The following is a 57,671-nucleotide window of genomic DNA, read 5'->3' as shown; positions in this document are numbered from 1 at the left end:
GTGCGGCTGTATCCGGCGGATCTGCTCGACGTAGTCGTCGGCCATCTCCTCGATCGTCCGCGCCGGGCGCGTCCCGTCGCCGGCGATGCCCCGGGCCTGGAGCCCGTACACCGGGAACTCCTCACCGAGGTAGGGCACCAGCCGTCCGTAGCACCAGCTCAGACCGCCCACCGGATGCATGCAGAACAGCGGTGTCCCGGTGCCCTGCGCGCGGAGCGGCAGCAGGACGTCGAGCGAGTTGTCGGGTCCGCCGTCCTGCTCCAGGAGCGCGGCGAGCGCGGCCACGGTCGGCGCCTGGAACAGGCTGCGAAGATGCAGCTCCACCCCGAGCACCGCCTGTACCCGGCTCACCAGCCGGGCCGCCAGCAGTGAATGCCCGCCCAGGGTGAAGAAGTTGTCGTCCACCCCGACCCGGTCCAGGCCGAGAACGTCGCAGAACAGCTCCACCAGCGTCTTCTCGACCGGTGTGGCGGCGTCGCGGACCTCGCCCCGGCTCTGCTCGGGCGCGGGCAGCGAGGCGCGGTCCAGCTTCCCGTTCGGACTGAGCGGCAGCGCGTCCAGCACCACGAACGCCCCCGGCACCAGCTGCGCGGGCAGCCGCTTCTCCAGTGCCCGCCGCAAGGTGTCCGCTGTCGGTGCGGCCCCGGGCCCGGGCACGACGTACCCGGTCAGCAGCTGCCTGCCCGGCACGTCCTCCCGCACCACGACACCGGCCTGCGCGACTCCGTCCACGGCCGCCAGCAGCGCCTGGATCTCTCCCAGTTCGACGCGGACGCCCCTCAGTTTGACCTGGTCGTCGAAGCGCCCGTGGAACTCGAGTGTGCCGTCGGCCCGCCACCGCGCGATATCGCCGGTCCGGTACATCCGGGCACCCGGACGCGAACCGTACGGGTCCGCCACGAAGCGCTCCGCGGTCAGCCCGGGACGGTTCACGTACCCGTCGGCCAGATCGTCACCGGCGAGATACAGCTCACCCGTGGATCCCACCGGAACGGGCCGCAGCCACCGGTCGAGCACATAGCAGCGGGCGCCCCTGATCGGCCGGCCGATCGGCAGCCGGGCACCGTCCCGCGCCTCCTGCGCCGTCACCGGATGGAAGGTCGCCGTCATCGTCGATTCGGTGGGCCCGTACTGGTTCACCAGCCGCCAGTCAGCCCCGATCGCCGCGGCCCGCCGCACGTGCGCGGCCGTCAGCTCCTCGCCGCTGACCAGGCCGGTCCGCAGCCACGGCGAGGGGACGTCGTCCTCCCCGGCCGCGTCGCGCGCCGCGTCCGCGAGCGCGTCCAGCATGGTCGGCACCAGGGCCGGCAGCACGGTCACCCGGTGCCGCCGCAGCAGCCGCAACAAGGCCGCGGGATCCTTCGCCTCCTCCGGCCCGGGTACGACGAGCCGCGCGCCGGCCGTCAATGGCCCGAAGATGTCCCGCACGGACGGGTCGAACGACACCGACGCGAGGTTCAGCACCGTGTCGCCGTCCCCGAGTCCGGTCAGTTCGTGGAGGTATGCCAGGTAGTTCACCACCGCGTCGTGGCGGATGACCACACCCTTGGGGCGCCCGGTCGAGCCGGAGGTGTAGATGACGTACGCGGGCATCCGGGCCGCCGCACCTACGTCCTCCGGGGCGAGCGGCCCGGTCGTGGGCCACGCGCCCGGCTCCCGCACCTGCTCGAGGTCGTCCAGGAGAGCGACCGACTCGACGTCTTCCAGCATGAACGCGATCCGCTCCGCCGGATACGTGGGATCGACCGGCAGGTAGGCGGCCCCCGACTTCAGGACACCGAGCAGCGCGACGATCAGTTCCACGGACCGGGGCAGCGACACGGCTACGACCCTGCCGGGCCCCGCCCCGTCCGCGACCAGCCGGTGGGCGAGCCGGTTGGCCCGGGCGTCGAGCTCGGCGTAGGTGAGCTGTTCGTCGCCGTGGACCAGAGCGATTCGCTCGGGGGTGGCGGACGCCTGCACCTCGAAGAGGTGGTGCAGGGTGCCGGGGGTCGTCACTGAGGGAGCGCCGTCCGGCGGGCGGTTCCACTCCTCCAGGAGCCGATGGTGTTCCTCGGGGGTGAGGAGTTCGTACCGCGAGAGCGGTTCGTCGGGGCGTTCGACGACGGCTTCGAGGAAGCGTACGAGCCGTCGGCCGAGCAGGTCGACGGTCTCCGGGTCGAACAGGTCGGCCGCGTACTCGATCGCACCCGTCAGCCCGCCGCCCGGCGCATCGCGCACGGTGAAGGACAGGTCGAACTTGGCCTGCTCTCGCTGCACTTCGAGCTCGCTCGCCGTGATGTCGTCCCCGAGGTCCAGGACGCCCTCGCTGTTGTTCTGGAAGTTCAGGGCGACCTGGAAGAGGGGGTGACGGGCGAGGGAGCGTTCGGGGTTGAGGACCTCGACGAGGCGCTCGAAGGGGGTGTCCTGGTGGGTGAAGGCGTGGAGGTCCGTCTCCCGGGTGCGGTGGAGGAGGGTGCGGAAGGTGGGGTTGCCGCTGGTGTCGGTGCGCAGGACGAGGGTGTTGACGAAGAACCCGACGAGGTCGTTCAGTGCCTCGTCGGTACGTCCGGCGATGGGAGCGCCGATGGGGATGTCCTCGCCCGCGCCGAGCCGGGTGAGCAGTCCCGCGAGGGCGGCCTGCACGAGCATGAACAGGCTCGCGCCGGACTCCCGGGCGAGCGCCTGAAGCCTTCCGAGCAGTTCGGCGTCGATGCTCCAGTACGCGCATCCGCCCCGATGGCCGGCCACTGCGGGCCGCGGCCGGTCGGTGAGCAGACCGAGCTCGGCGGGCAGCCCGGCGAGTTCGGTACGCCAGTGCGCGAGTTGACGGGCGGCACGGCTGTCGGGGTCGTGCTCGTCCCCCAGCAACTCCCGCTGCCACAGCATGTAGTCGGCGTACTGCACGGGCAGCGGCTGCCAGTCCGGTGCGGAGCCCTGGACGCGGCTGCGGTAGGCGGTGGACAGATCGCGGGCGAAGGGCGCGAAGGACCAGCCGTCGGCCGCGATGTGGTGCACCACGAGAAGCAGCACGTGCTCGGTCCCCACCGCGAACAAGCTTGCGCGCACCGGGAGCTCGGCAGCGAGGTCGAAGGGCCGCGCGACGGCGGACGCCAGCAGGCTCGTCAGCTGCTCCTCGGACGCCACCCGCCGATCGAGTTCCGGCTCGGCCTCGGCACCGGACAGCACCTTCTGCACAGGTTCGCCGTCGTGCTCCTCGAAGACGGTGCGGAGGGTCTCGTGCCGGTGCACGACATCGGTGAGGGCTTGCTGGAGCGCTTCCGCATCGAGGTCGCCGTGAAGACGCACGGCGAGGGGCATGTGGTAGGTGGGGCTGCCGCCCTCCATCTTGTCGAGGAACCACAGACGCTGCTGGGCATGCGACAGCGGGGTGTGCTGAGGCCGAGGGACGCGGGCCATGAGGGGCGGACGACGGTCATCGCCGTCCTCCATGCGCTGGGCCAGCAGGGCGACGGTGGGGGCTTCGAAGATCGTGCGCAGGGGGAGTTCGACGCCCAGGGCCGTGCGGATACGGCTGGCCAGGCGTGTGGCAAGCAGGGAGTGCCCGCCCAGGGCGAAGAAGTTGTCGTCGATGCCGAGGGGGGTGTCGATGCCGAGGACCTGGCCGAAGAGGGTGCACAGGAGTTCCTCGCGCGGGTCGCGTGGCGCGCGAGTGGTGGTGGGACTGAGATCCGGAGCGGGGAGAGCCCTGCGGTCGAGCTTGCCGTTCGGCGTGAGGGGAAGCGCCTCCAGCCCGATGTAGGCGGAGGGGACCATGTGCTCGGGCAGGTGCGTACGGAGAGTGGTGAAGTCCGGTGTGCTGTCGGCTTCGGCGACGTAATAGGCGGTGAGACGGTCGTCGCGGATCAGGACAGCCGCCTGAGCGATACCGGGCAGCTCAGCCAGACGGGTCTGGATCTCCCCCAGCTCGACACGCTGACCACGGATCTTCACCTGGTCATCGGCGCGACCCAGATACCGCAGCTGACCGTCCCCGGTCCACGACACGATGTCGCCGGTGCGATACATCCGCTCACCACGCCCACCGTACGGATCGGGCAGGAACGCCTCCGCCGTCAGCTCGGGACGCCGCGCGTAACCACGAGCCAACTGCACACCGGCAAGATAAAGATCACCGGGAGTACCCGTGGGAACAGGCTGAAGACGCTCATCGAGCACATACACCCGGGTGTTCCACACAGGCCGGCCGATGGTGACTGCCTCACCGAGACGGCACGACGTGTGCGTGACATCGATGGAGGCCTCCGTCGGCCCATAGAGATTGTGCAGTTCAGCGTGGGGCAGGGCCGTGAAGAAGGCATCACGGGTCGCGGAAGGCAAAGCCTCACCGGAGCAGATCACCCGCCGCAGAGAACGACACGCACCGCCCCCGATCTCACCGAGAAACACCTGCAGCATCGACGGCACGAAATGGGCCGTCGTCACTCCCTGCCGCTCGATCAACCGAGCCAGATACAACGGATCCCTGTGCCCCTCAGGCTCCGCGATCACCATCACGGCACCCTGCAGAAGAGGCCAGAACAACTCCCACACCGAAACATCGAACCCGGTCGGTGTCTTGTGCAGCACACGATCCCGATCCCGAAGCCGGTACTCGTGTTGCATCCACGCCAACCGGTTCACCACACCGGCATGCGCAACCACCACACCCTTAGGACGCCCCGTAGAACCAGACGTATAAATCACATACGCCGCACACGCCGGATCGACCGATATGCGAGGATCATGACCCGGCTGCCGGTCCAGCAGATCCGCGAAGCTGCTCTCGTCGATCACATACGCCGCACCGGAATTGTCGAGCATGTACTGACGCCGCTCAGCGGGATACCCCAGATCAACCGGCAGATAAGCCGCCCCCGCCTTCAACACACCAAGCAGAGCGGCCACCATCTCCACAGACCGGGGCAACGCAACCGCCACCACCGACTCCGGCCCCACACCCCGCCCCAACAACCCATGAGCAATACGGTTCGCCCTGGCATTGAGCTCGCTGTAGCTGACCTGCTCCTCACCGAACACCAATGCACAAGCATCCGGCGTCGCAGCAACCCGCTCCTCGAAACGCTCATGCAACGTGCCGGGCCCGTCGACCTCGACAGAGGTGTCGTTCCACTCCTCCAGCAACCGCTGCCGCTCGGTCTCGTCCAGGACCTCCACATGGTGGAGCGGGGTACCGGGGGCTGATTCGAGTGCTGCGACCATGTGCTCGGCCGTCACGCTCACGAGTTCACACATCGCCCGTGGATCGATCGCGGCCGCGGTCTGAGCGGTGATCGTGAACGCGGCGCCGGTGTCGTCCACCGAGACGGTGACCGGGTAGTTGGTGCGCTCGTGGGCGTGCACCAGCTCGATGCCTTCCAGCACCGCGCCCGTGGTGGAAGCCTCGTCGAAGTCCTGACTGTGCCGGTAGTTCAGCAGTGAGGTGAACAGAGGTGTGCGAGCCGGCACGCCGCTGAGCTGTTGGGCCAGTGACAGCGGGGCGTGTTCGTGGACGACGAGGTCGGCCAGCTGGTCCCGCATGCCGGAGACGGCGTCGGCGACAGTGACCGAACCACCGCGCATGCGTACCGGCAGGGTGTTGATGAACAGGCCGGGTATGCGGTCAGCCCCGGCTCCCGCGTGCATACGGCCGAACAGCACAGTGCCGAAGACGACGTCGTCCCGTCCGGACGTCGCAGCCGTCACACGGCTCCATATGACGTGGAACAGTGTGGCCGGGCTGGTGCCGTGACGCCGAGCCTGTGCACGCAGGCGAGCGGAGAGTCCGAGATCCAGCGGCAGCGACGCCTGGGCGACGCCGGAGCCGTCGCCATGGACTTCGAGGGCACCGTACGGAGCGGACGGCTCGGTCACATCACCCAACAGGGAGGCGAAGTAGGCCTCGTGTTCCGCCTGTGGAACGCCCAGACGCGCCTGGGCGACCACTTCGCGGAACGGCAGCGGTGGCGGAAGCTCGTTCTCCCTGCCGTCGAGTATCGCGCGCACTTCCTCCAGCACGACGGAGAGTGCGGTGTGGTCCTGGATCATGTGGTGGAACTGAAGAACGGCGTGCAGCGGCTGTCCTTCGGCCGGTTCGGTGACGTGCAGGCGCACGAGAGGCGCCGTACGCAGGTCCATCACGGACGGGCATGCCGCCAACAACCGCTCCACCACGGTGCCATCACGTTCCGGCCGAAGGGTGGCCACGGGGATCTCGGCATGACGCACGACGACCTGTACGGGCTCCGCAATTCCTTCCCAGAAGACGGCGGTGCGCAGGATGTCGTGCCGGTCGACCACCTTCTGCAACGCAGATCGGAAACGGTCGAAGCGGCTTCGGGAGTCGAAGCGAAGCACCACCGGCAGTACATAGACGTCGTCGCCCTCGCCGGCGGTCATGAGGTGGTGGAAAAGGATGCCTTCTTGCAGGGGTGCCAGCGGGTACAGATCCGCGACGTTGGAGACGCCGCCCGGAACCCGGGTGAGGACCGAGTCCACTTCCTCCGCGCTCAGGTCGATCAAGGGCAGCATGTCGGGAGTGATCGCCACCGCGTCCGTCGGGATGCGGTTGGGGGGCGCCGCCACCGTGTCGCGCCCGGCCGCCGCGGCCAGACTGGCCACGGTCGGGGCGGAGAACAGGGTCCGCACATCGATCGACACGCCACGCTCGCGGAGACGCTCCACCAGGGTGACGCCCAACAGGGAGTGTCCGCCCAGGGCGAAGAAGTTGTCGTCGATGCCGAGGGGGGTGTCGATGCCGAGGACCTGGCCGAAGAGGGTGCACAGGAGTTCCTCGCGCGGGTCACGCGGGGCCCGATACGTGCCGGAACTCGTGGCGGGGTCGGGTGCGGGGAGGGCTCTGCGGTCGAGCTTGCCGTTCGGCGTGAGGGGAAGCGCCTCCAGCCCGATGTAGGCGGAAGGGACCATGTGCTCGGGCAGACGCTCCCGCAGGACGGAGAAGTCCGGTGCGGCGTCGGCGTCGGTCACGTAGTAGGCGGTCAGACGGTCGTCGCGGATCAGGACGGCCGCCTGGGCGATACCGGGCAGTTCGGCGAGACGGGTCTGGATCTCCCCCAGCTCGACACGCTGACCACGGATCTTCACCTGGTCATCGGCGCGACCCAGATACCGCAGCTGACCATCCCCGGTCCACGACACGATGTCGCCGGTGCGATAAATCCGCTCACCACGCCCACCGTACGGATCGGGCAAGAACGCCTCAGCCGTCAGCTCGGGACGCCGCGCGTAACCACGAGCCAACTGCACACCGGCAAGATAAAGATCACCCGGCGTACCCGTGGGAACAGGCTGAAGACCCTCATCGAGCACATACACCCGGGTGTTCCACACAGGCCGGCCAATAGTGACCGCCGCATCACCAGGACGGCACGACGTGTGCGTAACGTCGATGGAAGCCTCAGTCGGCCCATAGAGATTGTGCAGCTCGGCGTGCGGCAAAGCCGTGAAGAAGGCATCACGGGTCGTCGAAGGCAAAGCCTCACCGGAACAGATCACCCGCCGCAGAGAACCACACGCAGCGCTCCCGATTTCGCCGAGAAACACCTGCAGCATCGACGGCACGAAGTGAGCCGTCGTTACCCTCTGCCGCTCGATCAACCGAGCCAGATACAACGGATCCTTGTGCCCCTCAGGCTCCGCGATCACCATCACAGCGCCCTGCAGAAGAGGCCAGAACAACTCCCACACCGAAACATCGAACCCCGTCGGTGTCTTGTGCAGCACACGGTCATGTGCCGCCAACCGGTACTCGTGCTGCATCCACGCCAACCGGTTCACCACACCCGCATGCGCAACCACCACACCCTTCGGACGCCCCGTAGAACCAGACGTATAAATCACATACGCCGCACACGCCGGATCGACGAAGACGACCGGATTGTCCTCCCGCCATTCCCGGAACTCGGGAAGAGTGCTCTCGTCGATCACATACGCCGCATCGGAATTGTCGAGCATGTACTGACGCCGCTCAGCGGGATACCCCAGATCAATCGGCAAATAAGCCGCCCCCGCCTTCAACACACCCAACAGCGCGGCCACCATCTCCACAGACCGGGGCAACGCAACCGCCACCACCGACTCCGGCCCCACACCCCGCCCCAACAACCCATGAGCAATACGGTTCGCCCTGGCATTGAGCTCGCTGTAGCTGACCTGCTCCTCACCGAACACCAGCGCACACGCATCCGGCGTCGCAGCAACCCGCTCCTCGAAACGCTCATGCAACGTGCCGGGCCCATCCACCTCGACACAGGTGTCGTTCCACTCCTCCAGCAACCGCTGCCGCTCATCGGGAGCGAGGAGTCCGTAGTCGGCCAGCGGACGGTCAGGGTCGGCGGCGACGTCCTCACAGAGCTTGACGAAGCGCGCGGCCATGCCCTGCACGGTTGCGTGATCGAACAGGTCGGCCGCGAAGTCGATGCTGCCGCGCAGCGCGCCGTCAGCAGAGGTGACCACGTTGAACATGAGGTCGAACTTGGCCGCGTTCATCGCGACTGCCTGGGCGCTCGCCTCAAGGCCGGGCAGTTCGAAGGGGGAGGACGCCAGGTCGTCCTCGACGTTCAGCATGACCTGGAAGAGAGGGTGCCGACCAGCCGAACGCGCAGGGTTGAGCTCTTCGACGATCCGCTCGAAGGGGATGTCCTGGTGGCTGTAGGCGTGGAGACCCCTTTCCCGGGTGCGGTGGAGGAGGGCCCGGAAGGTGGGATCGCCACTGGTGTCCGTGCGCAGGACGAGCGTGTTGACGAAGAACCCGATCTGGTGGTGCAGGGCTTCGTCGGTGCGTCCGGCGATGGGCGCGCCGATCGGGATGTCGTGGCCTGCCCCGAGTCGGGTGAGGAGGCCGGCGAGCGTGGCATGGACGAGCAGGAAGAGGCTGGCCCCGGACTCCCGTGCGAGCCCCTCCAGCTTCTGGCGTACGGCGATGGGAAGCTCCCACGCCACGCTGCCGCCCCGGTGACTGGGGTGGCGTGGACGCGGTTTGTCGTACGGCAGCGCGAGCTCATCGGGCAGATCGGCGAGTTCGGTTCGCCAGAAGGCGAGTTGGCGGGCGGCCCGGCTGTCGGGGTCGTGCTCGTCGCCGAGAAGCTCGTGTTGCCAGAGCGTGTAGTCGGCATAGTGGACCGGAAGGGGTGCCCACTCGGGTGCCTCACCTCGGGTCCGGGCCCGGTAGGCGTCGGACACGTCCTGGGCCAGCGGCGTCAAGGACCAGCCGTCGGCCGCGATGTGGTGCACGACGAGGAGCAGCACGTGCTCAGCCGGACTGATGGTGAAGAGCGTTGCCCGTAGGGGCATGTCCGTCTTCAGGCTGAAGGGCTGTGCCGCGGTGGACGCCAGCAGGCTCGTCAGCTGCTCCTCGGAGGCCGGCACTCGTGCCAGCCTGAGCTCGGCCTCGGCACCCGACAGCACCTTCTGCACGGGTTCGCCGTCGTGTTCCTCGAAGACGGTGCGGAGGGTCTCGTGCCGGTGCACGACATCGGTGAGGGCTTGCTGGAGTGCTTCCGCATCGAGGTCGCCGTGAAGACGCACGGCGAGGGGCATGTGGTAGGTGGGGCTACCACCCTCCATCTTGTCGAGGAACCACAGACGGCGCTGGGCGTGGGAGAGGGGGGTGCGCTCGGGCCGGGGGTTTCGGGCGAGGAGCGGCGGCCGGTGCTCGGTGTCACCGTCCATGTGCTGGGCCAGCAGGGCGACGGTGGGGGCTTCGAAGATCGTGCGCAGGGGGAGTTCGGCACCCAGGGCCGTGCGGATACGGCTGGCCAGTCGCGTGGCAAGCAGGGAGTGCCCGCCCAGGGCGAAGAAGTTGTCGTCGATGCCGAGGGGGGTGTCGACGCCGAGGACCTGGCCGAAGAGGGTGCACAGGAGTTCCTCGCGCGGGTCACGCGGGGCCCGATACGTGCCGGAACTCGTGGTCGGGCCGGGTGCGGGGAGAGCCCTGCGGTCGAGCTTGCCGTTCGGCGTGAGGGGAAGCTCCTCCAGCCCGATGTAGGCGGAAGGGACCATGTGCTCGGGCAGACGCTCCCGCAGGACGGAGAAGTCCGGTGCCGCGTCGGCGTCGGTCACGTAATAGGCGGTCAGACGGTCATCGCGGATCAGAACAGCCGCCTGAGCGACACCGGGCAGCTCGGCCAGACGGGTCTGGATCTCCCCCAGCTCGACACGCTGACCACGGATCTTCACCTGATCATCGGCCCGACCCAGATACCGCAACTGACCATCCCCGGTCCACGACACGATGTCGCCGGTGCGATACATCCGCTCACCACGCCCACCGTACGGATCAGGCAGGAACGCCTCAGCCGTCAGATCGGGACGCCGAACATAACCACGAGCCAACTGCACACCGGCAAGATAAAGATCACCAGGCGTACCCGTGGGAACAGGCTGAAGACGCTCATCGAGCACATACACCCGGGTGTTCCACACAGGCCGGCCAATAGTGACCGCCGCATCACCAGGACGGCACGACGTGTGCGTGACATCGATGGAAGCCTCAGTCGGCCCATAGAGATTGTGCAGCTCGGCGTGCGGCAGAGCCGTGAAGAAGGCATCACGGGTCGTCGAAGGCAAAGCCTCACCGGAACAGATCACCCGCCGCAGAGAACCACACGCACCGCCGCCCCCGACCTCGCCGAGAAACACCTGCAGCATCGACGGCACGAAATGAGCCGTCGTCACTCCCTGCCGCTCGATCAACCCAGCCAGATACAACGGATCCCTGTGCCCCTCAGGCTCCGCGATCACCATCACAGCGCCCTGCAGAAGAGGCCAGAACAACTCCCACACCGAGACATCGAACCCGGTCGGTGTCTTGTGCAGCACACGGTCATGTGCCGCCAACCGGTACTCGTGCTGCATCCACGCCAACCGGTTCACCACACCGGCATGCGCAACCACCACACCCTTCGGACGCCCCGTAGAACCAGACGTATAGATCACATACGCCGCACACGCAGGATCGACCGCAATACGCGGATCATGACCCGGCTGCCGGTCCAGCAGATCCGCGAAGCTGCTCTCGTCGATCACATACGCCGCACCGGAATTGTCGAGCATGTACTGACGCCGCTCAGCGGGATACCCCAGGTCAACCGGCAGATAAGCCGCCCCCGCCTTCAACACACCAAGCAGAGCGGCCATCATCTCCACAGACCGGGGCAACGCAACCGCCACCACCGACTCCGGCCCCACACCCCGCCCCAACAACCCATGAGCAATACGGTTCGCGAGCGCGTTCAACTCCCCATAAGTAACCTGCTCCTCACCGAACACCAGCGCACACGCATCCGGCGTCGCAGCAACCCGCTCCTCGAAACGCTCATGCAACGTGCCGGGCCCGTCGACCTCGACACAGGTGTCGTTCCACTCCTCCAGCAACCGCTGCCGCTCGCCCGGCAGCAGGAGCGGAAGGTCGGCGATATCTGAGTCCGGGCTGTCGGCGAAGGCGGCGAGGAACTCGACGAAGCGGCGTTGATGGGAGGCGAGTTCGGCTTCGCTGTACCGGCTGGGGTTAGCGGTGAGCTGGAGCTGGAGGCCGCCTTCGCCAGGCACCGGGTAGACCGCGAATTCCATGTCCTCGATGGGGCCCGCGGTGAGTCGGTGTGCTGTGCCGGGGCTTTCGGCGAAGGAGACGTTCAGGTCGAAGCCCAGGACGTTCACGACGGGGCCGAACTGCCGCCCGGCGGGTGTGGAGCCGGCGTCTCCGGAAGGGGAGGCCTCCCGGAGGTCGCGCATGATCTCCTCGTACCGATACTGCTGGTGACGCAGTGTCCCGCGGGTCGCGTCCAGCGCCCTGCGGATGAGGGAGCGGACGGTCGTGCCCCGGCTCGCCTCGACGCGTACCGGAAGGATGTTGGCCGTCATGCCCGGCGTCTGCTTCTCCACGGCGGTGGCGCGGTTGGCGACGGGCAGGCTGAACAGGATGTCGTCCTGTCCGGTCATCCGCCGCAGATAGGCGACCACGGCGGCGATGAGCCCGGTCGACCAGTTGGTACGGGCGAGGCGGGCGGTCGCGGTCAGACGGTCCAGGGTCTCCTGCGGGATACGACCGGCACAGCGCAACGGGTTGTACCCGGCTGCCGGTACCCGGTGTGCGCCGACGCTCAGGGTGGAGGCTTCAGGCAGGCCGACGAGCTGTTCGGCCCAGTGAGCGCGATCGGCGGCGTACCGCTCGGAGGCCCTGTAGGCGACCTCGGCGGAGTGCAGCTCGGCGAGACCGGGCAGCGCACCTTCGGCGGGGTCCCGTCCTTCGCGCAGAGCCGTGTAGATCTCCGCGGTCCGGCGCAGCACGAGGACGCCGCTGTGTCCGTCGACCGTGAGGTGATGGGCGCGCTGGTAGAAGAAGTGGCGCTCCGGCGAGAGCGCGATCAGCGCGTAGGTGAAGAGCGGGTCCCGGGTGACGTCCGTGGCGCGGGCGAGGTCGTCGCGCATCCAGGCCTGGGCCGCCTCCTCGTCCGCGACGTCGATCACGGGCAGCGTCCAGTCGTGGTCCAGATCCTCGATCTGCTGGGCCGGCCCGCTCTCGTCGTCGTCCGCGACGAACCGGACCCGGAGCGCCTCGGTCTCGGCCACGGCCCTGCGGGCGGCCGTACGGAAGTCCCGGAGATCCAGTGGGCCTCGGATGTCGGTGTAGAGACTGACGTAGTACTGCTGCCCTGCTGCGCCCAGTTGCAGGTCGAACCAGATTCCGGACTGCCCGGCGAGGAGCGGGAGACGCCGTGCTGTGTCGGACGGAGTCGTTACGGGCGCGAGGTCGGGGCTGGACATCGGTCACTCCATCCGGGAACGGGGTTCGGGAGAGGCGGGCACATGGCGGCTCGGGGTGACGGGCGGCGAGCGCGCCGAGCCGGTAGCGAGAGAGGGGTGGAACGTGGGCCTGGCTGAACCGAGCGGGCGCGCCCTCCGGTGGGGCGGAGTCGGCGTGGAGCCGCCGAAGGGGAGGGAAACGCGAGACACGGCTTCGTGGTGCGCCCGCGGGGCCGGTACCGGGCTCGGCGGGCTCCGGGGGCGGGTGTCGTGCGGGGCCACGCGGCTGTTCGACGACACTCGGGGCCCTGGTGCGTCGGGGGCGGGCCGGTCCAGCGGGGCCCTGTGGCTCCACGGCGCGGGTCTTGTCAGGAGGGGGCCGCCCGCCCGGTGCGTCACGCGGTGGCGGCAGCCGGCAGCGCGGGGTGGCGGAGCATGGACCTCCAAAGGCGAGCGGTCATGGACGACGAACACCCACCAAGATTCAGGACCGACCTATATCCCACCTCTTACGAGATCCCTAACTTTGCAAGCGCGGACGGGAGGGCTCGGAGGGGCGTGAGACGGCTGAAAGGCTGGATACACCACCACACAGGGGCAGTGCACGAAGATCCAGAAGAACGAAGTACGGCGGAGCGCTCGTGAACGTGCCGAGGCGCGTCGCAACGAGAGAAGGGGTGCCGTCCCGGGCGCTCAGGTCCGGTTCGCCGGGGTGATCTCGTCGAGCAGGTCGCGGATGCGCTGCTCGATCTCGTCGCGGATGGGGCGCACCGCTGCGACGCCCTGCCCGGCCGGGTCGGGGAGTTCCCAGTCGAGGTAGCGCTTGCCGGGGAAGACGGGGCAGGTGTCGCCGCAGCCCATCGTGATGACGACGTCGGACGCCTGGACCGCTTCCACCGTGAGCACCTTGGGCACCTCGGCGGCGATGTCGATGCCCACTTCCGCCATGGCCTCGACGACGGCCGGGTTGACGGTGGCGGCGGGCGCGGAGCCCGCGGAGCGGACCTGGACGCGGTCGCCCGCGAGGTGGGTGAGGAAGGCGGCGGCCATCTGGGAGCGTCCGGCGTTGTGGACGCAGACGAACAGGACGGACGGGGTGGTGGTGTCAGGCACGGGCTGCGTCTTCCTGGGGTGCGGGGACAGCGGCTGGGGTGGCGGGGAAGTGGCGGCGCGCGTACAGGGCGACGTACACCAGGCCGATGAGTGCGGGCACTTCGATGAGGGGGCCCACGACGCCGGCGAGTGCCTGGCCGGAGGTGGCTCCGAAGGTGGCGATGGCGACGGCGATGGCCAACTCGAAGTTGTTGCCGGCGGCGGTGAAGGCAAGCGTTGTGGCGCGCGAGTGGTCCAGCCCGACGGCGCGGCCCAGGGCCATGGACCCGGCCCACATGACGGCGAAGTAGACCAGCAGCGGCAGAGCGATACGGGCGACGTCGAGCGGTTGCGAGGTGATCGCGTCGCCCTGCAGGGCGAAGAGGATGACGATGGTGAAGAGCAGGCCGTAGAGGGCGAAGGGGCCGATGCGCGGGACGAGCCTGGTTTCGTACCAGGTGCGGCCCTTGGTCTTCTCGCCGATGCGGCGGGTGAGGTAACCGGCCGCGAGCGGGATGCCGAGAAAGACGAGCACACTGCGGGCGATCTCCCACACCGACACGTTCAGGCCGGTCTGTTCCAGGCCGAGCCAGCCGGGCAGGGTGGAGAGGTAGAACCAGCCCAGCGCCGAGAAGGCGATCACCTGGAAGACGGAGTTCAGGGCGACCAGGACGGCGGCGGCTTCGCGGTGTCCGCAGGCCAGGTCGTTCCAGATGATGACCATGGCGATGCAGCGGGCCAGGCCGACGATGATCAGGCCCGTGCGGTAGGCGGGCAGGTCCGGCAGGAACAACCAGGCCAGGGCGAACATCAGCGCCGGGCCGACGACCCAGTTCAGCAACAGGGACGGCAGCAACAGGCGGCGGTCGCGGGTGACGGTGTCGAGGCGGTCGTAACGGACCTTGGCCAGCACCGGGTACATCATCACGAGCAGGCCTGCTGCGATCGGCAGGGACACTCCCGTGACCGTCACCGCGGCCAGCGCGTCACCCAGGCCCGGAACCAGGCGGCCCAGGCCGAGTCCCACGGCCATGGCCAGCAGGATCCAGACAGCCAGGTAGCGATCGATGAAGGACAGGCGTCCCGCCACGTTCCCCTCGGCGGCCGCAGCGCTCACGAGGCGGCCCCGGCAGGCGCCGTGCGGTCGGGCAGTGATTCCCCCGCCGGGCGGGTCAGGATCGCGGCGAGCCGGTCGGTCATCTCCGGGACCAGCCAGTAGTAGACCCACGTCCCGCGCCGCTCGCAGTCGATCAGACCGGCCTGCCGGAGCAGCTTCAGGTGATGGGAGATCGTCGGCTGGGACAGGTCGAAGGCCGGGGTCAGGTCGCACACACAGACCTCGCCGCCCGCGCGTGAGGCGATCATCGACAGCAGGCGCAGCCGCACGGGATCACCCAGCGCCTTGAACACCTTGGCCAGCTCCACCGCCTGGCCCTCGTCCAGGGGGGCCGTGAGCAGCGCGGGGCAACAACCGCCGGCCGCTTCGTCCTGGCCCAGGACGACGAACTCTTGATTCGACATTCCTCTATGTTGACATCCTTCGATTCAGGGCGCAACGTTGCATCGAAAGGCATCAATACAACTCGTTGGGAGTCGTGCCATGTCTCGCGCTCAGCTCGCCCTTCGCGTCAGCGACCTCGAAGCGTCGATCACCTTCTACGCGAAGCTGTTCGGCACCGGACCGGCCAAGCGGCGTGAGGGCTACGCCAACTTCGCCCTCACCGAGCCCCCGCTCAAGCTCGTCCTGATCGAGGGACAGCCCGGCGAGGCCACGCGCCTGGACCACCTCGGCGTCGAGGTCGAGTCCACCGACCAGGTCGACGCCGCCACCTCTCGCCTCAAGGACGCCGGCCTGGCCACCTTCGAGGAGAACGACACCTCCTGCTGCTACGCCCTCCAGGACAAGGTGTGGGTCCACGGCCCCGGCCAGGAACCCTGGGAGGTCTACGTCGTGAAGGCCGACGCCGACCAGCTCGGCAAGAGCGCCGACCCCGGCACCGGCGGGGACGCCTGCTGCGCCGGCCAGGCGACCGGGGAGGCCCCGGCGGCCACCGGATGCGCATGCGGGCAGTGAGGTGAACGGGCCCGTTTCATGACGCCTCGCACGGCGAAGCACGCCGCTGCTCGCGTCTTGGTCACAGCGGTTCGGCGGTCTTACAGGGGTCGTCGGAGGTGATCCGGCCGATGAGGCGTCGTGCCTGATCCTCGGCTGGGACATCTCGGGTGACGGGCAGGTCGAAGGTGAAACCGGGGCCGTGGGGTGCCGTACTGCGGCGGCTGGTGAAGTACACCTCCACCCCTGCCGGTTCCTCACGCCTCGGCTCCACTCGGTCCACCACGCAGTCCCAGCGCTCGAACCAGCCGCCGCGCACGAGCTCCTGGGTGACGAGCCGGGCGACCGTGTCCACGGGCTGTTCCCAAGCCGTGTCCGCGGCGGCGCGCGCGAGTTCCGCGTCGTACTGAGCGGCGTCGAAGTGGACGTCCACGGGGACGGGTACCCGGATGTCGTTGGTGTTCTGCCATGAGGACCACACCACCCTGTCGCCCCGGCGCTGGATGGTGACGAAGATGCCCCCGCAGCAGCCCGTGCAGCAGTCGTTGTTGGACAGCTCGACGCGGCGGGGTTCCTCCAGCGCCGCCAGCGGCCACCCCTCAGCCGACCCGCACCACTCCCTCCGCGAGCAGCTCGACACCCCGCCGGGATGGATCTCCGCCAGCACGTCCCGGTCGTCGATCAGCGGACGCACCTCCGCCCACTGGTCGATCGCGAGCGGGTGCGGCATCGCGTGCCGCAGAGCCAGTCTGCTGGTCCGGGTGGGGGTGGTCATGCCGTGCATCATCGTCGACCTCGACGTGTACCGAAAACCTTTATCGGGAGCTGCGATTCCGCCCGCGCCGGGAACCTGCATGACGTCCGAGGGGACCTTCTGACCGCCAACCCACCACGCACGTGCAGGAGTTGATGGCCTTCATCGCTGTGCCGTTGAGCTGCGCCTGGCTGGGCGCGCGCTCCTCACCGTCCGCCGCAGCACACGGCCGTTCGCACCTACGGGGTCGGTGAAGCCGTGTCTCCTCACAACACCCCGCCCTGCACCGGGCCGAGGCTCGCGGTGACAGCTGGCCACCGATATCAGACCAGCGGGATGCAATATCCCTGCCCAGATGCGCTGGCGGCATAGCCGTCGCACTGTAGTCATGAGGGGGTTACCTGGTGGCACCAGGCACGGGGAGAAGACATGAGTGAATCGCTGCGCCAGAAGAGCCACAGCGCCACAAGAGTCGGGCATCGGGCCTCCGTCAGTAGGATTCGGTGGCTGTTTCCGATCGCCGGTATATTGGCGATGGTGTCGGCCCTCGTGGTCGCTCCGGCCACTCCGGCTCACGTGACGCAATCCGCTCCAGGACGTGTCGTGGGCGACCTACCTGATCTCACGTCCTACTGCAAAGCCAAAGGGTTCCAGGACGCCAATTGGCAAGTTGTTCGGACTGTCGGCGACTGGAAATGTCTCAGCCCGCGCGGCGCCATGTCCATCACAAATGACGCGTCGAGCATCGAGACTCTGACATGGGATGAGGCCTGCGACCTCTTCTATGGCGTCAGATACGGCGACACGAAGCCTGTCAATGCTGATCCCGACGACCCAGCAGGCGGTGTCAAGTGCACAACGCCCTAGCCGCCTGAACCACCCCCACCTGCGCCCAACCACTGCGTGCGGCCGCTAACTTGCGTAGGCACCGACAGACTGAATACGCGGGAACAACCATGTGGACATATAGGCATCGCGCGCTGTCGGCAGCTGCCGCGCTGGCCCTGTCGGCAATGGCTTTCTGTGCAAGCCCCACGGCCAATGGTTCCGGGGTCGCACGTGGCACTCCGGGCAGTGGATGGTTCAACACAGGACCAGAAGAACACAATCTGATATTCGAGAACTCGAGCGTCCGCATTACATGGGGGCCCGTTTACGTGGAATCTGCAGAGTCCAGCGGTGAGCCCTCATGGATCTACTATGTGATCCGGTACGAGAATCACAGCGATAGCGCCGAGGAACTCGACTGCGAGGGTTATTCACAGCCCGATACAGTGAGGCAGCTCATCGCACCGACAGAAGACGACCTGGGCGAACCGTTCAATGCTGAGCAAACTGTCTGCAGCGAAAGTGGCGGCACATCGAGCACAACGCTTGGTCCGGGCGAGACTATCGAGCAGGGTGCATGGTTCAGCGAGGTTCCGTCGGACGGCAGCACGGTATCCCTGGAACTCGTGGACGAGTATGGCTTTCCGGGGTCCTCTGCATACCAGAACCCCTACTGGGAGCCTTACGACGGACCATCACGGGCAACCCCCGACAGCCCCTGACCGGTGGCTTGCGAAGGCAGCCGGCAGCTGACGACTGCATGGCGGTTGGGCCGAGGCTTCGGGGGTCCTGCGTCAGAGCGGAAGGTCGCTGCGGCCCTTGAGCTGCCGTGTGACCGCGGGCCGGTCGAGCCCCACCCGTAGGCCCCGTCCGGGTACTGGACGGGGCACACGGGTGGGGTGCGGCTCAGTCCAGGTCCCTTCGGCCGCGGATGGAGCTCGTCCACATGGCCAGGGGGGTCAGGAAGCCGATGGCGACGATCAGCCAGAGGGCGCCTCGGCTGCCGAGGAGGGTGCCGGCGATGCCGGCGGTCAGGGCGCCCACGGGGACCGCGCCCCAGGAGACGAAGCGGACGGTGGCCATGACGCGTGGCAGGAGTTCCGGCGGGGTGACCGTCTGGCGGTGGGTGCGGGCGAGGACGCTGAGGACCACCGCCGCCGCGCCGACGCCCACGTTGCCGAGGGCGAACAGCAGCAGGCCCCAGCCGCTGCCGGCCAGGGGCAGCAGGACGGTGGCACAGGTGCCGGCCAGGGTCGAGTACAGGATCGTGCGGGCGCTGCCGAAACGGTTGGCCAGAGTGGTGGTGACGGCGGCCCCGATGAAGCTGCCCAGGCCCTCGGTGGCGATCAGGACGCCGACGAGGCTCGCCGGGGCGTCGAGCGTCCTGACCAGGAAGACGGGGATGAGCGCCATGAGCGCGCCGAGGGTGAAGTTCACCAGGGTCGCCGCGGCCGCGCACAGCCGGATGACCTTGTGGCGGACGACGAAGTGCCAGCCCTCCTTGATGAGCGACAGTGTCGACTCGCGCCGGCCCTGCGGCGACGCCGGCACCGCGGGTCTCGGCAGGCTGCGCAGGAGCACCGCGGAGACGAGGTAGCTGACGGCGTCGAAGACGAGGCTGACGGCCGCGCCGCACAGTTGGACCAGCACGCCTCCCACCGCCGGGCCGCCCATCTGCGTGGCGGCGGCGGAGCCGGAGGTGAGGCTGTTGCGCGCGGTCAGTTCCTCCTTGCTGACGATCGACGGCAGGAAGGTGGAGTTGCCGACGTCGAACACCACGGTCGCCAGGCCCACGACCAGGGCGACGACGACGAGTTGCGCCAGGTGCAGGACGTCGAGGAGGGCCGCGACGGGCACGGACAGGACCGCGAGGGCCCTGATGACGTCCATGGCCACCTGGGTGCCGCGCAGCGGCAGGCGCTGCACGATGACGCCCGCGGGCAGGCCGATCGCGATCCAGGCGGCGTACTGGGCCGCCGGGAGGAGGCTGACTTCAAAACTCGACGCGTGTAGAACGCTGACGGCAAGAAGGGGCAGGGCGACTGTGGTGACCGCGTCGCCGACACCGCTGATCGTCGTGGCGGTCCAGAAGCGCCAGAACAGCGACGCCCCCTTCGCTGTCCGGCTGGTGCCTGATGCGCCATCAGGTCTGGTCGTCTGGTCGGCCGTCACCGGTCCCCAACCTCCATGAGAATCGCAGCCGTCGCAGCCTGTGCGGCCATTACGGGTATTGCAGGTATGGCACAGCTCGCACAGTTCGCCGGTCTCGCTGATTTTGCTGACTTTTTATGCTTCGGGCGTTGCGGATATTGCATGATCGATGTCAGCTCGCGTTTTCCCCGACGACGTCGTCGGCGCCCGCTTCGAGCAGACCCGAGGTGGCGATGAAGACACCCAACTGGCAGCGGCTGCGCGCTCCGAACATCTCGTAGATCTTGGAGATATGGCTGCGGCAGGTCCGCACGCTCAATCCCATACGGCGGGCGATGGTTTCGTCCGTCTCTCCGTCGGCGAGCAGCTTGATGATGGACAGCCGGACACCCGAGAGCAGGACCTGCACTTCGGGGGCGCGGTTCTGGGAGGGGAAGGGAGTTCCGAGGAGCCAGGCCCGCTCGAAGATGCCGACCAGGAATTCCACTATGGCCGGCTGATGGATGGCGAGGGCGACCTCGCGATCGCTGCGGGCCGGGATGAAAGCGACCTTGCGGTCGAAGATGATGAGGCGCTCGGCGAATTCCTCGAGGCTGCGGACCTGTCCGCCGTGCTTGGTCACCTGGTTGACGTAGCGCCTGGTGGCCGGGCTGAAACGGGCGGAGTGCTGGTAGACCGTGCGCATCCGGATGCCGCGGTCCAGCATGTCCTTGGTGGCCGACCAGGCCGATGCCAGGCTCTCCGCGCTGCGGCCGCCGCCCGGCTGGGCCGTGAGGACCTCCTCCTGGCACCGTGCGGCGGCCCGCTCCAGCTCGGCGTTGATGGCGTCGTGGCCGACCAGGGTGACGAACTCCAGGTTGCGGTCGGTGCCGGCGACCGCCTCGGTGTAGGCGTCCTGGTACTTGCCGAGGTCGGCGCGGAGCCGGAACGCCTCGCGTTCCAGGGTCTCGATCTGCCGGTCGAGCGGTGCGAGGAGTCTCGACGCCGCATGGCGTGGAGTGGAGACGCTGAAGGTCTCTCCGTCCTGGTGGACCGGAACCAGCAGGTTGTAGCGGCACAACCTCTCGACGGCGGCGGCGGTGCGCTCTCTGTTCCAGCCGAGCGTCTCGCTCAGGCCGCTGAGTGAGACCTGCCTCTGACGGACCGCCAGAATGTACACCCGTTCCGGATCCGCCTCGCTTTCTGACGTCACATCAGCAATTGCTATATGTTTGAGTGGTGAATTACTCACACTGTCCCCCTCCGCGCTGACACGCGCAAGCAGACCAGCCACCGTGGCCCTCGATGGACTGGCCCCTGTCTCCACACGAGGAAATTGCGGACGACGGTCCTGGCCACATCACAGGATCCCCGCTGAACCCCCCGGAATGGTCGTCGCCGCACCCGCCGCATTCGGCCGCTGCCGAATTGGGCAAGCGGAGAGTAAGCGTATGGTCCCTACAGGCAGTCGACAGTACGGTTTTGAGACACAGTTCAAGCCAGAATGATTGAATTCGGCCCTATGGCTGAAGGGTTACCGGAGTGGGTTCCGGCCGGTCAGGCGCGTGTGGCGGAATCCGTCCAGGCGATGAGGTCCTCGATTTCCACCACGCAGTCCCCGCAGCCGGATCCGGCGCCCGTCTCGTCACGCACCGCCGCCGCGTCGCGCTGGCCCGCCCGGATCGCCGCCACGATCTCACTCTCGGGCACCCGCGCGCACAGGCAGATCAGCGGATCGTCAGGGTCGGACACCGTCGCCCAGTCCCTCAGCCCAGCGGACGAGTGCGGCGTCGGCGAGTGAGGACGCCAGCCAGTCGTGGTCCAGCGCGGCGCCCGGCAGCGAGGGCACGGTGACGACGTAGAGGCCCGCCGCCCGGGCCGACGCGATGCCGGTGGCGGAGTCCTCGAAGGCGACCGAACGGCCCGGGAGGGCGCCCAGGGCCTCGCAGGCCACCAGATAGAGGTCGGGCGCCGGCTTGGCCGTGGTCACCTCGTCGGCCGCGAAGGACACCGGGAAGCAGTCGGCGAGGCCGGAGGAGGTGAGCGCGGTGTCGAGCAGTTCCCGCGGGGAGTTGCTGGCGACCGCCACGGGGACGGCCGCGGCGCAGCGCTTGACGAGTTCGGCGGCGCCGGGCAGCGCGTCGGCCCCCTGCGCCAGCTCCTCGCGTACCAGCCCGAGCAGTTCGGCGGCGAGTTCGCGGCCGGCACCGGGGCGGCCGAAGTACTCGGCCATCGCCTCGCCCGCGCCCTGCAGCGTACGGCCGATGACCAGGGCCTTCTGCTCCGGTCCGAAGGCGTGGCCGTGGGCGGCGAAGATCTTGGTCTCGGCCCGGGTCCAGCAGACCTCGGTGTCGACCAGGAGTCCGTCACAGTCGAAGACGACGGCCTGCGGGGTGGGGGGAAGGGCGCTCACTCTTCGTTCCTCCAGTCGGCGGCCGCGACGGTGGCGAGCAGCGGCGCGACACCCGGTTCGTTGCAGTCGATCCATTCTGTCAGCACCGACAGGACGTCCCAGCGGGCGGCGCCCGGGGGCAACTCCGTTTCGCCCAGGGCCGTCAGCCAGTGCCGGACGGCGTCACGCGAGCGGTGTTCGCGGGCGAGCGCGCCCCACCGGTCGGTGCGCCCGGCGAGCCGGTCGAGGCTCGGCTCCGCCGCCAGGTCGTGCGACGGGACGTCCTGTTCCAGCTCGGCGACCAGGCTCCGGGCCGGGCACGGCTGCCCCTCGGCGGGCGGGCTCTGCGTGAGCGCGGCGCGCAGCCAGGCGGTGCCCGTGCGGTAGGTGAACAGCCGCAACTCCCGGACCAGGTCGGCCGGTTCGTCGGGGGTGTGGACGAAGTTGAACAGCCCGTTGACCCGGCCGAAGCGGGTGCGCAGGTCACGGCCGTGCGCGGAGGAGGGATCGGCCGCTCCCTTGGCGGCGGTCAGCCGTACGCTCGCGGGCAGGCCGGATCCCGCTCTGCGCGTGTCACGCAGCAGGACGAGCGCGGACGGGCCGGAGCCCAGCAGGTGGTCGACGACCGCGATGCGCTGTCGTGAGGCGGCGTTGAACTGGTAGCGCCAGATCTCCCTGGTCAGGACCGGGTCGAAGGCGAACGCCCGGGCCGCGAAGGGCTTCCAGCCCTCCTCCTCCAGGATGTCCAGCACCCGCGGGCCGCGCCGGCCGGCCAGGGCGTCCGGCTTCAGGACCACGAAGGTGTTCGCGTGCAGCCAGGCCCGCTCGCTGGGGGAGCCGAACAGCTCCAGTCCCTCGCGCGCGTAGGTGTCCAGGCGGTACAGGTCCCGCTTGTGCGGGTCCACGGTGAGGGAGTCGAACGCCCGCGGCAGCACGGCCGAGCGGGTCGCGCCCGGCACGTGGGGGTCCGCCGGCGCCGGGGCGGCGGTGGTCGTCGTGGTCACCTGTCCTCTTTCCCGGCGGTCGCGGCACCGCCGCCGATGAGCTCCAGCACGGTTGCGCAGGCGGGGCGCTGCGGGTTCACCAGGTGCATGTGGCGTGCGCCGGGCACGGACACCGTGGTCAGCCGTGGTCCGTCCTGCGGCCAGTGGTCCAGCTGGTGGCGGGTGAGTTCCGCCGGTACCGCCTGGTCCTCCTGTGCGCTCACCACCGTGACGGAGGCCGCGTCGGCCGGGGCGAGCACGGGCGTCGCCTCCCGGTGGGTGCCGCCGGCGGCGAGGTGTCCGGCCAGGAAGACGTCGACGGCTCCCTCGCCGACCCCGAGGCGGGCCGCTTCGGCGAGGTCGCTCACCGGGGCGAGCAGCACGACGCGGGCCCCGCGGGCCTGCCCCTGGAGGGCGGCGAGCAGCAGATGGGCGCCCGCGGAGTGGCCCACGAGCACGGCGCCGTCCCAAGTGCCGTCCTTCTGCCCGAGCAGGTGCAGGGCGGCCCGGCAGTCCTCGGCGGCGCCCGGCCAGGCCCCGCCGTCCCAGCTCGGCCGGTACTCCAGCACGGCGACCCGGTGGCCGCGTTCGGCCAGGGCGAACGCCAGCGGTTCCAGATCCTGCGCCGTACGGTCGTGCCGCCAGAAACCGCCGTGCACCAGCACCACCGGCGCGGCCTGCGGCATCTCGGCGACGGGCGCGACGGGCGCGTCGCCGTCCTCCGGTTCCGCCGGCCCGTACAGGTCGATGCGCTGCCACCCGGACGGCCCGTACCGGAGGTGACCGAAGGCCGTGCTCACAGGAGGCCGAACGCTTCGAGTCGCGACAGCCAGTGGTGCATGCGCTCGTCGGACATGCGCACCTCGGCCCGGCGCTCGGCGGACTCCTCGGCGGCGCCCAGGCGGTACCAGACCGTCCCGTCGTCGCGGCGGATCATGAAGGCGCGCTGCTTGCGGGCGGGGCTCTGGATCATCAGCGAGATCGTCTCGGGCTCGGTGATGGTGGTGTGCAGCTGCTCGTGGTCGAGGGTGATGCACCGGCCGGCCGGCTCCTCGCGCACGAAGTACGGCCAGAAGCGGGAGACGTCGGCGCTCTCGTCGAGCGGCTGGTCGGTCGCGTACAGGGTGTGCTGGTACGCGCCGTGCAGGATGTAGGCGGTGAAGCTGTAGCGGTGGTTGTGGACCCGCTCGTACTGGTCGGTGTTGGCGAGCCGGAGCCGGATGCGCAGGCCCTTGTCCTGGTCGTCCCAGATCACGATCTTGTCGTCGAGCGCGTGGCACTCGAACTTCTCGCGCAGCTCCGGGGTGCGCAGCGCGCGGCCCACGAGGGTGCGCAGCAGCGCCCGGTCGTCGCCGAGCCGGCGGGCGATCGCCTCGGTGATCTCCGCCGCCGCCTCCAGGTCGTCCCAGCGCACCTTGGGAAGCGAGGCCATGAGCGCCTCGGCCTTGGCGACGTCCTGCTCGGAGGGCGCGGTCAGCAGGATCGACGGGGCGGGGTCCAGCAGGTCGTCGCCCGGGCGGGTCACCATCACAGCACCTCCATGGCCCGCAGACGGCCGGTGAGTTCGTCGAAGTAGTCCTTGCTGATGCGCTTGCTGCCGCGGCGCTCGGCCTTTTCCTTGTCCTCGCCGAAGCGCCACCAGACCCGGCCCGTCTCGCGCTCGGTGATGATCGAGCGCTCCTTCTCCGCGGGGCCGCGCAGGAAGAGCGAGACGGTGTCGGGGGTGGTGTACGTGGTGTGGATCTCGCTGTGGTGGAGCGTGTAGCAGTTGCCCGCCTGCTCGTGGGTGACGAACCGGGGCACCACGCGCAGGTCGGTGGGCACGGCGTCGAAGTCGTCCTGGGCGCTGCGCGGGATGTCCTCCTCGGACAGGCGCCCGGTGAGTTCGTGCCGCACGTGCTTGTACTGGCCGCGCATGATCAGCGAGGTGAAGGTGAACCGGTGGTCGTGCGGCCGGTCGCGGTGGTCCTCGGTCGAGACGTGCACGCGGATGCGGAAGCCGCGGTCCAGGGCGTCGTAGATGACGAGCTTGTCGAGCAGCCGGTGGTGCTCGCACTTGTCGAAGAGGTCCTCCTCCTCGCGCGCCCGCTCCAGCAGCTGCGTCAGGGCCGCCTTGTCCTCGGAGAGCGCGGTGAGGATCTCCTTGGTCTGCGCGCGGGCCTTGGGGAGATCGGACCAGTCGACGACCAGCCGGTCGAGTGCGTCAAGCATGTGGGGCTCCTTCTTCGGATTACGCGACGGGGAGACGGGCTTCCGACCGGACGGGCAGTCCGAACACCCGGTGCGCGGTGCCGGCGGCGAGGGTGCGGACGTCCTCGGGGGACAGGCCCTGCGACTGCGCGTTGGCCATCTGGCGGGCCAGCGGCACGGAGCCGGCCGCGACGATGCCGTCCTGCTGGTACCAGAGCGCGTTGTCCACGCGGTGGTGCAGGTCCTGGCCGCCGAGCCGTGCGGAGTCGCAACGGTCGGTCATCATCATCGAGTTCTCCACGCCCATCAGCTGGACGGCGCGGGTCGCGATGGCCAGGTCGACGTGCTCCCCGTCGAAGTTGATGCAGGCGCCGATCCGGCCGGCCGCCGCCTGGCGCATGATGGCGGCCGGGACCGGCCCGACGATCCGCGCCATCCGGTCGAGGGTCCAGCCGGGCAGGTCGTAGGAGGCGATGACGGCGTCCCGCTCGGCGCGCGCCCGGGCGCTGCGGAAGGCGTGCCGGATCAGCAGCGGCATGTCGTTGAACAGGTGGTCGGTGACGACGCGGACGCCGTTGCCGTTCCATTCGCTCTGCCAGGCCATCTCGACGATCTCGTCGACCTGTTCGGCGCTGCGCTGCGGATCGGCACGGGTGAAGTGGCCGAGCGCGGGGCGGATTCCGTGGGCCATCAGGAGCGGGACGAGCCACTCGAAGCCCGTGTCGCGGGCGGTGGGCTCGTCGTGGAGTTCGGAGGCGGGCGAGAACGCGTCCGGCGACAGGACGGTGTACGTCAGCCCGTACGGTCCGAGGGCGGCGAGGCGCTCCCACTCGTGTCTGCTGGGGGCCCAGACGGTCGACGCGGGAGTACCGCCGTGGCTGGCCAGCAGCGGCCCCTCCAGGGCGATGCCGGCGACGTGCGGCAGCAGTCCCTCGCCCCGCATGCGGTGGTACTCGTGCACGAAGGCCTCGAACTCGGCGAGCTGCTGCCGGTGGAGGTACATCGTGGGCAGGCTGAGGACGCCCTCGCTCGCGCACCAGGCGTCGAGGCGCGCGAGGTCGACCTTGGTGAAGTCCGAGAAATCGACGTCACCGAACCCATGGCAATGGACTTCCACGGGCGGCAGCCCACTCCATGGATTCGCCATAGGCGACCTAGACCCGCTCGCTGCAGTGGATTCCACGAGACAACTCCCCATCCAATAAGTTGGCCTTAGTGATTGTCGTTCACCGTACTCCGCTGCTACCAGTCCGCATCGAGCTCAGCATCATGCATTGCAGGATGGTGAAGGTGCGCTGATCGGCTCCGGCGGCTTAGTGTCGTTCCAGCGAAGCCGACGGGCTCCGGTCACCGGAACCTGATGGCCCGCCTATTCCCCGGGAAAAGGAGGTGATTCCACATGAAGAAGTACACCAAGCCGGCCACCAAGAAGGTTGCCTTCGGGACCGTTCTGATCACGGTCGTGTGATGTGCGCGCCGGGGTGCCGAGGTTCTCTGAAACCACGGCGCCCCGGCGCAAATCCTTTTTCTGGGTACTCCGAGATCGAGTGAGGTGAATATGTGCGGCCTTGCAGGTCTGGCCCGCACCGACGGGCAGGTGCTCTCGCCGGACAGTGACGGCCTTCTGCGTCGCATGGCGCGGGCCGTGGCCCATCGAGGCCCCGACGATCAGGAGTTGTTGCGTACCGGGCCGGTCGGCCTGGCCTTCACGCGACTGTCCCTCGTGGACCCCATGAACGGCGGCCAGCCGATCCACAGCCCCGACGGCGACGTGATCCTCATCGCCAACGGCGAGGTCTACAACCACCGCGAACTGGCCGCGACCCTGCCTTCCGGTGTCCGCCTTCGCACCTCCGGCGACTGCGAAGTGCTGGTCCATCTCTACCAGCAAAAGGGACTGCGGTTTCTGGACGACGTCCGCGGCATGTTCGCGATCGTCCTCTACGACCGCAAGAGAAACCGTCTCCTTTTCGCCCGCGACCGGTTCGGCATCAAGCCGTTGTTCCACCACCGGAACAAAGAGCGCGTGGTCTTCGGATCCGAGATAAAGACACTCTTCGAAGACCCGGCCTGCCCGCGCGAACTCGACTGGGAGAGTGCCCTTTCCGACCAGGCGCTCACCGGAGCGCCGGATTTCGTCGAGGGCGGCCCCAATACCTGGTTCCGCGGCGTCGAACTGGTCCCGGCCGCGACCATCGTCACGATCGACCTGCGTGACGGAAGCACCGAGAATCACCGCTATTGGTCCTTCCCCCGCACCGGGGATCTGTACGGCGAGCTCTCCCCCGCCGAGTTCACCGAGCGGTACGCGCAGGCGCTCGCCGACTCGGTGCGCGAGTGCGAGACCTCGGACACCGAGGTGGGCCTCTTCCTCAGCGGTGGTGTCGACTCCGCGTCGATCGCCGCCCTGAGCACCATCCGCCCCCGCACCTTCACCGCCCTCAACGGCAGCACCCTCGCCAACGAGGACGCCATGTACGGGCACCGGGTCGCCCGGCACTACGGGCTCGACAACCACCAGGTCCTCTTCGACGTCTCCCGCGTGCCGGGAGCGCAGGAGTGGAAGAACCTGCTGTGGCTGCTGGAGAGCCCCCAGTGCGGCCCCGAGGTCTTCTACAAGCGGGAGCTGTACCGCTTCGTCAAGGCCCGGTTCCCGGAGATCAAGGGCATGCTGCTGGGCGGCGGCAGCGACGAGTTCAACGGCGGCTACACGGCCAGTTTCGGCGACGACTGGCAGCAGTTCGCCGCCGGCATCGACGGCATGGCCCTGCGCGACGACCGCCACCGCCACCGCGGTCTCGCGGCCTGGTGGGAGCAGTCCCCGCAGCCGCTGGTGCGGGCCGAGGTGCTGCGCCGCGGGACGCCCGCCGAGGACCCCTACGAGCGTTACCTGCGCTGGAAGTACCGCGACGTCCAGCAGTACAACTGCTGGCACGAGGACCGGACGGCCGCCGGCAGCGGCATCGAGGCCCGGGTCCCCTTCCTGGACCACCGTCTCGTGGAACTCTCCGCCTGCGTCCCGCCGTCGCTGCGCTCCCGGCTCACCTGGGACAAGCGCCTGCTGCGCGACGGCCTCGACGGGGTGCTCCCGGCCGAGTTCGCCGAGCGCACCAAGGTCGGCTTCTTCTACGGCGACGGCATCCGCCACACCTACCGCGCCTTCGCGGGCATGCTCGCGGCGGACGGCGACGCCCTCCTCGAAGAGGCCCTGTCCGGCCCGCGGGCCAAGGAGTACCTCGACGCGGACAACGCGCGTGCCACCCTGCGCGCCCTGCAGCAGGACCCCTCCTCCGGGCACGTGGAGTTCCTGCTGCGCGCGGTCAACCTCGGCCTGCTGGACGTGATGCTGCAGCAGCCGCCCACGCCGCCGGTGGAGGCCGTACCCGCTCCCGTCCCCGTCGAACTGATCGTCGGGGACTGGGACGCGGAGCGCGACGGCATCGAGGCCCGGGTGCTGCGGCGGCCCGACCTGCACGACGCGCTCGTGCCCGCGCTGGACGACTCGGTCCTGCTGCTCACCGACCAGAAGGAGCCGCTGCTGCGCTACCTGGTCACCGACGGCGAGATCCAGTTCGTCATCGACGGCGAGGAGATGCCGCAGTGGCAGCGGCTGCTCGACGGCATCGACGGGCAGCGCACCCTCGGCGAGCTCCTGGCGGCCGCGGAGTGCGATCTCGCCGACGTCGAGGAACTGCTCTTCCAGTCGGCCGAGTTCGGCCTGCTCACCCTCTCCGGCCCGCCGACGAGCGAATAGCCGGGCCACCGGCCTGTCACCGGCGCGTGCGGTGGCAGGCCGGCAGCCATGTCCAGCCCCCCCCCTGACGACCGCGCCCCGGAAGGCCAACGCCCGCATGAGTCTCGACTTCACCCGCTGCCTGGACGAACTGGCCGGGCGTGAACTGCTGCCCGACGGCCGCGACTCCGCGTTCGTCGTCGGCTCCCTCGCCCGCGGCTGGGGCAACGACCTCAGCGACCTCGACATCTACGTGGTGGGCGAGAAGCCGTGGACCGGCAGCTCCTCCGGCACGATCCGCGTCCCGCTGAGCCACCCCGACGTGCCCACGGAGCACTTCTACACCGAGGAACGGCGCTGGGAGGTCAAGTACTGGACGTCCGGCCAGGTCGAGGAGATCCTCGCCAAGGTGTCCTGGGCGGAGTTCGACCAGGGCCGGACCGTCGGCCAGATGCTCACCCGGGACGAGGAGCAGCTGCTGGAGCGGCTGCTGGTGTGCCGCCCGCTGGACGGCGAGGAGTGGGTGCGCCGGCAGCAGCGGCTGATCGAGGAGTCGGCGTTCGCGGCGGCCGTGGTGACGCACTGCCTGACCAACGCCGACGACTTCGTGGAGGACGCCCTCGGGCAGCTGGCCACGGGCGACGAGGCGAGTGCGGTGCTGTCCGTGCGCCAGGCGTTCGGGCACGCGGTGGACGCCCTGGTCGCCGCGCACGGCGAGTGCGGCCGGCTGGTGAAGTGGCGGGCCCGGCGCGTGCGGGCCGCCGCTCCGCAGGCGCTGTCGTACGAGCGTTACTGGGCGGTCGAGACGATGCGCGACTTCGATCCGGACGACCCGGCGACCTGGGTCCGTGACGTGATGTACCTGTGCAAGCTCCTTTCCATGAGGGTGGAGATCTGAATGTCCCTGACCACCTCGGCGGCCGACGTCGTGCCCCGGCTCGGACTGGCGGCGCGCTTCCGCCGGTTCCGTGACAAGACGCTCATCGCCGTCGGACCGAACGCCATGGAGCTGTCCGACTCCGCGGCCTTCATCCTGGCCTGCGTGGACGGGGAGCGCTCGGTGGCCGCCATCGGGGCCCTGCTCGCCGAGGAGTACGGCATCGACGTCGACGAGGCGGTCGCGGACGCCGCTGACCTGATCGGCCAGCTCGCCGACGTCAGCGTCCTGGACCTGCCGAACACCTGACCCCTCCACCACCTTCACCAACGATTGGGAACCATGCGATGTGCGGGATTGTCGGGCTCTTCGTGGGGTGCTCCGCCCTGGCCTACTGCCCCCGCAAGGCACTCGCCCCGGCCGGTGCGGCGACGGTCGCCGGTGCCGCACCGGTCGCGGGTGCCGAGACCGTCGCAGGTGCGGAAGGTGCCGAACCCGGTTCCGGAGCAGGGCGGTTCGCCGGTGCCGGGCCCGCGTCCGGCCTCACACCCGGGGCCGGGGCGGACGGGCAGGAGGTCGACGTCTCCTACAGCTCCCCCTTCGGCCGCTGGGCGGAGCGGGCGACCGTCCGCCGGTCGCCCCGGCGCGAGCTGAGCGCGCCCTCCTCCGACGCCTCCCGCTACTTCTCCCCCGAGCTGGTGCCCGTCGCACGCCACCCGCTCATCGCCGAGCTGCGCCCCGAGCTGTTCGACACGGTGCTCGTCCAGCACCTCTACCGCTACCTGGACTTCACCGCCAAGCTGGAGACGCTGGTGGTCAACCGCACCGCGCTCGGCATCGCCCAGGGCAGCGTCGGCGTCGGACTCCCCGAGGAGATGCGCTTCGACGCCTACAAGATCTACTGCGACGAGGCCTACCACGCCCTGTTCTCGGTGGACTTGATGCGCCAGGTCCGCGACACCACCGGGATCGCCCCGGTGCTGCCCGGGCAGCCCTACTTCCTGCGGCGGCTGGAGGAGATCCAGCAGGAGCTCCCGCCGCACACCCGGGCCCTGGCCGAGCTGCTCTTCGTGACCGTCTCGGAGACGCTGATCTCGGCCAGCCTCGCCGAACTGCCGGTCGACAGCGAGATCGTGCCGGCCGTGCGGGAGACGATCCGTGACCACGCCGCGGACGAGGGACGCCACCACGTGTACTTCGCCGCCTTCCTGCGCTACCTGTGGGCCGCCCTGGACCCGTCCGCCCGGCGGGAGGCGGCCCTGCTCGTGCCCCGGCTGATCGCGGCCTTCCTGCAGCCCGACACCGACGCCGTGCGCGCCGAGCTGCTGGGCTACGGGCTCACCCGCGACGACGCCGAACAGGTCCTCGCCGAGGTGTACGACGCGAAGACCGTCGCCGCGCACACCCGGGCGACGGCCAAGCGGACGATCTCCTACTTCGTGGCACTGGACGTGCTGGACGACCCGATGGTGGAGCACGAGTTCCGCGCGTACGGACTGCTCTGACCCCCGTACGGCGCGGCGGGGCCCTGCGGTTCACCCCTCCCGGCCGCCCGGTGCCGCGCGCCGCCGTACGCGGGAGCGGGCCCCGACGGTTCAGGCGTCCAGGTCGCGGGACATCAGCCGGAGGCCGAGCGTCCCCTCCAGCCGGCCCAGCAGCTCCGCGGCCCTGTCCACCGCGGCCCGGCGGTTCCCGGCGCGCAGGATGAAGCGGGCGACGGCCTGGCCGGCGGCGACCGTCTCGCCCGGGCCGGTCCGGTAGGCGTCGAACCCGATGACCTCCAGGACGTCGTCCTGGCCGTCGAGCGGGGTGAGGCGGGCCGTGCCGGGCAGCCGTCCGCCGTCCCGGGGGACCACCGCGAACACGGCGGTGCAGCCGGTGATCTCGCCGGGGACGTCGACCGGTTCCCCGGTGATGAGCTGGAGCCAGGACGCGTAGATGTCCTGTCCGGTGGCGTGCCGGTAGGCGTGCGGCAGGCCGCCTCCCATGATCCGCGGGTTGAACTCGACGAGCACCGGCCCGCGTTCGGTCACCATCACCTCCAGGTGGAAGATCCCCTGGTCGGCCCCGATGGCCCGGCAGACCTCCTCGGCGTAGGCGACGCACTCGGCGCTCTCCCGCGGGGAGAGTCCCGCGGGGACGCACGAGCCCAGTTCGACGACCTCGTTCTCCGGTGCGCGGAACCGGCCGGTGACGCAGAACGGGAAGAACTCGCCCCGCCGGACGCCGATCTCCACCGACACCAGCCGCCCCGTCAGCTTCTCCTCCACCAGGACGCCCCGCGCGAACTGGGACCGCCAGTGCGCCGGAACCCCGTCGGTGCCGGTCAGCACCTTCCGGCAGGCCGCCGCCGCCTCCCGCGGGTCGCCGGCCACGTACGAGAGCAGGCTGGCGCTGCCGGACGGCGGCTTGATCACGACGGGGTAGCCGATCCGCCCGGCCGCCTCCAGCGCCTCGTCCACGTCGAGCGCGAGCGCCCAGCGGGCGGACGCCGCCCCCGCCTCCTCGAGCGCCGCCCGGCACCGGTCCTTGCGCCGGGCGGTGAACACCGCGCCGGGCGCCGTGCCGCGCAGCCCGAGGCTCCGGCAGGCGGCGGCCACCGCCTCGGCGGCCAGCTCCTGGAACGTCACCGCCACGTCGATCGGCACCTCGGCGTGGCACTTCTCCAGCGCTTCGAGCACGGCGACGGGGTCCGTGGTGTCGATCCCGTCGATCAGCCGGTCCACCGCCCGTACGGCCTTCAGGGTCTCGCCGGTGAGCGCGTACTGGGTGAGCGCGGGCTGGAGGAACGTCACCCGGTGGCCCGCCTGCTTGGCGAGCCGTACGGCCTGCACCGCGGGGGGATTGACGTCGACGATGGCGAGGTGCACGAGCGGTGTCCCTACGGTCGGTCCCAGGTCGGGGCGGGAAGGGGTCGGGTGGCGGGGCGGGGAGCGGGCGGGCGGGGCTCAGCGGTAGTGGACCTCGCCGGCGCGCACCCGGTACGGGTCGCGGTGGAACACCTCGAAGGACACCGCCGGCCGGCCGCCGAACCGCGCTCCGGCGGCGGCGAGGTTGCGGCCCAGGAAACCCCGGACGTAGGCCTCCGGCTCCTCGTCGGTCAGCGCTTGGAGGTAGGTGGCGTGCTCCAGCACCGCCTGGACACCGCGATCCACCGCCCAGGTGACGTCCACGGCGTGCGTGGGGTACGGGGATCCGGCCACCGCCTGCCAGCGCACTCCCTCCCAGGGCTCCAGGCCCTCCTCGGGGAACAGGTACCGGTTGGCGGCGTCGGCCGCCGCGTCGAGGGCGGCCCGGCCGACGTTGCGGTGGTCCGGGGTGTTCCACGAGACGCCGCGCCAGTGGTCGTGGTGGTTGAGCGTGAAGACCAGCTCCGGGCGGTGCCGGCGCACCGCGAGCGTGAGGTCCCGGCGCAGCGCGGTGCCGTACTCGATCAGCCCGTCGGGGTGGTCGAGGAACTCCACCTGCTCGACGCCGGCGACCGCGGCGCTCGCGCGCTGCTCCCGCTCCCTGATCGGCGCCGCCTTCTCGGGGTCCAGGCCGTCGATCCCGCACTCGCCCCGGCTCGCCATCAGGTACACGACCTCCTTGCCCTCGTCGACCCAGGTCGCGACGGCGGCGGCGGCCGAGTACTCGACGTCGTCGGGGTGCGCGACGATGGCCAGGGCCCGCGTCCAGTCGGTGGGAAACTCCTGGAGCTGTTCAGTCATGGGTCAGTTCCTCGTCGGTCGGTCGGGGGTCCGCAAGGCGGTCGGGGCCTTGGGGTGAGGGGTGGAAGAGCAGGGCGGGCAGCAGGGCGCCCGCGGCCAGGGCCAGCGCGCCCCCGGACACGAACACCGCGGCGGTGCCGGACCACTGCGCGACGAGACCGCCGAGCAGGGCGCCGACGGGCGAGACGCCGAGGATGATCCACCGGTAGACGGAGTTGACCCGTGCGAACAGCGCGGCCGGGATGGTCGACTGCCGGTGGGACATGCTCATCACGTTCAGCTGGACCATCAGCCCTCCGCACACGGCCAGCGCGGCGAACGCGGCCGGCGGGGTGGGCAGCGCGATCGCGGCCAGGCACAGCCCCACGGCGGGGGCGCAGAAAGCGAGGACCGCCCGCCCGCCGAAGCGTTTCAGCAACCGTGCGGCCACCAGGCCCGCGAGCACGCCGCCCACGGCGGGGGCGGCGGCGATGACGCCCATGGCCGAACTCGGCAGGCCGAGCCGCCCCGGGGAGACCACCCACACGGGCAGCATGGTCATGGTGGCGGCGAACGCGATGTTGCCGGTGGCGGCGACGGCGGCGAGGCCGATCAGGTCGTGGCGCCGCCGGAAGTAGGCGGCGCCCTCGCGCAGGTCCCGCCCCATCGACGCGATCCCGCGGCCGGCGGGCCCCGGCTTGCGGGGCGCGGCCGGCAGGGTGGGCGCCCCGGACGGGCCCGGCCGGCGGTCGAGCAGGGCGAGGCCGATCAGCCCGCCCGCGTAGAGCACGGCCGCGACGGTGAAGCCCACCCCGTTCATCGACGCGAGGACGCCGCCGAGGGCCGGGCCCGCGAACTGCGCGGCGAGGGTCTGGCCGGACTGCAGATTGGCGTTGGCCCTGGGCAGCAGTTCCGGGGTGACCAGACGCGGCAGGAGCGACTGGGCGGCGAGGTCGACGAAGGTACCCATCGCCGCGATCAGGAACGCGCCGGCCACCAGCGCCCACACCGGCAGCATGCCGGCCCAGGCGAGCAGGCCGAGTACGGCGACCAGCGGGAAGCGGGCCTTCGACGCCCCGTTCATGACGGCCATCGGCGCGCAGCGGTCGACGATCACTCCCGCGGGCAGGATCAGCAGCAGCCACGGCGCCCGCAGGGCGACGCCCACGGCGCTGACCACCAGCGCCGAGCCGCTCAGGGAGAGGGCCAGCAGCGGCAGCGTGACCAGGTAGACGCCGTCCGCCAGGTTCGAGCCCAGGACGGACGCCTGGAAGATCCGGAACGGGGCGCCGAGGCTCCGGTCCGCCGGTGCCGACGGGGCGGACCGCTTGGGGGAGGCACGCACGGGCCGTCTCACGCCCCCACCAGCAGAACGCTGTTCATGACGACGCCCGCGCCGGCGTTGAGCACGGGCCCCGCCGAGGGAGTGCCGTGCCGCACCAGCACCCCGGACGCGCGCAGTCCGTACAGGAACGGGCCGAGGACGTAGGGGACCTCGGCGTGGGTGACCTCGCCGCCGGCGGTGTGGACGAAGCCGAGGCGGACCCGGTCGGGTTCGACGTGCTCCTGGAGGACGTGGCCGCCCTGGCGCGCCGCCCGCTCGACCTCGGTGCGCCAGGTGTCGTCGGACACCGCGGCCCCGACGACGACGCCGCGGCCTCCGAAACCGTCCGCGGGCTTGAGGACGAGGCCGGAGCGGCCGGTCAGGGCCTCGCGCGGGGCGTCTCGGCCCGCGGCCGGCTCCAGCCGGACCGTCCTCGGGATGTGCGCGGTGACGAACTCCCTGTCCCGCGGCGGCAGTCGGTCCAGGTCCTCCCAGAGCCAGGCCAGTGTCGTCTTGTTGGTGAGCAGCATGGTGGCCTCCGGCGTGAACATCCGCACGGCGCCCGTGGACACCGCACGGGCCAGCGCCGCGAGGCCGGGACTCGCGCCCTGGCCGTGGCCGACGAACGAGCGGAACACGCCGTCCACCGGGCGGTCACCGGCCCGCAGGCGGCCGTCCGGGCCGGTGGTGAGGTCCTCCAGCGGGTGGCTGAACAGCTCGATGCCGTGGCGGCGGGCGCTGTGGAAGACGGGCGCGAGCCACGCGGCGAACCGGGCGGGGTCCTCGGCCAGCCCCGGCAGGTTGCCCACCCGGTAGTGCGGGAGGAGGACGGAGGCGCCCGCGGGCAGCGCGAGGAAGGACCGCAGGGCCGCGGCCCGCGCCTCGACGGCCGACGGCGGTGCGGTGAGGGCGGGCCCGCCGGGCAGCGGAACACGACGGAGGTGCCGCAGGAAGCGGTCCGCGACCAGGTCGGCCTGGAGCACGCCGCCCAGGGCGCTGTCGACGTTGAGTTCGACGAACCGGGGTGTGCCGCGCTCCATCAGGATGTCCGGGCGGATCGCGGCCAGCAGGTGCCCGCCGAGCGGGGTGTCGTGGTCGAGCAGGGGGAACGCCTCGGGCCGGGAGCCGAGCGCGGTCAGCAGCTCACCGGCGGTGCGGGCCCGGCGCAGGGCGGCGTCCAGCACCAGCCGGGCGGCGCGGACGGACAGGTCCGCCGTCCTGCGGTAGTCGGCGGCGGGCAGCAGCAGGGGGCGCACCGGCCGCCACAGGCCGTCGGCGCCGTGGACGCCGTCGAACAGCGCGGCGGCCGCGCGGGCGTCCACAACGTCGCCGGACGGCTCCGTCGCCGGGACCGCGGCCTCGTCCGGGCCGGCCGGGTCCGCCCGGCCGGCCCTTCCCCGAACTCCCATCAGCCGCTCCGGTCGTGGAGCAGCGCACCGAGCCGGTCCAGGCCCTCGCGCAGCACGGACTCCGCGCGCGCGAAGGTGACCCGCAGGCCCTGTTCGCTGTCGAAGACCTCGGCGGGCATCAGCAGGACGCGGCCCCGGTCCAGGACGCGCCGGCACAGCGCGAGCGACGTCTCCCCGGTGTGCAGCGAGAGCCAGGCGAACGGCGTCCCCTCGGGTTCCATGACGCGCACCGCGCCCTCGTGCCCGGCCGCCCAGGCGCGCAGGACCCGGTATCCGTCCGAGGTGAGCTTCCGGTACCGCTCCAGCCAGTGCTCCCGGCGCTGAAGGACCTCGGCGGCCAGCCGCTCGGTGAGCACCGAGTTGGAGATGGTGGTGAGGTGCTTGAGCTCCATGGCGGCACGCACCAGCTCCGGGGGACCGCACATCCAGCCCGTCCGCAGCCCGGGGAAGCCGTAGACCTTGGAGAGGCTGGAGACGGACACCGCCCGCTCGTAGCGGCCGAGCAGGGAGCCGGCGGCGAGGTCGGCCACGTACTCCTCGTCCAGCAGCAGGTGCCCGCCGTGCCGGCGCAGCGCGGCCAGCAGGGGTTCCGTGTCGTCGTCGGCGAGTCGTCGTCCGCTCGGATTGCAGGGCGAGTTGAGCACGACCGCCCTGGTGCGCGGTCCGATCAGCCCGGTGGCGGCGGCCACGTCGGGGCGTCCGTCGGCCGTCAGGCCCACGCACGAGACCTCGCACCCGAGCGCCTCCGGGACCGCGCGGGCCTGCTGCCAGCCCGGGGTGAAGACCACGACGTGGTCACCGGGCCGCAGCAGCGCCCGGTAGAGGAGGTACAGGGCCTCCTGGGCGCCGTGGGTGATGCCCACGTGGCCGGCGTCCCGGCCGTAGGCGTCCGCGACGAGCGAGCGGAGCCGGTCGCCGCCGGCGTCGGTGCCGTAGTCCAGGACCAGGTCGGCCGGCCACGGCAGGTCGCCGACGGTGGAGCAGTCGACGTGGCTGTCGCCGAGGTCGATGTCGTAGCGGCCCCTGGCGTCCTCGAAGACCCAGCGGCGCATCGGGTACCCGGTGCCCGGGCGGGCCCGCCTCATGCGGGCGCCCCCTCGGCCAGCCGCTGCCCGATGCCCGCCGCCCAGTGGCCCCGCAGCACCGGGCGGACCACGCCGGTGAGGGTGACCGTGCCGTCCGCGGCGATGCCGACCTCGACCTCTCCCCCGGGCATGTGAACTGTGACCCGTGGGCCGGTGAGGTCCAGGGCGTGCGCGGCGACGGCGGCCGCACAGGCGCTGCTGCCGGAGGCGAGGGTGTACCCGGCGCCCCGCTCGAAGATCTCGATCCGGAGGGTCTCCCGGTCGACCACGTCGAGGAGTTCGACGTTGATCCGGTCCGGGAACAGCGCGTGGTCGCGCACCGCCGCGCCGACCGTGCGGGCGAGGGCCTCGTCGGCGGTCCGGTCCGGTACGGGGATCACGCAGTGCGGGCTGCCGAGCTGCACGCAGGTGACCTCCCACGGTTCACCGGCGGCGAGCAGGGGCTCGCGCAGCAGGGTGCGGGCGGGGCCGGCCGCCCCGACGGCGCGGCTGTCCAGCGAGGCCGTGCCGAGGTCGGCGCTCACCGTGCCGGAGCCGAGGTCGAGGACCCGGACCGTGGCGGGGCCGGCGGACGAGTGCAGCGTGAAGGTGTCCGCGTCGGTGTGCCCGGACTCGCGCAGGTACCGGGCGAGGATCCGCAGGCCGTTGCCGCTCTGCGGGCACACGGAGCCGTCCGCGTTGAAGGTGAGCAGCCCGAAGCCGTCCTCGGCCGGCAGCGGTCCGTACAGCAGACCGTCCGCGCCGAGGCCGTGGTGGCGGTCGCACGCCAGCCGGACGTGCTCGGGCAGCGGCACGAAGTCCGTGCCGCTCGGGTCGACGACGATGTAGTCGTTGCCCAGCGCCTCGTACTTGGCGAAGTCCATGGCCGGAAAGGCTCCCCCGTTCACCCGCGCCCTCTCAGACCCCGGTCGGGACCGGGGCGTCGGCACGCATGCGTTCCAGCAGCGTGTCGAGGTAGTCCCGGGAGGTGTTGAGCCGGATCATCGCGCCGAGGGCGATGTCCCGTCCCGCTGCCGGATCGGCGCCGACCAGCGGGCCGATCACGTTCTTGAACCAGCCGGCGGCGTGCCCGGCGTCCACCCCGATGTGCAGGTCGTGGTAGACGATGCCGACCTCGTCCAGGTCGTGGCGCCGCCAGGCGTCGACCACGCAGCGGAACCGGCGCGGCGCCAGGTACTCGGTGACGCCGAAGTAGCCGACGGCCTTGTGGTAGTGACGGCGGGAGAGGGCGAGACAGGCCGAGATGTTGCCGGAGATCCCCGCTTCCAGCAGGAACTCGCGGCGTATGTAGTCGGGGTCGGCGCCGATCGCGTCCAGCGCCTGCGAGAAGAGGGTGGTGTGCACCCCGGCGGGCTCGCCGTTGCCCATCTCGTCCCAGTAGTTGGCGGCGATCTCCATCTTCTCGACGCCGTGCCGGCCGACCTGGAGGAGGGCGAGGATGTCGTCGAAGCGCGGGTCGAGGCTGGTCTCCTGCGCGAGCAGCAGACGCAGGTCGTCCGTGCTGCCGTGCTCGGCGAGATGCCGGTGGTAGAGGGGGTGCCAGCCGGCCGGGTGGTCGCTGATCACCGCCTTCAGCCAGCGGACGTACTCCGGGCCCGACTCGGGGTAGCCGGTGACGCTCGCCTCCGGGATCCGCCGGAGTTCGTGGCCGAGCACGGCCCGCTCCAGGACGGCCGCCACGTCCCGCAGGATCGGCTCACGTTCGCGGTCCGACTCCTGGACGGGTCGGGCGGAGAACTCGCGGTCGTAGATCAGGGACAGCGCGCCGTGGACCTCCTCCAGGGCCGCCCGGTCGCCGTCCTCGTAGGCGCGGCTCGTCAGTGCGCGGCACGCCGCGGCGAGGTCGCCACGGAAGCCGTAGTCGTCGGACATCCGGAGCAACTCACCGGCGGAGCGGTGCTCCAGGTCGCGCAGGAACGCCGTCACGCCCTCGGCGAGCACGTCTTTTCCGTCGGTACAGCTGTGCTGGGAAGCCGTGTTCATGGGGAATGCCGTCCGTCCTGTCAGTTCTCGTCGTCGAGCGCTGCGGCGTCGTGCTCGTCGCCGTACCACTTCTCGCTCCAGCGCGAGAAGGCGACGATGAAGATGTCGCGGTGGCCGGGCCGTTCCCCGGTGGCGACGATGTCCGTCACGTCGTGGGCGATCCGCCGGTCGTCGAGGAGGACCGCCCGGCCGGGCTCCAACGTGCCGTTCCAGAAGGGCTTCTCGTCCCCGGGGTTCCACAGCCGCGTCTCACCGCCCGTGACCCCTTCCCGGCGCAGGACGCCGATCATGACGAACTCGTGCCCGTCGTGGTGCACCCCTTCCGGCGTGAGCGGACCGGGCCGGCCCCGCTCCGCGCGGCTGCGGTTCTGGTGCACGTTGATCTGCCAGTCCTCCCTCCGGTCCAGCCCGATCTCCCGGGCGCCCACGGCGATGAGGGGGGTGAAGTCCGCGTCGAGGGGCGGGTACGTGCGGCGCATGCCGCCACCGACCGGGTTGAACTTCTTGAACGCGGTGTAGTCCCGGTGCGGCAGCAGCCCGAAGCTCCACCCGCCGTCGGCCGACGCCGTCAGCCGGTACTGGGAGAACTTCTTGTACCGGGTTCCGTGCCCCATGTAGGGATCGACCGGCAGCTCGTCGTACGTCGCCAGCAACTCCGGGGCGACCGGCGGCAGTTCGATCAGGGAGAAACCTTCAGCACCGAGCGGCATGACAGTCCTTCGCGTCGTCGGGGAGGTGGGTCACTTCTGCCACCGCTCGGTCTCCGCGAAGAACCCGTCGATGCCCGTCGTACGGCCCGACTCCACCGCGTTGCGGTAGACGAAGGAGCCCACGGCCAGATCGAGGACGCCGAGGCCGAAGGGGGAGAAGACGCGCGGCTTGCCGTCGCCCGGCCGGACCTTGCCCTCGATCACCTGGGCCAGGGTCCCGTCGACGAAGCCGCGGTGCCCGCAGCTCTGTTCCGCCAGGTGCACGGAGGTGTTGGCGGTCAGGCAGTGGTCGACGTCGTCGACCACGTTGTGCGCGCCCAGGATGATCTCGGGCGCGATGTCGCGCAGGGAGATGTTCAGCACCACCTGGCCCGGCTCGAAGAGGTGCGGGTCGGTGATGTAGGGCGTACCGGCCGTCGTGGCCAGCACCACCAGGTCGGCGCCCTTCACGGCGGACTCCAGGCTGTCCGTGCGCTCCGCCTCGGTGGCCAGCGTCTCGCGGGCGTACGACACCAGCGCGTCGGCGTAGCCGGGCACCTGGTCGTACAGGGCGAACCGCCCGATGTCCCAGCCGTCCGCGACGAAGAAGTCGAGGATGTTGCGGGCGATGACGCCCGCCCCGACGACGGCGATCCGGGCCGCGCGGGAGGAGCCGTGCAGCTGCGCGGCGCCGAGCACGCAGGACGCCGCGGTGCGTGCGGCGCTGATCTGGGACGCCTCCAGGCAGGCGAAGGGGTAGCCCGTGGCGTAGTCGTTCAGCAGCAGGACGGCGGACGCCCTCGGGACGTTGTGCTCGACGTTCTCGGGGAAGCTCGCGATCCATTTGATGCCGGCCACGTCGTAGCCGCCGCCGAGGTAGGCGGGGAGCGCGATGATCCGCGCCGAGGGCTTCTCGGGAAAGCGCAGGAAATAGCTGTTCGGGTTCACCGAGTCCCCGCCCTCATGGGCGAGATAGGCGTCCCGGACGATACCGATCAGTTCCTTCCGCGATTCGGAGATCACCTCACGGGCGACCGTACCGCTGACTACATCGAAGCCGAACATGAGGTTCCCCCACACAGTTCACGGAATTCACGGAGTTCACGGATTTCACGGAGTTTCATCGGCCCAGCACGGCCGGGAGCTGGGACACGGGGTCGACGCCGAATCTCGCGGCGACCCAGTCGTCGTCGTACACGGTGCCGAGGTAGCGCTCGCCCATGTCGGGCGCGATGGCCACCACCCGGGAACCGGCGGGGATGTCGAGGGCCCGGCTCTGGACCGCCGAGAACACCGATCCGCTGGAGCCGCCCACCAGCAGGCCGTGCCGCCGGGCGAGCATCCGGCAGGCCTTCACCGCCTCCGCCTCCTCCACCAGCATGACCTCGTCGATCAGGTCGGCACGGCTGATCTCCGGTACGCGGCTGGTGCCGAGGCCGGGCAGATGACGCGGCCCGGGCCGGCCGCCGAAGGTGACGGAGCCGACGCTGTCGACGGCGATGATCCGGGTGCGGGGCGAGGCCTCACGGAAGTGGGTGGCGCATCCGGTCAGGGTGCCCGTGGTGCCTGCGCCGACGAACAGGTAGTCCACCCGGCCGAGTTCGGCGAGGATCGACACGGCCGTGCGCGTCGCGTGGGCACCGGGGTTGGCGGCGTTGGCGTACTGGTTGAGCCACACCAGCGCCGGGTCCTCGGCCAGCATCCGCCGGATCAGCGCGATGCGCGTCCCGAGGAAGCCGCCGTTCGCGTCCCGCTCGTCGACCAGGACGACGTTCGCGTGCAGGGCCCGCATCAGCGCGACACTGTGCGGTGAGGCGTTGACGTCGGTGACGCAGGTGAAGTCGTAGCCCTTGGCGGCGCAGACCACCGCCAGGGCGACACCGAGGTTGCCCGAGGAGGACTCCACGACCTGGCCCCCGGCGCCGAGCAGCCCGCGCCGCTCGGCGTCCCCGACCAGCGCGACCGCGGTCTTGAGCTTCACCGAGCCCGCCGGGTTCAGCCCCTCCAGCTTCAGGAACAGCTCGCTGCCGGGCAGGACGTCGGGGAACCGCAGGAACACGTCGTCGGTGACGACGTCGTACACGCAGTCCTTGATCATGCGCTGTCCCGGCGCGCGGTCGCCAGCGACTCCAGGACGGCCATGGCGCTGGTCAGCTTCATCTCCGCCTGTGTCCACGCGAGGGTGCGCTCGCCCTCCAGCACGGCCGCGGAGATCTCGTCGCCGCGGTGCGCCGGCAGGTCGTGCATGAGGACGGCCCCCGGCCGACGGCCCATGAACGCCTCGTCGATGTGGTAGGGGCGGAAGATCTCCCGCCAGTCGGCGTCCGGCTTCGAGGTGCCCGTCGTCTGCCAGCGCGTCGTGTACACCACGTCGACGGCGTCCGGCGCCTCGTCGAGGGAGTGGGTCTGGCGCAGTACGGAGCCGTTGGTCTCGGCCCTGCTGCGGGCCGCGGCCAGCTCGTGCTCCGGCACGCCGTAACCGGGCGGGGTGAGCAGGGTCAGCTCGGTCCCCGCGTAGTGGGCCAGGCCGTGCGCCAGCGCCACGGCACTGTTGTTGCCCTCGCCGACGTACAGCACCTTGACGCCCTCGACGGCGCCGAAGTACAGGTTGATGGTGGCCAGGTCGCACACGCCCTGGGTGGGGTGTTCCTCCTGCCCCATGGCGTTGACCACGGGGATCCCGCCGTACCGGGACAGGGCGCGCAGCTGCTCGACGGGGCCCGCGGTCCGCGCGACCAGCAGGTCCAGCATCCGCCCGAAGACCCGGCCGGTGTCCTCCAGGGACTCACCGGTCTCCAGCTGGAGGTCGTGCGGGCCGTAGCTGATGACCTGGGCGCCGAGCCGGAGCGCCGCGGTCGTGAAGGCCGTGCGGGTCCGGGTGGAGGTCTTGGTGAACAGGATGCCCGCGACGGTGTCCCGCAGCGGGCGGTCGTGGTCGCCGCGGTCGGCGAAGAAGTCGCAGGACCGGCGCACCAGGGCGTCGAGGTGTTTGCCGTCCAGCTCGGACAGCGAGAAGACGCCCGTCTCGGGGACGCTCCGGGGCGTTCCCAGCAGGGAACGGCTCTCTGCAGTCATTTCCTTCTCCCGTGTCCGTCGTCAGAGCAACCCGGCGGACATGAAGGAGTCCCGTGCACCCGGCACGTCCAACACGCCTGCGGATTCGAAGAGTTGAAAGGTGTGCCGGGCATTGGCCCGGATGCCGTCCCGGGTCTTGTCCGGGGCGTAGACGTCGGCGAGGACCTCGTTCACCGCCGGCTCGTCCAGTCCCGCCGCACGGAGGGAGCCGCGCACCGGCACCAGGTCGGGGGTGAGGCTGCGGCTGACCAGTTCGGGCAGGCAGCGCGACGCCCGCTCCCGCAGGGCGGGGCTCAGGTCGTGCCAGAGTTCCCTGAAGAACGCCGCGAAGTAGGCGTGGTGGCGTCCCTCGTCCTGGGCGTGGTCCCGCACGACCTCGCGCACGGTGCCGACCACCGTCTGGTCCTTGGGGATGTCCTTCAGGATCGAGGTGACCAGCGTCTCGAAGACGACCACCTGCAGCAGCTGGACGAGGACCGTCTCACCGGGCATGACCGAGGCCCCGAGGCCGTCGAGCCGGTCCAGGAACGGGGCGAAGTCGTAGGCGGGCACCTCGACGCCGGTCGCGTCGCTCACCTGCTCCACCACGTCCAGGCTGTACAGGGCGTGGTAGGCCTCGTCGCAATAGATCTTGTAGGCGTCCAGCCGGGTCGCCGCCGGCAGCGGCAGGCCCGACGTGCCGTTCGCGATGCGCTCGGCGGCCCGGTTCACCACACTCGTCTCGAAGTGCATCGTGAACTGCATGTACTGGTACAGGTGCCGTGCGGTGATCCGGTAGCGCTCCTCGGGCTCCAGAGCGGCCACCAGGGGATGGTCCAGGTACGGGATGAGCGTGTGCGGGAAGAGGGTCTTGCCCTCCTCCAGTTCCCGTGCCATGACCCGCCGCGGGTCGGTCCGCACCCCGGCCTTGTCGTACCAGCCGTCCAGCGGCGACTTCATCTCAGCTCTCCTATGTCTGGATTCCCGTGACCGCGGAGGCCATCAGCCACAGCCCGACGGCGACCAGGGCCGCTCCCGCGACCGTCTCCAGCACGCGGCGCCACCCGTCCTTGCGGAACACGTCCCCCATGCGGGCGACGACCGCCGCGTACGCGAGCAGGGAGAGGAAGCTCAGGGCGACATGAACGGCCGCCAGCAGCAGCGAGGAGGAAAGGGACGACCCGTCGGCCGGGAGGAACTGCGGCAGCAGGGAGGTGTAGAAGACGCCGACCTTGGGGTTTCCCAGACTGGTCAGCGCGCCTTGGCGCCAGTCCTTCGCGGAGCGCTCGGGTGGCGCTTCTCCCCCGGTCCGGCGGGCCGCGTCCGGTGTCCCGGTCCGGCGTGCCGCCATGAGCGCCTGCGCGCCGAGATACACCAGATACGCGGCTCCGGCGGCCCGGAGCACATTGAACAGGGTCGGCGACGCGGCCAGGGCGGTCGCGAGCCCGATGGACGACATCAGGGCCCAGGCGACCAGCCCCGCGCACACACCGGCGGTGGTGCGGATCGCGCTCCTGAAGTCACCGCTCAGCGTGTTGCGCACGACGACGAGCGTGTCGGCCCCAGGAATGATCACCAAGAGACCTGCGACTGCCACATAACCTGTTACGTCAATCAACGGGATCCACTGCCAGGTAGGCCGAATTCAGCAGGCAGGCCGGGGACCATCAGTCCCAACGAATGTCGGGCGCCTGCCCGCACCGCTCGAGAGAGAACATGTCACGAATGAGCGAGGACATTTTCGGTCTCCTGCTTTCTGGGATTGCCAGGTGGAACGGGATTTCCGGGTAGTACAGGCTCGGTGGCCCGGTTTCGAGCATCACCCATCACCGTTCAACAACTCCAGCCCCGCGGCCTTCATCTCCCTGCAGTGCAGGGAAATGAGCCGCACAGGCCGTGGACGGGCCGCCCGGCGGGCTCCCAGAGTGGAGCGAGTCATGCCGCAAACCGCCGCGAACGTCTTCGGGGCCCGAGAGAACAGAGACGGAGTGCCCTTGTCCGCACCCACTCCGGCCGGCGCCACCCTGACGCCCCTGGGCCGCCGTTCGGCGGCCGGGCCGCTGCGCATCGGCGTCCTGGTCTCCGCCACCGGCGCCAATCTCACCACGCTGCTGGACCTGCAACGGACCCGGCCCGAGGAGTTCCGGGTCTGTCTCGTCGCCTCGCACGCGGAGCGGGTCAAGGCCCTGGACGTGGCACGGCAGGCAGGGGTCGAGGCGTGGCCGGGCGACTTCGACCGCGTCTGCGGAACGGCGTCGGCAGCCGTCGGCCGGGCGGGCCGCGAGGCCTACCGGGACCGGGCCCGGCAGTGGCACGACGCGCTGGACGCACGGATCGCCGGCTGGGAGCGGGACAACGGCGAGCTGGACCTGGTCGTCCTCGCCTACCACCGGTGGATCGACGGCCGGCTGCTCGACCGCTACCGGGGACGCATGATCAACCAGCACCCGGCGGACCTGTCGGTCCTGGACGAGGAGGGCCACCGGCGGTTCACGGGCAAGGACCCCGTGCGGCTCGCGATGGCGGCGGGCCGCACGACGACCCGCACCTCCTGCTTCCTCGTGGACGGCACCCGGGACGGCGGCGCGATCCTCGCGATGGGCCCGGAGGTGCCCGTCGAGGGCCGCCGGCCGACCGCCGAGGACGCCGAGGTGCAGGAGACGAAGCAGAAGAGCCTCAGCGACCGGCCGTGTCTGCGGTGGTCGGTGGAGGCCTTCGCGGCGGGGCGGCTCGCCCTGTCGGACCAGCAACACCGCGACGGCAGCCGGGTCGTGGTGGTGGACGGAGAGCCGACCGGACTGGGCGGACGGCGACTGACCGGGGAGCTGCTTCCATGACCGACCTCGCCGACGAGCGCATCCCCTCCTTCGCCGGGGCGGGCAACCTGGTCTACCGCGAACCCGACGTCCCCCGGTTCGTCTCCGGCTCGGGCAGCTGGCTGACCGCGCACGACGGGCGCCGGTACCTCGACGCCGAGGCCGCCAACGGCACCGTCGCCTTCGGCTACGACGCCACCCTGCTCCAGGAGGCGATGCGGCGCTGCGAACAGCTGCCCGCCCTGCCCTCGTTCGCCGAGTCCGAGCTGCGGCTCAAGGTGCTGTCCCGGCTGGAACCGCTCGTGTCCGACGTGCTGGGCACGCCCGGCCGGGTGGAGCTGGACCTCGGCGGGGCGCAGGCCATGGAGACGGCCCTGCGCATCGCGTTCGCCGCCAACGGACCGGGCACCGTCGTCGTCTTCGAGGGCGCCTTCCACGGCCGCTCCGGCGTGACCAGCATGCTCAGTTCCAGCCCGCGCTACCGGGAGCTGCTCGCCGCGTGGGGCCTGGAGGTGGTTCGCCTCCCGAGCCCGGACCATCAGCGGTGCCCGCACGCCGTCGCGGGAGCCGGCTGCGGGCCGGGCTGCCGTGAGGCCGTCACCCGGTGGGGGTCCGAGCTGAGCGGCGTCGGCGGGCGGGACTTCGGCCGGAAGGTGTCGGCGTTCGTCTTCGAGTCCGTCCAGAACGTGGGCGGCATGGTGGAACCCGACCACGAGCTGCTGCGCGCCGCCGTGGACCATGCCCGGGCGCAGGGGGCGGTGGTCATCGCGGACGAGATCTTCACCGGTATGCACCGGGTGGGACCGCGCTGGGGGTTCCAGCGTTCCGGGGTCACCCCGGACATCGTCGTCACCAGCAAGGGCCTCGCCAACGGCGGTGCCGCGCTGAGCATGGTGTGGTCCCGCGAGCCGCTGGGCGGCCCCGACCGGTACCGGCCCGGCAGCCACTCCTCCACCTACATCGGCATCCCGAGCGCCCTCGCCGTCGTGGACACGGTGCTGGACCGCTGGGAGCGGTGGACCACGGCCGACAAGGACGTCCTGCGGCTGGAGGAGGCCATGCGCGAGCGGCTCACCGAGGTCGCCGCGCGGCATCCGGACCTCGTACGGGGCGTGGACGCGATGGGCGGCACGGCGCGCATCGTCCTCACCGGGCCGCACGCCGGCCGGATGCGGCACCTGTTCCGGTCCGGGCACCCGGACGCCGGCGTGCTCGTCGCGACGACCGGGATGGCGCCGGACGTCATCAACGTGCACCCCCCGCTCGTCATCGGGGAACGCGAACTGGACTTCTTCGCCGAGGTCTTCGAGACGGCGCTGAACGGGATCGCCTGATGGGGGTGGAGACGGAGCGGAAGTTCCTCGTCGGCCCCGGCTGGCGCGAGACGGTGGTGCGGACCCGGGAGGTCCGCCAGGGCTACCTGACCGACGGGCCCGAGCGCGCGGTACGGGTGCGGATCACCGACGGCGCCGAGGCGGTCCTCACCGTCAAGGGTCCCCGCCGGGGGGCGCGCAGGGCCGAGTTCGAGTACCCGGTGCCGCTCGCGGACGCCGAGGAGATCCTCGCGGGACTGTGTCCGCAGCCGCTGGTGCTGAAGAAGCGGCACTACCTGGGCGGGCGGTTCGACGGCTGGACCGTGGACGAGTTCTACGGCTCCAACGCCGGTCTGGTGCTGGCGGAGCTGGACGCCGAGGACGCGGCGGACGTGGTCGACCTGCCCGAGTGGGTCACCGAGGAGGTCACCACCGACCTGCGGTTCGACAACGCCTCCCTGCACGGCCGCCCGTACCCCACCTGGGCGACGGGGCCGGCAGCCGCGCCGCGCCCCTTGCGGGACCCCGCCGACGCGGAGCTGGTGATCTTCGACAACGACGGTGTGCTGGTCGACTCCGAGCCGATCGCCAACCGCGTCCTGGCGGCGCTGCTGACGGAGGCCGGGTTCCCCACGTCCTACGAGGACAGCGTGCGCCGCTACATGGGCGGCACCCTGGACCGCGTCCGGGCCATGCTGCGGGCCGAGACCGGACGGGAGCTGCCGGCCGGGTTCACCGGGCACTACCGGGCCCGGCTGATCGAGGCCTTCGAGCGGGACCTGCGTCCGGTGTCCGGCATGGCGGAGGTCCTCCGGGCCCTGTCCCGGCGCGGCACCCCCTTCTGCGTCGCGTCGAGTTCGCCCCGGGACCGGCTCGCCCTCGGCCTGCGGGTGACGGGGCTGGCGCCCTTCTTCGGGGATCGGGTGTACTGCGCCGACGACGTCACCCGGGGCAAACCGGCGCCGGACCTCTTCCTGCACGCGGCGGTCCGCATGGGGGTCGACCCCGCCCACGCGGTGGTGGTCGAGGACAGTGTCCCCGGAGTCGACGCCGCGACGGCCGCGGGCATGACCAGCATCGGCTACGCGGCCCTGACCCCGGCCGACCGCCTGTCCGCCGCGACCCGCGTGGTGCGCGACACCTCGGGCCTGGCGGTGGAGCTGGGGTTGAAGCTCTCCGAGTGAGGGCGCTCTCGGGGGCGGCGGAGGCAGCCTCCGGTAGTACGGTCCCGCCATGACCGAAGGCGACGGTGTGCCCGAGAAGGTGGCGTGGGTCCTGATCCGCGGCGCCGCGGTGCTGGTGACACGCAGTCACGGCAGGGACCGCTTCTACCTCCCCGGCGGTCACCGCGAGCAGGGCGAGTCCGACCGCGAGACGCTGGTCCGGGAGATCGACGAGGAACTGCGCACGGCGATCGACCCCGGCTCCATGACCCACGTCGGCACGTTCGAGATCGGCGAGGGCCATCCGGATCACGACCCGTTCCGCATGATCTGCTACACCGCCGACCACCACGGCCGACTGACCCCTTCCCGGGAGATCGCCGAAAAGGCCTGGTTCCAGTACCAAGACCGCCCCCGAATCTCAGCCATCGACGCCCTCGCCTTCGACGCCCTCCACGAGAGGGGGTGGCTGGCGTGACCCGCAGTCAGCCCGGGACAGGGTCTTTGCGTTCCGGGTCCGGGTCCGGGTCCTCGTGGTCGTCCGGCGTTCCGGTCCGGGTCTGGGCGGGGACGGTCGGGGCGGGGCCCGGGGCGGACGGGAGGTGGGACCAGTGGGTGGTGACTCGGGTGTAGGCGTAGATCACTGACGCCATCGCCAGGAGGAGGACAGGGCCGGAGACCTCCGGGACGGCGGCCATACGCGTCGGCAGGTAGCGGTACGACAGCAGGAGCGCGGCGAAGAGGCTCGTGCCGTAGGCGACCAGGGAGATGCCCGCCCGGTCCCAGCCGCGGTCGTGCGCGCGGAGTGCGGTCTCGATGGTGAGGGCGAAGACCACCCCGGCGACGAGGTCCACGCCGTAGTGGTAGCCGAATCCCAGCGTCGCGGCGAGGGTGAACACCAGCCAGAACGTGCCCGCGAACCGCAGCAGCCGCGGCGCCCGCCGGGTGTGGACGAAGATCGCGACGGCCCACGCCGTGTGCAGGCTGGGCATGCAGTTGCGCGGCGTGATCCCGTCGTACGTCATCGGCTCCGGGACACCGACCGGCAGCGGCGTGTGCGGCCACAGGTTCGCCGCCGCCCACTGCACGCCGCCGGTGCCCGAGGCGCCCGGGCCGTAGGCGAAGACCGGCCCGACCACCGGGAAGAGCATGTAGATGCCCGGCCCGAGCAGGCCGATCACCAGGAAGGTGCGCACCAGGTGATGGCTCGGGAAGCGGCGCTCGGCCGCCACGTCGCGCAGCTGGTAGAGGGCGACGACGACCGCGGCCACCGCGAGCTGACCGTAGACCAGCTGGAGCAGGTGGCTGCTGAAGGGGTCGGTGGCCGCCACGATCCGGCCCGCCAGCCACGACGGGTTGCCCAGCGCGTGGTCGGCGGTCGCCACGTACTGGTCGAGCACGGTCGGGTGGGTCTTCGCCGTGATGAACAGCCAGGTGTCACCGGTCTTGCGGGCCGCCACCAGCAGCAGGCCCAGCCCGACGCCCTTGAGCAGCAGAACACGTTCGGCGCCGGTGCGGCGCGTGACGGCGACGACCGCGAACCCGAGCATCACCCACAGCGCCCCGGTGCCCAGGGAATGGCCCTCGGCCGCCTCGGCGCCGAGCACCCGGCGCACCAGCAGGAGCACGGCGTCGATCCCGAGCGCGGCCCCGGCCGCGATGAACCGCTGCCGCCAGGTGAGAACCACCATCGTCAACGCCAGTCCGCCGTACAGCGGCCCCGGCTTGGGGGCGAAGACGAGGGCCCTCACCTGAGTGGTGAGCGGCCCGGGCTCGCCGTAACGGCGGGCGGCGATCTCCAGGGCGGCCAGGAGGGCGAGAGCGACCACGCCCGCCGTGCCCCACAGCGCCGCACGCCGGTGGCGCGACGCGTCCTCCGCGGTCACGCCACTGAGTCGGGAAAACACCCGCGATGCCCTGGATATCAATCTTTTGGCCGATTCACTTTTGGCCGATTCATCGGAATGGCTGGGTAGATGGTGAGCGATGGCGGGACCACCGCGAGTTCGAACATGCTAACGGAGTGACCTGCGGCGGCGCCCCTGTCATCCGGCCACACCCACCACGCGGCACCGCCCCCCTGCCACGCACGCACCCGACCCGCAGCGCGGCGCGGCACCGCCCCGTCACGCACGCACCCGACCCGCAGCGCGGCGCGGCACCGCCCCCTGTCACGCACACCCCCGGCCCCCAGCGCGGCGCGGCACCGCCCCCTGCCACACAGGCACCCGCCCCGCAGCGCGGCGCGGCACCGCCCCCTGTCACGCACGCCCCCGACCCGCAGCGCGGCGCGACACCGCCCCTTGTCACGCACACTCCCGACCCGCAGCGCGGCGCCGCCCCGTCACGCACTCAGCCGTACCGCCACGCGGCGCCGCCCCTCTCACGAACTCACCCGCACCGCCGTCCGGACCAGCCCCGCGACCCCCCGGGACCGGCTGTGCGGCGGCCAGGCGATCACGGTCGTGACCGTCGGCGCGTCCTCCACCGGCACCGCGGCGAGGCCCTCCCGCAGCTGGGACCGGCAGGACTCCGGTGCGATCCAGCAGGCCCGGCCGAGGGCGATCAGCTGGAGCAGCTGTGCGTGGTCACGCGCCTCGGGGCCGGGCCCGGCCGGGTAGGTGCCGTCGGGTCCGGGCCAGCGCGGCATGGGCAGGTCGGGCAGCCCGGTGACGTCGGCCGTGCGCAGCCGGGGCCGGCCGGTGAGGGGATGGCCGGCCGGGAGGATCGCCACCTGCTCCTCCGAGCAGAGCTCCTCGGTGTCGAGGCCGGACGTGGTGTCGAACGGCAGATGCAGCAGCGCCACGTCGGCCCGGCCGTCGCGCAGCATCGGGCCCTGCTCGCCCATGCCGCACAGCAGCAGATCGACGGGGACCGCGTCGGGCTCGGCGGCGTAGGCGTCGAGCAGTTTCGCCAGCAGCTCGGCGGACGCGCCGGCCTTCGTGGCGAGGACCACCCCGGCCTGGCCCGCGGGGGCTAGGGCGGCCCGGCGGGTGCGGCGTTCGGCGGCCTCGACGGCCGCCAGCGCCGCGCGGGCCTCTTGCAGCAGCACCGCCCCGGCCTCCGTCAGGGTGACCGCGCGGCCGCCGCGTTCCAGCAGCGTGGCTCCCAGGCGCCGTTCGAGCTGCCCGATCGCCCGGGACAGCGGGGGCTGCGCGATGCCGAGCCGCAGCGCGGCCCGCCCGAAGTGCAGCTCCTCGGCGACGGCGACGAAGTACCGCAACTCCCTGGTCTCCACGGCCCGATGGTACTGCCACGAGCTGGGCCGATACCCGTGCGGTATCGCCGGCCACCCGATCGGTGTTGGCCGCGCCGCACCGGGCCCGGACAGGATCGACCGCATGAGCGAACAGACGATCGCGCTGGTGACCGGCGCGAACAAGGGGATCGGATACGAGATCGCGGCCGGCCTGGGCGCCCTCGGATGGCGGGTCGGGGTCGGCGCCCGGGACCGGGAGCGGCGCGAGACCGCCGTGGCGAAACTGCGGGCGGCCGGCGCCGACGCGTTCGGCGTGCCGCTCGACGTGACCGACGACGCGAGCGTGACGGACGCCGCCGCACAGCTCCAGGAGAGCGCGGGACGGCTCGACGTGCTGGTCAACAACGCGGGGATCACCGGCTCCGTGCCGCAGCTGCCCACCTCGGTCGACCCGGCGACGATGCGGACCGTCGTGGAGACCAACGTGATCGGCGTCATCCGCGTCACCAACGCCATGCTGCCCTTGCTGCGCCGCTCGCCGTCCCCGCGCATCGTGAACATGTCCAGCGGCGTGGGGTCCCTGACCCGGCAGACCACGCCCGGCAGCGACACCGGCCCGATCGCCGCCGCCTATTCGCCGTCCAAGACGTTCCTCAACGCCGTCACCGTCCAGTACGCCAAGGAACTGGACGGCACGAACATCCTCATCAACGCCGCCTGCCCCGGCTACTGCGCCACCGACCTCAACGGGTTCCGCGGCGTGCGCACTCCGGAGCAGGGCGCCGCGGTCGCGATCCGGCTGGCGACCCTGCCCGACGACGGCCCGACCGGCGGCTTCTTCGACGACGAGGGCGAGATCCCGTGGTAGCCCCTGGTCCGCCTCGGGTACGGCCCAACGGGTGATGTGACATTCGTCGCGACCGGGGCGATCCAGCCCGCCCGAGGGCCTGCCGCCCGGCGACGGCGGCGGCAGCGGCACATCCGCCGTCGCCGGAGGTCACAGGGCCGGCACGCGGGGGCGCGACAGGAAGGTCCGCGCCCGTGCGGGGCAATATCTGTGCCCGCAAAATGAGAAATAGGCGCGGGGCCCGCGGAATATTCCTCGATCACCCACCGGCCCGGAATTTCCTGACGACACCCGGCCGAACCCCCCGTGCTACTGTCGATCTCAGTTGCAGGTGTGGTTGCCAGAAGGTTCATTTCCTACGGGGTAATCATCACGGCGACACGGAATTCACAGAGAGTGGATTCCCGAAACCGCCTCCGAAGGAGAACAAAATGGCTACCGGTACCGTGAAGTGGTTCAACTCTGAAAAGGGCTTCGGCTTCATCGAGCAGGACGGCGGCGGCGCCGACGTCTTCGCCCACTACTCGAACATCGCCACCCAGGGCTTCCGCGAGCTGCTCGAAGGCCAGAAGGTGTCGTTCGACATCGCGCAGGGCCAGAAGGGCCCGACGGCCGAGAACATCGTGCCCGCCTGACCTCGGCGCTCGCGCATATTCCGCAGCCGGGGCCCGCACCTGAAGGGGTGCGGGCCCCGGCTCGCTTTTTTCCCGACGGCCCCACCCGGCCGTATCGACTTCGGCTCGTCTCGAGATTCTCTGCGCCGCTCCTCTGCTGCGGATTTCCTTGCTACGCGCCCGTCAAGGAAGGTCCCGCATGAAGCGCGCCCACACCTCCCGTACTCGTGACCGTTTCCCGAGGAACGACGGCCCCGACCGCCGCTCCGGCGGCCCGCGCCGCCCCCGGAGCGCCGCGACCCGCCGGGCTCCGCAGGGTGAGTTCGCCCCGCCGGAGACGATCACGCCCCCGCTGCCCGCCGTCGACTCGTTCGCCGGCCTCGGCCTGCCGGCGCCGCTGTCCGCCACCCTCGCCCGCGAGGGCGTGACCGCGCCGTTCCCGATCCAGGCGGCGACGCTGCCGAACTCGCTGGCCGGCCGGGACGTCCTCGGACGTGGCCGCACCGGCTCCGGCAAGACCCTCGCCTTCGGCCTCGCCGTACTGGCCCGGACGGCCGGGCGGCGCGCGGAGCCCCGGCAGCCGCTCGCCCTGGTCCTCGTGCCCACCCGGGAGCTCGCCCAGCAGGTCACCGACGCGCTCACCCCGTACGCCCGCTCCGTGAGCCTGCGGCTCGCCACGGTGGTCGGCGGCATGCCGATCGGCCGCCAGACGAGGGCGCTGCGCACCGGCGCCGAGGTCGTCGTCGGCACACCCGGACGGCTCAAGGACCTCATCCTCCGCGGCGACTGCCGCCTGGACGACGTCGACATCACCGTCCTCGACGAGGCCGACCAGATGGCCGACATGGGCTTCATGCCGCAGGTCACCGCCCTGCTCGACCAGGTGCGCCCCGGCGGGCAGCGGATGCTGTTCTCGGCCACTCTCGACCGCAACGTCGACCGGCTGGTGCGCACCTACCTGCACGACCCGGTGGTGCACTCCGTCGATCCCTCCGCGGGCGCGGTCACCACGATGGAGCACCACGTCCTCCATGTGCACGACGCCGACAAGCACCGCACCACCACCGAGATCGCGGCCCGCGACGGCCGCGTGATCATGTTCCTGGACACCAAGCACGCGGTGGACCGGCTGACCCAGCACCTGCTGAGCAGCGGCGTCCGTGCGGCGGCCCTGCACGGCGGCAAGTCCCAGCCCCAGCGGACGCGGACCCTCACCCAGTTCAAGCAGGGGGACGTGACCGTCCTGGTGGCGACGAACGTCGCGGCGCGCGGCATCCACGTCGACAACCTCGACCTCGTCGTCAACGTGGACCCGCCCGGCGACCACAAGGACTACCTGCACCGCGGCGGCCGTACGGCCCGGGCCGGCGAGTCCGGCAGCGTGGTCACCCTGGTGACCCCGGGCCAGCGGCGCGGGATGAGCCGGCTGATGTCGTCGGCCGGCATCACCCCCCGGATCACCCAGGTGCGTTCCGGCGAGGCGGAGCTGGGCCGCATCACGGGCGCACAGGCCCCGTCGGGCGTCCCGGTCGTCATCCCCGCGCCGCGCGCGGAACGCCCGCGCGGCTCGTCCGCCCCGTCCCGCGGCCGCCGCGGGCGCCGCCCCGCCGGCCAGGGCCGCCCGTCCGGCGAGGCGGCGCGGTCCGGGGCACAGCGCCGCACCGGCTCCGGCTCGGCCGCGTAGGACCCCAGGCCGCCAGAACATCCCCGATCCGCAGGAGACGCCATGACGCCGGTCCGGACGCAGCACCCCGCCACCGCCCACGCCCCTCTGATCCGTGACGACATGACGGTCGAGGTGGCGCTGTCCCTCATGGCCGGCGCGCAGGTCGACCACCTCGTCCTCTGCGACGGGGACGACCAGAGCACGGGCCTGGTCACCCTGGCCCGGCTCACCGCTCTGCGGAACAACCCGGCCTACACCGACCGGGTGCGCCTGCGGGACGTCCCGGAGGAGTGAGACACCGGCGGATCACCGCCCACCGGAACCCGTGAGGGCCCTGCCGACGCGCGTCGGCAGGGCCCTCATCGGCATGTCGCGTGGCCACGGCCGGCGAGCCGATGGGCCACGGGCGGCGAGCCGATGGGCGATGGGCCATGGGCGGTGGGCGATGGGCGGGGCGATGGGCGGCAGAGGATGCCTGTACCGGCCGGATCCCAAAATCTGTCTTTGTCAGGGTAGACATTGCCCCTTCCTCTGGTTAATCTTCTTCCCGTAGACATGGTCAGAGGAGAACCGAGCAAGGACGGAGGAGCAGACGCCATCAGGATCGCCCGGCCCGGGACATTCGGGTCCGGGTACCGCAAGACCCCGGATTGGATGGTGGTCCCCGGTCACGCAGCCGCGATCCCCGCACCCCTCCCGCAGTCGGGACCGGTAGCGGAAACAGAAGGTCGGCACCGCATAAGGGCCGACAGATGGTGTTGAATTTCCTTCGGGGCCCTGGTGCCGTACGGCACCAGGGCCCCTCGACGCGTTGCACTACGAGGTGACATGCCAGCTGATACCCCGCTCAGCGATCGTCTGGACGACGACGACTACCCGGCCTACACCATGGGCCGGGCCGCCGAGATGCTCGGTACCACCCCCGGCTTCCTGCGCGCCATCGGTGAGGCGCGTCTGATCACGCCGCTGCGCTCGGAGGGCGGGCACCGCCGGTACTCCCGTTACCAGCTGCGGATCGCCGCCCGCGCCCGCGAGCTCGTCGACCGGGGGACCCCGATCGAGGCCGCCTGCCGCATCGTCATCCTCGAGGACCAGCTCGAGGAAGCCCAGCGCATCAACGCCGAGTACCGCCGTGCGGCACGCGAAGGGTCCGGCGGTCCCGAAGCCGGTCCCAGCTGACCGCCCGCGGGCATCGCCGCCCGCAGTCGAGCGGGGCTCACCTCCACTCCTCGTCCCCCCAGGCCGGCGGCCTGGGGTTTGCTGTGCCCCCGGCCGGTGCCGGGGCCGGCCCCCGGAGTGGACCGGTACCCCGGCCATCAGGTCACCGCATCAGGTCACCCGTCCCGGACTCTTGACTCGTCGAGCGGAAGTGGCGATTCTCGTCGCACACTTTGCGAGGTCATGACAAGACGGTCTCGCTGATCCGCCGACCGAGGGACGTGGGCTGTGACCGGTTCCGGACGCCCGTACCGCCGCCGCAAGAACGTCACCGTGGTGTCGCTCCTCCTGCTCGTGCTGTCGATCGCGCTCGGCCCCACCCCGAGTGCGGCGGCCGGGAACGACTGGTGGGAGCCGACCGCCCGGCCCGCCCCGGACTCACAGATCGGCGTCACGGGCGAGCCCTTCACCGGCACGAACGCCCAGGGCGAGGTGCGCGGGTTCGTCGACGCGCACGACCACATCTTCTCCAACGAGGCCTTCGGCGGCCGGCTGATCTGCGGCAAGGCCTTCTCCGAGCAGGGCGTCGCGGACGCGCTCAAGGACTGCCCCGAGCACTACCCCGACGGGTCGCTCGCGATCTTCGACTTCATCACCAACGGCGGCGACGGCAAGCACGACCCGAACGGCTGGCCCACCTTCAAGGACTGGCCGCGGCACGACTCGCTGACCCACCAGCAGAACTACTACGCCTGGATCGAGCGGGCCTGGCGCGGCGGGCAGCGGGTGCTGGTCAACGACCTCGTCACCAACGGCGTGATCTGCTCGGTGTACTTCTTCAAGGACCGCTCCTGCGACGAGATGACGTCCATCCGGCTGCAGGCCAAGCTGACGTACGACATGCAGGCCTACGTCGACAGGATGTACGGCGGGCCCGGCAAGGGCTGGTTCCGGGTCGTCACCGACAGCGCGCAGGCCCGCAAGGTCATCGAGCAGGGCAAGCTGGCCGTCGTCATGGGCGTCGAGACCTCCGAGCCGTTCGGCTGCAAGCAGGTCCTGGACATCGCGCAGTGCGGCAGGGCGGACATCGACAAGGGCCTGGACGAACTGCACGCGCTGGGCGTGCGCAGCATGTTCCTGTGCCACAAGTTCGACAACGCCCTGTGCGGCGTGCGGTTCGACTCGGGCGCGCTCGGGACGGCCATCAACGTCGGGCAGTTCCTGTCGACGGGCACGTACTGGAAGACGGAGAAGTGCACCGGCCCGCAGCACGACAACCCCATCGGCAACGCGGCGGCGCCCGCGGCCGAGAAGAAGCTCCCGGCGGGCGAGGAGGTCCCCTCGTACAGCGCCGACGCGCAGTGCAACGTGCGGGGGCTCACCGAGCTCGGCGAGTACGCGGTGCGCGGCATGATGAAGCGCGGCATGATGCTGGAGATCGACCACATGAGCGTCAAGGCCGCCGGCCGGGCGCTCGACATCTTCGAGTCCGAGTCCTACCCGGGCGTGCTGTCCTCGCACAGCTGGATGGACATGGACTGGACCGAGCGGGTCTACGGCCTCGGCGGCTTCATCGCCCAGTACATGCACGGCTCCGAGGGTTTCGTCGCGGAGGCGAAGCGCACGGAGGCCCTGCGCGACAAGTACGGCGTCGGCTACGGCTACGGCACCGACATGAACGGCGTCGGCGGCTGGCCCGGGCCGCGCGGGGCGGACGCGCCGAACAAGGTCACCTACCCGTTCAAGAGCGTCGACGGCGGCTCCGTCATCGACCGGCAGACCACCGGCGAGCGCACCTGGGACCTGAACACCGACGGCGCCGCCCACTACGGCCTCGTCCCGGACTGGATCGAGGACATCCGCCGGGTCGGCGGCCAGGACACGGTCGA

The 57,671-nt window shown here is 70.8% G+C and carries 45 protein-coding genes (2 of these 45 only partly in view); 16 read left to right on the top strand and 29 right to left on the bottom strand.

The window, feature by feature from the left end; genetic code table 11:
* The 4 genes from ACFV20_RS16110 to ACFV20_RS16095 all read right to left on the bottom strand — a co-directional run.
* Window positions 1-12,762, bottom strand: the 5' portion of a protein-coding gene (locus tag ACFV20_RS16110) for an amino acid adenylation domain-containing protein (RefSeq protein WP_385656822.1). Its footprint begins 564 nt before the window's first position; 12,762 of the gene's 13,326 nt are visible here — the first part of the coding sequence; its start codon is at window positions 12,760-12,762; the stop codon falls past the left edge of the window.
* Between the two features lie 672 nt (window positions 12,763-13,434).
* A complete protein-coding gene (locus tag ACFV20_RS16105) occupies window positions 13,435-13,854 on the bottom strand; it encodes an arsenate reductase ArsC (RefSeq protein ID WP_385656819.1) in 420 nt (139 codons plus the stop codon).
* Window positions 13,847-14,950 (bottom strand): ACR3 family arsenite efflux transporter, encoded by a 1,104-nt coding sequence (gene arsB, locus ACFV20_RS16100; RefSeq protein ID WP_385656815.1) that lies wholly within the window; start codon window positions 14,948-14,950, stop codon window positions 13,847-13,849. The genes ACFV20_RS16105 and arsB overlap by 8 nt, the downstream gene beginning before the upstream one ends.
* Window positions 14,947-15,354 (bottom strand): ArsR/SmtB family transcription factor, encoded by a 408-nt coding sequence (locus ACFV20_RS16095; protein WP_385656812.1) that lies wholly within the window; start codon window positions 15,352-15,354, stop codon window positions 14,947-14,949. The genes arsB and ACFV20_RS16095 overlap by 4 nt, the downstream gene beginning before the upstream one ends.
* 79 nt (window positions 15,355-15,433) lie before the next feature.
* On the opposite strand from ACFV20_RS16095, the gene ACFV20_RS16090 reads away from it, so the two are divergent.
* Window positions 15,434-15,907 (top strand): ArsI/CadI family heavy metal resistance metalloenzyme, encoded by a 474-nt coding sequence (locus ACFV20_RS16090; protein ID WP_385656809.1) that lies wholly within the window; start codon window positions 15,434-15,436, stop codon window positions 15,905-15,907.
* Window positions 15,908-15,968: 61 nt separating this feature from the next.
* Here ACFV20_RS16090 and ACFV20_RS16085 read toward each other — a convergent pair whose 3' ends face one another.
* Complete coding sequence (locus ACFV20_RS16085; RefSeq protein ID WP_385656806.1) at window positions 15,969-16,661, bottom strand: hypothetical protein; 693 nt, start codon at window positions 16,659-16,661, stop codon at window positions 15,969-15,971.
* 1,136 nt (window positions 16,662-17,797) lie between these two features.
* On the opposite strand from ACFV20_RS16085, the gene ACFV20_RS16080 reads away from it, so the two are divergent.
* Entirely contained in the window at window positions 17,798-18,190 is a 393-nt protein-coding gene (locus ACFV20_RS16080; protein WP_385656803.1) for a hypothetical protein, read from the top strand.
* Window positions 18,191-18,374: 184 nt separating this feature from the next.
* On the opposite strand, the gene ACFV20_RS16075 is transcribed toward ACFV20_RS16080, so the two are convergent.
* The 9 genes from ACFV20_RS16075 to ACFV20_RS16035 all read right to left on the bottom strand — a co-directional run bounded on the left by ACFV20_RS16075 (window position 18,375) and on the right by ACFV20_RS16035 (window position 26,280).
* Window positions 18,375-19,640, bottom strand: coding sequence for an MFS transporter (locus ACFV20_RS16075; protein ID WP_385656801.1), 1,266 nt, complete (start codon window positions 19,638-19,640; stop codon window positions 18,375-18,377).
* A gap of 151 nt (window positions 19,641-19,791) precedes the next feature.
* Entirely contained in the window at window positions 19,792-20,811 is a 1,020-nt protein-coding gene (locus ACFV20_RS16070) for a LuxR C-terminal-related transcriptional regulator (protein WP_385656798.1), read from the bottom strand.
* Between the two features lie 344 nt (window positions 20,812-21,155).
* Window positions 21,156-21,350 (bottom strand): (2Fe-2S)-binding protein, encoded by a 195-nt coding sequence (locus tag ACFV20_RS16065; protein ID WP_385656795.1) that lies wholly within the window; start codon window positions 21,348-21,350, stop codon window positions 21,156-21,158.
* Window positions 21,337-22,011: an HAD family hydrolase gene (locus ACFV20_RS16060; RefSeq protein ID WP_385656792.1), complete on the bottom strand. Its 675-nt coding sequence runs from the start codon at window positions 22,009-22,011 to the stop codon at window positions 21,337-21,339. The genes ACFV20_RS16065 and ACFV20_RS16060 overlap by 14 nt, the downstream gene beginning before the upstream one ends.
* Window positions 22,008-22,994 (bottom strand): nucleoside-diphosphate kinase, encoded by a 987-nt coding sequence (locus tag ACFV20_RS16055; RefSeq protein WP_385656789.1) that lies wholly within the window; start codon window positions 22,992-22,994, stop codon window positions 22,008-22,010. The genes ACFV20_RS16060 and ACFV20_RS16055 overlap by 4 nt, the downstream gene beginning before the upstream one ends.
* Window positions 22,991-23,773: an alpha/beta hydrolase fold domain-containing protein gene (locus ACFV20_RS16050; RefSeq protein WP_385656786.1), complete on the bottom strand. Its 783-nt coding sequence runs from the start codon at window positions 23,771-23,773 to the stop codon at window positions 22,991-22,993. The genes ACFV20_RS16055 and ACFV20_RS16050 overlap by 4 nt, the downstream gene beginning before the upstream one ends.
* The gene (locus ACFV20_RS16045) at window positions 23,770-24,501 is read right to left on the bottom strand and encodes a hypothetical protein (protein WP_385656783.1); all 732 of its coding nucleotides are present in this window, start codon (window positions 24,499-24,501) and stop codon (window positions 23,770-23,772) included. The genes ACFV20_RS16050 and ACFV20_RS16045 overlap by 4 nt, the downstream gene beginning before the upstream one ends.
* Window positions 24,501-25,184 (bottom strand): hypothetical protein, encoded by a 684-nt coding sequence (locus ACFV20_RS16040; RefSeq protein WP_194042695.1) that lies wholly within the window; start codon window positions 25,182-25,184, stop codon window positions 24,501-24,503. The genes ACFV20_RS16045 and ACFV20_RS16040 overlap by 1 nt, the downstream gene beginning before the upstream one ends.
* A gap of 19 nt (window positions 25,185-25,203) precedes the next feature.
* The gene (locus ACFV20_RS16035; RefSeq protein WP_385656780.1) at window positions 25,204-26,280 is read right to left on the bottom strand and encodes a hypothetical protein; all 1,077 of its coding nucleotides are present in this window, start codon (window positions 26,278-26,280) and stop codon (window positions 25,204-25,206) included.
* A 441-nt stretch (window positions 26,281-26,721) separates the two neighbouring features.
* On the opposite strand from ACFV20_RS16035, the gene asnB reads away from it, so the two are divergent.
* The 4 genes from asnB (at window position 26,722) to ACFV20_RS16015 (ending at window position 31,278) form a co-directional block, all read left to right on the top strand.
* Window positions 26,722-28,917: an asparagine synthase (glutamine-hydrolyzing) gene (gene asnB / locus ACFV20_RS16030; protein WP_385656777.1), complete on the top strand. Its 2,196-nt coding sequence runs from the start codon at window positions 26,722-26,724 to the stop codon at window positions 28,915-28,917.
* 97 nt (window positions 28,918-29,014) lie between these two features.
* Window positions 29,015-29,794 (top strand): hypothetical protein, encoded by a 780-nt coding sequence (locus tag ACFV20_RS16025; protein ID WP_385656774.1) that lies wholly within the window; start codon window positions 29,015-29,017, stop codon window positions 29,792-29,794.
* Window positions 29,795-30,082, top strand: a complete 288-nt coding sequence (locus ACFV20_RS16020; protein WP_385656771.1) for a PqqD family protein — start codon at window positions 29,795-29,797, stop codon at window positions 30,080-30,082.
* A 38-nt stretch (window positions 30,083-30,120) separates the two neighbouring features.
* Complete coding sequence (locus ACFV20_RS16015; RefSeq protein WP_385656768.1) at window positions 30,121-31,278, top strand: diiron oxygenase; 1,158 nt, start codon at window positions 30,121-30,123, stop codon at window positions 31,276-31,278.
* Window positions 31,279-31,368: 90 nt separating this feature from the next.
* Here ACFV20_RS16015 and ACFV20_RS16010 read toward each other — a convergent pair whose 3' ends face one another.
* The 13 genes from ACFV20_RS16010 to ACFV20_RS15950 all read right to left on the bottom strand — a co-directional run bounded on the left by ACFV20_RS16010 (window position 31,369) and on the right by ACFV20_RS15950 (window position 44,582).
* Window positions 31,369-32,643 (bottom strand): acetyl-CoA carboxylase biotin carboxylase subunit family protein, encoded by a 1,275-nt coding sequence (locus ACFV20_RS16010; protein WP_385656765.1) that lies wholly within the window; start codon window positions 32,641-32,643, stop codon window positions 31,369-31,371.
* Between the two features lie 78 nt (window positions 32,644-32,721).
* Window positions 32,722-33,483 carry a PIG-L deacetylase family protein gene (locus ACFV20_RS16005; protein WP_385656763.1) on the bottom strand — a complete coding sequence of 254 codons (762 nt, stop codon included), beginning with the start codon at window positions 33,481-33,483 and terminating at the stop codon, window positions 32,722-32,724.
* Window positions 33,476-34,819, bottom strand: coding sequence for an MFS transporter (locus ACFV20_RS16000; protein WP_385656760.1), 1,344 nt, complete (start codon window positions 34,817-34,819; stop codon window positions 33,476-33,478). The genes ACFV20_RS16005 and ACFV20_RS16000 overlap by 8 nt, the downstream gene beginning before the upstream one ends.
* A complete protein-coding gene (locus tag ACFV20_RS15995; protein WP_385656757.1) occupies window positions 34,816-36,195 on the bottom strand; it encodes a hypothetical protein in 1,380 nt (459 codons plus the stop codon). The genes ACFV20_RS16000 and ACFV20_RS15995 overlap by 4 nt, the downstream gene beginning before the upstream one ends.
* Window positions 36,195-37,280, bottom strand: a complete 1,086-nt coding sequence (locus ACFV20_RS15990; RefSeq protein ID WP_385656754.1) for an aminotransferase class I/II-fold pyridoxal phosphate-dependent enzyme — start codon at window positions 37,278-37,280, stop codon at window positions 36,195-36,197. The genes ACFV20_RS15995 and ACFV20_RS15990 overlap by 1 nt, the downstream gene beginning before the upstream one ends.
* Complete coding sequence (dapF, locus tag ACFV20_RS15985; protein ID WP_385656751.1) at window positions 37,277-38,143, bottom strand: diaminopimelate epimerase; 867 nt, start codon at window positions 38,141-38,143, stop codon at window positions 37,277-37,279. Before dapF ends, ACFV20_RS15990 begins: the two co-directional genes overlap by 4 nt.
* A gap of 34 nt (window positions 38,144-38,177) precedes the next feature.
* Window positions 38,178-39,263 carry an iron-containing redox enzyme family protein gene (locus ACFV20_RS15980; protein WP_385656748.1) on the bottom strand — a complete coding sequence of 362 codons (1,086 nt, stop codon included), beginning with the start codon at window positions 39,261-39,263 and terminating at the stop codon, window positions 38,178-38,180.
* A 20-nt stretch (window positions 39,264-39,283) separates the two neighbouring features.
* On the bottom strand, window positions 39,284-39,973 hold the full coding sequence (locus tag ACFV20_RS15975; RefSeq protein ID WP_385656746.1) for a 2OG-Fe dioxygenase family protein: 690 nt from the start codon (window positions 39,971-39,973) through the stop codon (window positions 39,284-39,286).
* A gap of 30 nt (window positions 39,974-40,003) precedes the next feature.
* Window positions 40,004-41,017 (bottom strand): 2,3-diaminopropionate biosynthesis protein SbnB, encoded by a 1,014-nt coding sequence (gene sbnB / locus ACFV20_RS15970; protein ID WP_385656744.1) that lies wholly within the window; start codon window positions 41,015-41,017, stop codon window positions 40,004-40,006.
* Window positions 41,018-41,072: 55 nt separating this feature from the next.
* Window positions 41,073-42,050: a 2,3-diaminopropionate biosynthesis protein SbnA gene (sbnA, locus tag ACFV20_RS15965; protein WP_385656741.1), complete on the bottom strand. Its 978-nt coding sequence runs from the start codon at window positions 42,048-42,050 to the stop codon at window positions 41,073-41,075.
* Window positions 42,047-43,027 (bottom strand): ornithine carbamoyltransferase, encoded by a 981-nt coding sequence (locus ACFV20_RS15960; protein WP_385656738.1) that lies wholly within the window; start codon window positions 43,025-43,027, stop codon window positions 42,047-42,049. Before ACFV20_RS15960 ends, sbnA begins: the two co-directional genes overlap by 4 nt.
* A 21-nt stretch (window positions 43,028-43,048) precedes the next feature.
* Window positions 43,049-43,966 carry a diiron oxygenase gene (locus ACFV20_RS15955; protein WP_385656736.1) on the bottom strand — a complete coding sequence of 306 codons (918 nt, stop codon included), beginning with the start codon at window positions 43,964-43,966 and terminating at the stop codon, window positions 43,049-43,051.
* A gap of 10 nt (window positions 43,967-43,976) precedes the next feature.
* Window positions 43,977-44,582: a LysE family translocator gene (locus ACFV20_RS15950; protein ID WP_385656733.1), complete on the bottom strand. Its 606-nt coding sequence runs from the start codon at window positions 44,580-44,582 to the stop codon at window positions 43,977-43,979.
* Window positions 44,583-45,000: 418 nt separating this feature from the next.
* Between ACFV20_RS15950 and ACFV20_RS15945 the strand changes: the two genes are divergently transcribed.
* The 4 genes from ACFV20_RS15945 to ACFV20_RS15930 are packed head-to-tail and all read left to right on the top strand — an operon-like array spanning window position 45,001 to window position 48,776.
* Window positions 45,001-45,843 (top strand): formyltransferase family protein, encoded by an 843-nt coding sequence (locus ACFV20_RS15945; protein WP_385656730.1) that lies wholly within the window; start codon window positions 45,001-45,003, stop codon window positions 45,841-45,843.
* Complete coding sequence (locus tag ACFV20_RS15940) at window positions 45,840-47,156, top strand: aminotransferase class III-fold pyridoxal phosphate-dependent enzyme (protein WP_385656728.1); 1,317 nt, start codon at window positions 45,840-45,842, stop codon at window positions 47,154-47,156. The genes ACFV20_RS15945 and ACFV20_RS15940 overlap by 4 nt, the downstream gene beginning before the upstream one ends.
* Entirely contained in the window at window positions 47,156-48,319 is a 1,164-nt protein-coding gene (locus ACFV20_RS15935; protein ID WP_385656726.1) for an HAD-IA family hydrolase, read from the top strand. The genes ACFV20_RS15940 and ACFV20_RS15935 overlap by 1 nt, the downstream gene beginning before the upstream one ends.
* A 49-nt stretch (window positions 48,320-48,368) precedes the next feature.
* Window positions 48,369-48,776, top strand: coding sequence for an NUDIX domain-containing protein (locus tag ACFV20_RS15930; protein WP_385656723.1), 408 nt, complete (start codon window positions 48,369-48,371; stop codon window positions 48,774-48,776).
* Window positions 48,777-48,783: 7 nt separating this feature from the next.
* Here ACFV20_RS15930 and ACFV20_RS15925 read toward each other — a convergent pair whose 3' ends face one another.
* Both ACFV20_RS15925 and ACFV20_RS15920 read right to left on the bottom strand, forming a co-directional pair.
* Entirely contained in the window at window positions 48,784-50,184 is a 1,401-nt protein-coding gene (locus ACFV20_RS15925; protein WP_385656721.1) for a DUF5933 domain-containing protein, read from the bottom strand.
* Window positions 50,185-50,681: 497 nt separating this feature from the next.
* A complete protein-coding gene (locus ACFV20_RS15920) occupies window positions 50,682-51,536 on the bottom strand; it encodes a LysR family transcriptional regulator (RefSeq protein ID WP_385656718.1) in 855 nt (284 codons plus the stop codon).
* Between the two features lie 103 nt (window positions 51,537-51,639).
* Here ACFV20_RS15920 and ACFV20_RS15915 point away from each other — a divergent pair, with 103 nt between their 5' ends.
* From ACFV20_RS15915 to ACFV20_RS15890, 6 genes are all read left to right on the top strand, one after another.
* Window positions 51,640-52,365 (top strand): SDR family oxidoreductase, encoded by a 726-nt coding sequence (locus tag ACFV20_RS15915; RefSeq protein WP_385656715.1) that lies wholly within the window; start codon window positions 51,640-51,642, stop codon window positions 52,363-52,365.
* Between the two features lie 410 nt (window positions 52,366-52,775).
* On the top strand, window positions 52,776-52,979 hold the full coding sequence (locus tag ACFV20_RS15910; protein WP_184848139.1) for a cold-shock protein: 204 nt from the start codon (window positions 52,776-52,778) through the stop codon (window positions 52,977-52,979).
* 178 nt (window positions 52,980-53,157) lie between these two features.
* On the top strand, window positions 53,158-54,642 hold the full coding sequence (locus tag ACFV20_RS15905; RefSeq protein WP_385656713.1) for a DEAD/DEAH box helicase: 1,485 nt from the start codon (window positions 53,158-53,160) through the stop codon (window positions 54,640-54,642).
* A gap of 42 nt (window positions 54,643-54,684) precedes the next feature.
* Window positions 54,685-54,918: a CBS domain-containing protein gene (locus ACFV20_RS15900; protein ID WP_385656710.1), complete on the top strand. Its 234-nt coding sequence runs from the start codon at window positions 54,685-54,687 to the stop codon at window positions 54,916-54,918.
* 534 nt (window positions 54,919-55,452) lie between these two features.
* The gene (locus tag ACFV20_RS15895) at window positions 55,453-55,803 is read left to right on the top strand and encodes a MerR family transcriptional regulator (RefSeq protein WP_385656707.1); all 351 of its coding nucleotides are present in this window, start codon (window positions 55,453-55,455) and stop codon (window positions 55,801-55,803) included.
* 267 nt (window positions 55,804-56,070) lie between these two features.
* A protein-coding gene (locus ACFV20_RS15890; protein ID WP_385656704.1) for a discoidin domain-containing protein crosses the window boundary here: on the top strand, window positions 56,071-57,671 show its 5' portion. 463 nt of this gene lie beyond the right edge of the window; the window shows 1,601 of its 2,064 coding nt (coding positions 1-1,601); it begins with the start codon at window positions 56,071-56,073; its stop codon lies beyond the right edge, outside the window.

Source organism: Streptomyces sp. NPDC059696 (genome assembly GCF_042733745.1).
In the GTDB taxonomy this organism is placed as follows: Bacteria; Actinomycetota; Actinomycetes; order Streptomycetales; family Streptomycetaceae; genus Streptomyces.
Note: the sequence above shows the minus strand (reverse complement) of the source record. Positions and strands in the feature narration are given on the sequence as shown.

What these genes read in the sequence shown, in the direction of transcription:
- ACFV20_RS16095 (WP_385656812.1), bottom strand. Translation starts at nt 15,354, where the DNA reads ATGTCGAATCAAGAGTTCGTCGTCCTGGGCCAGGACGAAGCGGCCGGC.
- ACFV20_RS16090 (WP_385656809.1), top strand. Translation starts at nt 15,434, where the DNA reads ATGTCTCGCGCTCAGCTCGCCCTTCGCGTCAGCGACCTCGAAGCGTCG.
- ACFV20_RS16085 (WP_385656806.1), bottom strand. Translation starts at nt 16,661, where the DNA reads ATGACCACCCCCACCCGGACCAGCAGACTGGCTCTGCGGCACGCGATG.
- ACFV20_RS16045 (WP_385656783.1), bottom strand. Translation starts at nt 24,501, where the DNA reads ATGGTGACCCGCCCGGGCGACGACCTGCTGGACCCCGCCCCGTCGATC.
- ACFV20_RS16040 (WP_194042695.1), bottom strand. Translation starts at nt 25,184, where the DNA reads ATGCTTGACGCACTCGACCGGCTGGTCGTCGACTGGTCCGATCTCCCC.
- asnB (WP_385656777.1), top strand. Translation starts at nt 26,722, where the DNA reads ATGTGCGGCCTTGCAGGTCTGGCCCGCACCGACGGGCAGGTGCTCTCG.
- ACFV20_RS16025 (WP_385656774.1), top strand. Translation starts at nt 29,015, where the DNA reads ATGAGTCTCGACTTCACCCGCTGCCTGGACGAACTGGCCGGGCGTGAA.
- ACFV20_RS16020 (WP_385656771.1), top strand. Translation starts at nt 29,795, where the DNA reads ATGTCCCTGACCACCTCGGCGGCCGACGTCGTGCCCCGGCTCGGACTG.
- ACFV20_RS16015 (WP_385656768.1), top strand. Translation starts at nt 30,121, where the DNA reads ATGTGCGGGATTGTCGGGCTCTTCGTGGGGTGCTCCGCCCTGGCCTAC.
- ACFV20_RS16005 (WP_385656763.1), bottom strand. Translation starts at nt 33,483, where the DNA reads ATGACTGAACAGCTCCAGGAGTTTCCCACCGACTGGACGCGGGCCCTG.
- ACFV20_RS15995 (WP_385656757.1), bottom strand. Translation starts at nt 36,195, where the DNA reads ATGGGAGTTCGGGGAAGGGCCGGCCGGGCGGACCCGGCCGGCCCGGAC.
- ACFV20_RS15990 (WP_385656754.1), bottom strand. Translation starts at nt 37,280, where the DNA reads ATGAGGCGGGCCCGCCCGGGCACCGGGTACCCGATGCGCCGCTGGGTC.
- dapF (WP_385656751.1), bottom strand. Translation starts at nt 38,143, where the DNA reads ATGGACTTCGCCAAGTACGAGGCGCTGGGCAACGACTACATCGTCGTC.
- ACFV20_RS15980 (WP_385656748.1), bottom strand. Translation starts at nt 39,263, where the DNA reads ATGAACACGGCTTCCCAGCACAGCTGTACCGACGGAAAAGACGTGCTC.
- ACFV20_RS15975 (WP_385656746.1), bottom strand. Translation starts at nt 39,973, where the DNA reads ATGCCGCTCGGTGCTGAAGGTTTCTCCCTGATCGAACTGCCGCCGGTC.
- sbnB (WP_385656744.1), bottom strand. Translation starts at nt 41,017, where the DNA reads ATGTTCGGCTTCGATGTAGTCAGCGGTACGGTCGCCCGTGAGGTGATC.
- sbnA (WP_385656741.1), bottom strand. Translation starts at nt 42,050, where the DNA reads ATGATCAAGGACTGCGTGTACGACGTCGTCACCGACGACGTGTTCCTG.
- ACFV20_RS15960 (WP_385656738.1), bottom strand. Translation starts at nt 43,027, where the DNA reads ATGACTGCAGAGAGCCGTTCCCTGCTGGGAACGCCCCGGAGCGTCCCC.
- ACFV20_RS15955 (WP_385656736.1), bottom strand. Translation starts at nt 43,966, where the DNA reads ATGAAGTCGCCGCTGGACGGCTGGTACGACAAGGCCGGGGTGCGGACC.
- ACFV20_RS15940 (WP_385656728.1), top strand. Translation starts at nt 45,840, where the DNA reads ATGACCGACCTCGCCGACGAGCGCATCCCCTCCTTCGCCGGGGCGGGC.
- ACFV20_RS15935 (WP_385656726.1), top strand. Translation starts at nt 47,156, where the DNA reads ATGGGGGTGGAGACGGAGCGGAAGTTCCTCGTCGGCCCCGGCTGGCGC.
- ACFV20_RS15930 (WP_385656723.1), top strand. Translation starts at nt 48,369, where the DNA reads ATGACCGAAGGCGACGGTGTGCCCGAGAAGGTGGCGTGGGTCCTGATC.
- ACFV20_RS15915 (WP_385656715.1), top strand. Translation starts at nt 51,640, where the DNA reads ATGAGCGAACAGACGATCGCGCTGGTGACCGGCGCGAACAAGGGGATC.
- ACFV20_RS15910 (WP_184848139.1), top strand. Translation starts at nt 52,776, where the DNA reads ATGGCTACCGGTACCGTGAAGTGGTTCAACTCTGAAAAGGGCTTCGGC.
- ACFV20_RS15905 (WP_385656713.1), top strand. Translation starts at nt 53,158, where the DNA reads ATGAAGCGCGCCCACACCTCCCGTACTCGTGACCGTTTCCCGAGGAAC.
- ACFV20_RS15900 (WP_385656710.1), top strand. Translation starts at nt 54,685, where the DNA reads ATGACGCCGGTCCGGACGCAGCACCCCGCCACCGCCCACGCCCCTCTG.
- ACFV20_RS15895 (WP_385656707.1), top strand. Translation starts at nt 55,453, where the DNA reads ATGCCAGCTGATACCCCGCTCAGCGATCGTCTGGACGACGACGACTAC.